This window comes from Arthrobacter sp. MDT1-49-2, from assembly GCF_059090185.1.
In genome coordinates this window covers 1-57,671 of the sequence record NZ_JBNHFK010000002.1, presented here as the reverse complement: position 1 = coordinate 57,671, position 57,671 = coordinate 1, and the positions used below count along the sequence as shown (strand labels likewise).

At 66.7% G+C, this 57,671-nt stretch carries 49 protein-coding genes and 1 pseudogene (1 of these 50 running past the window's edge); 27 read left to right on the top strand and 23 right to left on the bottom strand.

The genetic code is table 11. The features are described 5' to 3' along the window. Positions 1-785, top strand: partial view of an ABC transporter substrate-binding protein gene (locus AC5RTS_RS02735; RefSeq protein ID WP_493990544.1) — the 3' portion only. The gene continues 613 nt to the left of window position 1, outside the view; only the last 785 of its 1,398 coding nucleotides appear in the window; its start codon lies beyond the left edge, outside the window; the stop codon is at positions 783-785. 139 nt (positions 786-924) lie between these two features. Here AC5RTS_RS02735 and AC5RTS_RS02730 read toward each other — a convergent pair whose 3' ends face one another. The 4 genes from AC5RTS_RS02730 to AC5RTS_RS02715 form a co-directional block, all read right to left on the bottom strand. Continuing rightward, the gene (locus AC5RTS_RS02730; protein WP_493990543.1) at positions 925-1,671 is read right to left on the bottom strand and encodes an ABC transporter ATP-binding protein; all 747 of its coding nucleotides are present in this window, start codon (positions 1,669-1,671) and stop codon (positions 925-927) included. Then, a complete protein-coding gene (locus AC5RTS_RS02725; protein ID WP_493990957.1) occupies positions 1,668-2,615 on the bottom strand; it encodes an ABC transporter ATP-binding protein in 948 nt (315 codons plus the stop codon). The genes AC5RTS_RS02730 and AC5RTS_RS02725 overlap by 4 nt, the downstream gene beginning before the upstream one ends. Before the next feature lie 122 nt (positions 2,616-2,737). Continuing rightward, complete coding sequence (locus AC5RTS_RS02720) at positions 2,738-3,718, bottom strand: branched-chain amino acid ABC transporter permease (protein WP_493990542.1); 981 nt, start codon at positions 3,716-3,718, stop codon at positions 2,738-2,740. 13 nt (positions 3,719-3,731) lie between these two features. Further along, entirely contained in the window at positions 3,732-5,039 is a 1,308-nt protein-coding gene (locus tag AC5RTS_RS02715; protein ID WP_493990956.1) for a branched-chain amino acid ABC transporter permease, read from the bottom strand. Between the two features lie 348 nt (positions 5,040-5,387). Here AC5RTS_RS02715 and AC5RTS_RS02710 point away from each other — a divergent pair, with 348 nt between their 5' ends. From AC5RTS_RS02710 to AC5RTS_RS02685, 6 genes are all read left to right on the top strand, one after another. After that, positions 5,388-6,227, top strand: a complete 840-nt coding sequence (locus AC5RTS_RS02710; RefSeq protein WP_493990541.1) for a Bax inhibitor-1/YccA family protein — start codon at positions 5,388-5,390, stop codon at positions 6,225-6,227. A 261-nt stretch (positions 6,228-6,488) separates the two neighbouring features. Further along, the gene (locus AC5RTS_RS02705) at positions 6,489-7,196 is read left to right on the top strand and encodes an ANTAR domain-containing protein (protein ID WP_493990540.1); all 708 of its coding nucleotides are present in this window, start codon (positions 6,489-6,491) and stop codon (positions 7,194-7,196) included. A 30-nt stretch (positions 7,197-7,226) separates the two neighbouring features. Then, positions 7,227-8,183, top strand: a complete 957-nt coding sequence (locus AC5RTS_RS02700; RefSeq protein WP_493990539.1) for an aldose 1-epimerase family protein — start codon at positions 7,227-7,229, stop codon at positions 8,181-8,183. 48 nt (positions 8,184-8,231) lie between these two features. Further along, a complete protein-coding gene (locus AC5RTS_RS02695) occupies positions 8,232-9,530 on the top strand; it encodes an AI-2E family transporter (RefSeq protein ID WP_493990538.1) in 1,299 nt (432 codons plus the stop codon). Next, the gene (ilvA, locus tag AC5RTS_RS02690; RefSeq protein WP_493990537.1) at positions 9,527-10,768 is read left to right on the top strand and encodes a threonine ammonia-lyase; all 1,242 of its coding nucleotides are present in this window, start codon (positions 9,527-9,529) and stop codon (positions 10,766-10,768) included. The genes AC5RTS_RS02695 and ilvA overlap by 4 nt, the downstream gene beginning before the upstream one ends. Next, the gene (locus AC5RTS_RS02685; RefSeq protein WP_493990536.1) at positions 10,761-11,354 is read left to right on the top strand and encodes a rhomboid family intramembrane serine protease; all 594 of its coding nucleotides are present in this window, start codon (positions 10,761-10,763) and stop codon (positions 11,352-11,354) included. Before ilvA ends, AC5RTS_RS02685 begins: the two co-directional genes overlap by 8 nt. 31 nt (positions 11,355-11,385) lie before the next feature. Here AC5RTS_RS02685 and greA read toward each other — a convergent pair whose 3' ends face one another. Both greA and AC5RTS_RS02675 read right to left on the bottom strand, forming a co-directional pair. Further along, on the bottom strand, positions 11,386-11,922 hold the full coding sequence (gene greA, locus AC5RTS_RS02680; RefSeq protein ID WP_493990535.1) for a transcription elongation factor GreA: 537 nt from the start codon (positions 11,920-11,922) through the stop codon (positions 11,386-11,388). A gap of 218 nt (positions 11,923-12,140) precedes the next feature. Continuing rightward, the gene (locus tag AC5RTS_RS02675; protein ID WP_493990534.1) at positions 12,141-12,605 is read right to left on the bottom strand and encodes a DUF4307 domain-containing protein; all 465 of its coding nucleotides are present in this window, start codon (positions 12,603-12,605) and stop codon (positions 12,141-12,143) included. Positions 12,606-12,661: 56 nt separating this feature from the next. On the opposite strand from AC5RTS_RS02675, the gene mca reads away from it, so the two are divergent. Genes mca through AC5RTS_RS02660 form a run of 3 tightly spaced genes read left to right on the top strand, consistent with a single transcriptional unit; the run spans position 12,662 to position 16,205 of the window. Further along, the gene (gene mca / locus AC5RTS_RS02670) at positions 12,662-13,573 is read left to right on the top strand and encodes a mycothiol conjugate amidase Mca (RefSeq protein WP_493990533.1); all 912 of its coding nucleotides are present in this window, start codon (positions 12,662-12,664) and stop codon (positions 13,571-13,573) included. A gap of 51 nt (positions 13,574-13,624) precedes the next feature. After that, positions 13,625-13,966 (top strand): hypothetical protein, encoded by a 342-nt coding sequence (locus AC5RTS_RS02665; RefSeq protein ID WP_493990532.1) that lies wholly within the window; start codon positions 13,625-13,627, stop codon positions 13,964-13,966. A gap of 10 nt (positions 13,967-13,976) precedes the next feature. Continuing rightward, positions 13,977-16,205: a thioredoxin domain-containing protein gene (locus tag AC5RTS_RS02660; RefSeq protein WP_493990531.1), complete on the top strand. Its 2,229-nt coding sequence runs from the start codon at positions 13,977-13,979 to the stop codon at positions 16,203-16,205. A gap of 50 nt (positions 16,206-16,255) precedes the next feature. Here AC5RTS_RS02660 and trhA read toward each other — a convergent pair whose 3' ends face one another. After that, on the bottom strand, positions 16,256-16,906 hold the full coding sequence (trhA, locus tag AC5RTS_RS02655; protein WP_493990955.1) for a PAQR family membrane homeostasis protein TrhA: 651 nt from the start codon (positions 16,904-16,906) through the stop codon (positions 16,256-16,258). Positions 16,907-17,193: 287 nt separating this feature from the next. On the opposite strand from trhA, the gene AC5RTS_RS02650 reads away from it, so the two are divergent. The 4 genes from AC5RTS_RS02650 to AC5RTS_RS02635 all read left to right on the top strand — a co-directional run bounded on the left by AC5RTS_RS02650 (position 17,194) and on the right by AC5RTS_RS02635 (position 20,590). Further along, positions 17,194-17,955 (top strand): isoprenyl transferase, encoded by a 762-nt coding sequence (locus tag AC5RTS_RS02650; RefSeq protein WP_493990530.1) that lies wholly within the window; start codon positions 17,194-17,196, stop codon positions 17,953-17,955. 240 nt (positions 17,956-18,195) lie between these two features. Further along, positions 18,196-19,506 carry an RNA 5'-3' helicase PhoH2 gene (phoH2, locus tag AC5RTS_RS02645; RefSeq protein ID WP_493990954.1) on the top strand — a complete coding sequence of 437 codons (1,311 nt, stop codon included), beginning with the start codon at positions 18,196-18,198 and terminating at the stop codon, positions 19,504-19,506. A 74-nt stretch (positions 19,507-19,580) separates the two neighbouring features. Next, positions 19,581-20,102 carry a prepilin peptidase gene (locus tag AC5RTS_RS02640; RefSeq protein ID WP_493990529.1) on the top strand — a complete coding sequence of 174 codons (522 nt, stop codon included), beginning with the start codon at positions 19,581-19,583 and terminating at the stop codon, positions 20,100-20,102. Positions 20,103-20,107: 5 nt separating this feature from the next. Continuing rightward, positions 20,108-20,590, top strand: coding sequence for an NUDIX hydrolase (locus AC5RTS_RS02635; protein WP_493990528.1), 483 nt, complete (start codon positions 20,108-20,110; stop codon positions 20,588-20,590). Between the two features lie 76 nt (positions 20,591-20,666). Here the strand turns inward: AC5RTS_RS02635 and AC5RTS_RS02630 are convergent, their stop codons facing one another. The 5 genes from AC5RTS_RS02630 to AC5RTS_RS02610 form a co-directional block, all read right to left on the bottom strand. Further along, complete coding sequence (locus AC5RTS_RS02630; RefSeq protein WP_493990527.1) at positions 20,667-22,373, bottom strand: MDR family MFS transporter; 1,707 nt, start codon at positions 22,371-22,373, stop codon at positions 20,667-20,669. Further along, positions 22,370-23,089, bottom strand: a complete 720-nt coding sequence (locus AC5RTS_RS02625; RefSeq protein ID WP_493990526.1) for a TetR/AcrR family transcriptional regulator — start codon at positions 23,087-23,089, stop codon at positions 22,370-22,372. The genes AC5RTS_RS02630 and AC5RTS_RS02625 overlap by 4 nt, the downstream gene beginning before the upstream one ends. Before the next feature lie 111 nt (positions 23,090-23,200). Continuing rightward, positions 23,201-24,622 carry a class II fumarate hydratase gene (locus AC5RTS_RS02620; protein ID WP_493990525.1) on the bottom strand — a complete coding sequence of 474 codons (1,422 nt, stop codon included), beginning with the start codon at positions 24,620-24,622 and terminating at the stop codon, positions 23,201-23,203. A 53-nt stretch (positions 24,623-24,675) separates the two neighbouring features. Then, positions 24,676-25,338: a carbonic anhydrase gene (locus AC5RTS_RS02615; RefSeq protein WP_493990524.1), complete on the bottom strand. Its 663-nt coding sequence runs from the start codon at positions 25,336-25,338 to the stop codon at positions 24,676-24,678. Positions 25,339-25,391: 53 nt separating this feature from the next. Further along, positions 25,392-26,000 (bottom strand): DUF4245 domain-containing protein, encoded by a 609-nt coding sequence (locus tag AC5RTS_RS02610; protein ID WP_493990523.1) that lies wholly within the window; start codon positions 25,998-26,000, stop codon positions 25,392-25,394. Between the two features lie 164 nt (positions 26,001-26,164). Here AC5RTS_RS02610 and glpX point away from each other — a divergent pair, with 164 nt between their 5' ends. After that, positions 26,165-27,205 carry a class II fructose-bisphosphatase gene (glpX, locus tag AC5RTS_RS02605; RefSeq protein ID WP_493990522.1) on the top strand — a complete coding sequence of 347 codons (1,041 nt, stop codon included), beginning with the start codon at positions 26,165-26,167 and terminating at the stop codon, positions 27,203-27,205. Positions 27,206-27,277: 72 nt separating this feature from the next. Here the strand turns inward: glpX and AC5RTS_RS02600 are convergent, their stop codons facing one another. Then, positions 27,278-28,114: a TspO-related membrane protein gene (locus tag AC5RTS_RS02600; RefSeq protein ID WP_493990521.1), complete on the bottom strand. Its 837-nt coding sequence runs from the start codon at positions 28,112-28,114 to the stop codon at positions 27,278-27,280. 102 nt (positions 28,115-28,216) lie between these two features. Here AC5RTS_RS02600 and AC5RTS_RS02595 point away from each other — a divergent pair, with 102 nt between their 5' ends. Continuing rightward, positions 28,217-29,245: a lipid II:glycine glycyltransferase FemX gene (locus tag AC5RTS_RS02595; protein WP_493990520.1), complete on the top strand. Its 1,029-nt coding sequence runs from the start codon at positions 28,217-28,219 to the stop codon at positions 29,243-29,245. Positions 29,246-29,268: 23 nt separating this feature from the next. Here AC5RTS_RS02595 and manA read toward each other — a convergent pair whose 3' ends face one another. Genes manA through AC5RTS_RS02575 form a run of 4 tightly spaced genes read right to left on the bottom strand, consistent with a single transcriptional unit; the run spans position 29,269 to position 33,935 of the window. Continuing rightward, positions 29,269-30,579: a mannose-6-phosphate isomerase, class I gene (manA, locus tag AC5RTS_RS02590; RefSeq protein WP_493990519.1), complete on the bottom strand. Its 1,311-nt coding sequence runs from the start codon at positions 30,577-30,579 to the stop codon at positions 29,269-29,271. A gap of 48 nt (positions 30,580-30,627) precedes the next feature. Beyond that, positions 30,628-32,274, bottom strand: coding sequence for an LCP family protein (locus AC5RTS_RS02585; RefSeq protein WP_493990518.1), 1,647 nt, complete (start codon positions 32,272-32,274; stop codon positions 30,628-30,630). Positions 32,275-32,282: 8 nt separating this feature from the next. Beyond that, the gene (purE, locus tag AC5RTS_RS02580; RefSeq protein WP_493990517.1) at positions 32,283-32,813 is read right to left on the bottom strand and encodes a 5-(carboxyamino)imidazole ribonucleotide mutase; all 531 of its coding nucleotides are present in this window, start codon (positions 32,811-32,813) and stop codon (positions 32,283-32,285) included. Between the two features lie 3 nt (positions 32,814-32,816). Next, complete coding sequence (locus AC5RTS_RS02575; protein ID WP_493990953.1) at positions 32,817-33,935, bottom strand: 5-(carboxyamino)imidazole ribonucleotide synthase; 1,119 nt, start codon at positions 33,933-33,935, stop codon at positions 32,817-32,819. 229 nt (positions 33,936-34,164) lie between these two features. Between AC5RTS_RS02575 and AC5RTS_RS02570 the strand changes: the two are divergent. Further along, a pseudogene (locus tag AC5RTS_RS02570) lies at positions 34,165-34,650 on the top strand (GtrA family protein); the annotation flags it as partial. Between the two features lie 226 nt (positions 34,651-34,876). On the opposite strand, the gene AC5RTS_RS02565 reads toward AC5RTS_RS02570, so the two are convergent. Beyond that, the gene (locus AC5RTS_RS02565; protein ID WP_493990516.1) at positions 34,877-35,599 is read right to left on the bottom strand and encodes a TIGR03089 family protein; all 723 of its coding nucleotides are present in this window, start codon (positions 35,597-35,599) and stop codon (positions 34,877-34,879) included. Between the two features lie 357 nt (positions 35,600-35,956). Here AC5RTS_RS02565 and AC5RTS_RS02560 point away from each other — a divergent pair, with 357 nt between their 5' ends. The 3 genes from AC5RTS_RS02560 to AC5RTS_RS02550 all read left to right on the top strand — a co-directional run bounded on the left by AC5RTS_RS02560 (position 35,957) and on the right by AC5RTS_RS02550 (position 42,416). Then, positions 35,957-36,499, top strand: coding sequence for a WhiB family transcriptional regulator (locus tag AC5RTS_RS02560; RefSeq protein WP_493990515.1), 543 nt, complete (start codon positions 35,957-35,959; stop codon positions 36,497-36,499). Continuing rightward, complete coding sequence (locus AC5RTS_RS02555; protein WP_493990952.1) at positions 36,499-40,140, top strand: glycosyltransferase; 3,642 nt, start codon at positions 36,499-36,501, stop codon at positions 40,138-40,140. The genes AC5RTS_RS02560 and AC5RTS_RS02555 overlap by 1 nt, the downstream gene beginning before the upstream one ends. Positions 40,141-40,931: 791 nt before the next feature. Next, positions 40,932-42,416, top strand: a complete 1,485-nt coding sequence (locus AC5RTS_RS02550; protein WP_493990514.1) for a DUF5719 family protein — start codon at positions 40,932-40,934, stop codon at positions 42,414-42,416. Positions 42,417-42,466: 50 nt separating this feature from the next. Here AC5RTS_RS02550 and AC5RTS_RS02545 read toward each other — a convergent pair whose 3' ends face one another. Further along, positions 42,467-42,979, bottom strand: a complete 513-nt coding sequence (locus AC5RTS_RS02545; RefSeq protein WP_493990513.1) for a metallopeptidase family protein — start codon at positions 42,977-42,979, stop codon at positions 42,467-42,469. 130 nt (positions 42,980-43,109) lie between these two features. Here AC5RTS_RS02545 and AC5RTS_RS02540 point away from each other — a divergent pair, with 130 nt between their 5' ends. From AC5RTS_RS02540 to ahcY, 3 genes are all read left to right on the top strand, one after another. After that, complete coding sequence (locus AC5RTS_RS02540; RefSeq protein ID WP_493990512.1) at positions 43,110-43,499, top strand: DUF3499 domain-containing protein; 390 nt, start codon at positions 43,110-43,112, stop codon at positions 43,497-43,499. Between the two features lie 104 nt (positions 43,500-43,603). After that, on the top strand, positions 43,604-43,810 hold the full coding sequence (locus AC5RTS_RS02535) for a Trm112 family protein (RefSeq protein WP_493990511.1): 207 nt from the start codon (positions 43,604-43,606) through the stop codon (positions 43,808-43,810). Positions 43,811-43,820: 10 nt separating this feature from the next. Further along, the gene (gene ahcY, locus AC5RTS_RS02530; protein ID WP_493990510.1) at positions 43,821-45,305 is read left to right on the top strand and encodes an adenosylhomocysteinase; all 1,485 of its coding nucleotides are present in this window, start codon (positions 43,821-43,823) and stop codon (positions 45,303-45,305) included. Between the two features lie 44 nt (positions 45,306-45,349). Here ahcY and AC5RTS_RS02525 read toward each other — a convergent pair whose 3' ends face one another. Continuing rightward, on the bottom strand, positions 45,350-46,150 hold the full coding sequence (locus AC5RTS_RS02525; RefSeq protein ID WP_493990509.1) for an RDD family protein: 801 nt from the start codon (positions 46,148-46,150) through the stop codon (positions 45,350-45,352). 58 nt (positions 46,151-46,208) lie between these two features. Between AC5RTS_RS02525 and AC5RTS_RS02520 the strand changes: the two genes are divergently transcribed. Both AC5RTS_RS02520 and AC5RTS_RS02515 read left to right on the top strand, forming a co-directional pair. Beyond that, entirely contained in the window at positions 46,209-47,201 is a 993-nt protein-coding gene (locus tag AC5RTS_RS02520) for a stage II sporulation protein M (RefSeq protein ID WP_493990508.1), read from the top strand. A gap of 95 nt (positions 47,202-47,296) precedes the next feature. Further along, positions 47,297-49,156: a TIGR01906 family membrane protein gene (locus tag AC5RTS_RS02515; protein ID WP_493990507.1), complete on the top strand. Its 1,860-nt coding sequence runs from the start codon at positions 47,297-47,299 to the stop codon at positions 49,154-49,156. A 78-nt stretch (positions 49,157-49,234) separates the two neighbouring features. On the opposite strand, the gene AC5RTS_RS02510 is transcribed toward AC5RTS_RS02515, so the two are convergent. Both AC5RTS_RS02510 and AC5RTS_RS02505 read right to left on the bottom strand, forming a co-directional pair. Beyond that, a complete protein-coding gene (locus AC5RTS_RS02510) occupies positions 49,235-51,043 on the bottom strand; it encodes an AMP-dependent synthetase/ligase (RefSeq protein ID WP_493990951.1) in 1,809 nt (602 codons plus the stop codon). A gap of 41 nt (positions 51,044-51,084) precedes the next feature. Beyond that, complete coding sequence (locus AC5RTS_RS02505) at positions 51,085-52,797, bottom strand: dolichyl-phosphate-mannose--protein mannosyltransferase (RefSeq protein WP_493990506.1); 1,713 nt, start codon at positions 52,795-52,797, stop codon at positions 51,085-51,087. Here AC5RTS_RS02505 and rsmI point away from each other — a divergent pair. Together rsmI and AC5RTS_RS02495 are read left to right on the top strand one after the other, a co-directional pair. Further along, positions 52,796-53,689, top strand: coding sequence for a 16S rRNA (cytidine(1402)-2'-O)-methyltransferase (gene rsmI / locus AC5RTS_RS02500; RefSeq protein ID WP_493990505.1), 894 nt, complete (start codon positions 52,796-52,798; stop codon positions 53,687-53,689). The two genes, AC5RTS_RS02505 and rsmI, sit on opposite strands and share 2 nt — an antisense overlap. Positions 53,690-53,831: 142 nt before the next feature. Beyond that, positions 53,832-55,313, top strand: a complete 1,482-nt coding sequence (locus AC5RTS_RS02495; RefSeq protein ID WP_493990504.1) for an NAD-dependent succinate-semialdehyde dehydrogenase — start codon at positions 53,832-53,834, stop codon at positions 55,311-55,313. Between the two features lie 12 nt (positions 55,314-55,325). Here AC5RTS_RS02495 and AC5RTS_RS02490 read toward each other — a convergent pair. Continuing rightward, positions 55,326-57,671: transglutaminase TgpA family protein (locus AC5RTS_RS02490; protein ID WP_493990503.1), on the bottom strand; the 2,346-nt coding region annotated here is incomplete at its 5' end.

The window sequence follows — 57,671 nt, the reverse complement described above, 5'->3', positions numbered from 1 at the left end:
ACGGTCTGTACTGGCGTACGGCTCCCTCGGATGTCCTCCAGGGGCGCATCCTGGGCAACTACATCATGTCCTGCGGCGCACAGACGGTAGGCATGATCGTGCTCAACGACGCCTACGGGACGGGCCTGCAGAGCAACGTGAAGACCTCCGTTGAAGAAGCCGGCGGCCAGGTGGTGGCCGAGGAGATGTTCAACGAGGGCGACTCCCAGTTCAGCAGCCAGGTTGACTCGGTCGTGGCCGCAAAGCCGGACGCCATTGTGGTGATCAGCTTCGACCAGGCCAAGAGCATCGTGCCGCTGCTGACCGCCAAGGGCATTGACCCCAGCCAGCTGTTCTTCGTGGACGGCAACACGTCGGACTACAGCAAGGACCTGGACGCCGGAACCCTCGAAGGGGCACAGGGAACCATTCCCGGAACCTTCGCCTCGGAGAACTTCAAGGAGTCCCTGCTGGCCGTTGATCCGGCGCTGAAGGACTGGTCCTACGCCGGTGAAAGCTATGACGCAGTCACTCTGCTGGCACTGGCAGCCGAGGCTGCCGGCAGCACCGACGGCAAGGCGATTGCCGCCGAACTGCAGGGCGTGTCAGGCGAAGGCGAGAAGTGCTACGACTTCGCCGGCTGCGTGACCATCCTGCGCGACGGCGGAGACGTTGACTACGACGGCTACTCCGGACCGATCACCTTTGACGAGAACGGCGACCCCACGGAAGCCTTCATCGGGATCTACCAGTACGACGGCGACAACGTGCCGCAGCCGAGCCGCTCCGAAGCGGGCAAGCTCTAGCTGACAACCACAAAGAAGCCCCCGCCGGATTCGGCGGGGGCTTCTTTGTGCTGCTGGCGGTACCGGGCGGGCCGGCGGGCCCCGGACTATTCGGGACGCGGCCGGGGTGTCCCGTCCGCGTCCCGGAGCGGAAATCCGGTCAGGCGGTCTCTGCCAGCGTGCCCAGATAGAGCTGGATGACCTTGGGGTCCTTCATCAGTTCCCGTCCTGTTCCCGTGTAGGCGTCCTTGCCCTGGTCCAGGACATAGGCGCGGTCACAGATCTGCAGGCAGCGGCGGGCATTCTGCTCCACCATGATCACGGACACACCGGCCCGGTTGATTTCGTGCACCCGCAGGAAAGCCTCGTCCTGCTTGACGGGGGAGAGGCCCGCGGAGGGCTCATCCAGCAGGAGCACCGCCGGATCCATCATCAGTGCGCGGCCCATGGCGACCATCTGGCGTTCGCCGCCGGAGAGGGAACCGGCCCGCTGGGCGCGGCGCTTGCGCAGTTCGGGGAAAACCTCGGAAACGAACTCGAACCGGTCCTTGTACGTCTTGGGTGCCTGGTAGACGCCCATCTGCAGGTTTTCCTCGATGGTCAGGGAAGGGAAGACATTGTTGTTCTGCGGAACGAAGCCCACGCCGCGGCTTACCAGTTTGTTGGCCTTCAGCCCGGTGAGGTCCTGGCCCCGGACCACCACGGTTCCGGAGTGCACCTTCACCAGCCCGAACATGGCTTTCAGCAGGGTGGACTTGCCGGCGCCGTTGGGCCCGATGATCCCAATCAATTCCCCGCGGCGTGCCTCGATGCTGCAGCCGTTGAGGATGTTCACCCCCGGGATGTAGCCGGCCACCAGATCGGTTACCTTGACGACGGAATCTCCGTCGAATGCCTCGCCGGTCATGCCTGTTCCTTCCGTTCGTCAATCCGCCTGCCGACCACGCCGTCAGGTTCGGTGCCCACCGAGGACTCGGCGTCGTGCTCCAGTTCCGCCTCGAGTTTCTGGAAGCCTTCGGAATCCGCCAGGTCGACGTCGTGATGCGCGCCCAGGTAGGCGTCAATGACGGCCTGGTCCTTCATCACGTCCCCGGGCGGCCCTTCGGCCACGACCTTGCCTTCGGCCATCACCACCACCCAGTCCGCAATGTGCCGGACCATGTGCATGTCGTGTTCGACGAACAGGACGGTCATGCCTTCGGCCTTGAGGTTCTTGATGTGGTCCAGCAGGGACTGGGTCAGGGCCGGATTCACGCCGGCCATCGGTTCGTCCAGCATCACGAGCTTGGGCCGGACCATCAGGGCCCGGGCCATTTCCAGCAGCTTGCGCTGCCCGCCGGACAGCGAGGCAGCGTAGTCGCTGCGCTTGGTATCCAGCTTGAACTTCGCCAGCAGGACATCCGCCTGCTCGGTGATTTCACGTTCCCGGGTGCGCCACAGCGGCGGCAGAAGCGCCCGCCAGAGGGACTCGCCCGGCTGGGACGCTGCGCCGAGCCGCATGTTCTCGATGACCGTGAGCTTGCCCATGACCTTGGTCAGCTGGAAAGTACGCACCATACCCAGCCGCGCCACTTTGTACGCGGACACCCCGGCCAGGTCCTTTCCCTCGAACTGCCACTCACCGGACTGCGGTGTATCGAAACCGGTCAGCAGGTTGAAGAGGGTGGTTTTGCCGGCCCCGTTGGGGCCGATCAGGGCCGTGATCTTGTGGCGCGGGATTTCAACGTGTTCGACGTCGACGGCGTTGATGCCGCCGTAGGTCCGGGTGACGTTCTTCGCCACCAGTATGGGATCACGCTTGCTGCAGCCGGGTCCGATGTCTCCGACGGCTATGGGGCGGGTGTCGCTCATGTATTCGTTGACGCCGCCCTCGGGCAGCACTTCGGTGTCCCTCTCCGCCGCTGCCCCTGCCGGGGACGCGGCGTGGGCGCCCCCGGTCCGGACCGGCGTCTGGGGTTCGTCTGCCTGGTGGCTCATGCGAATGCCAGCTCCTTCTTGTTTCCGAGGATGCCCTGGGGTCTGAAGATCATCAGCAGCATCAGGGCCACGCCGACCAGGATGTAGCGGATCTGTCCTGCCTGGGACGTGGTGATGAACGTGATGTACCCGGATTCAATGGCACCGTAGAGCACACCCTGGGTGATTGACAGAATGGCCCAGAAAATCATGGAGCCGATGACCGGGCCCAGCACTGTGGACATCCCGCCGAGCAGCAGCGCCGTGTACAGGTAGAAAGTGAGTTCCGTGCCGTAGTTGGCCGGCTGCACGGCGTCACGGGGGAGGGTGAAGATGATGCCGGCCAGGCTGCCGAGAAGTCCGCCGATGATCAGTGCCTGCATCTTGTAGGCGTAGACGTTCTTGCCCAGGGCCCGCACTGCGTTCTCATCCTCGCGGATTCCCTTCACCACGCGTCCCCACGGGCTGCGGATAAGCAGCCAGACGAGGGCGCAGGCCGCGATGACCAGGAACCAGGCGACGATCCGGATCCATACGTCGCGCTCGTTCATGGCGAAGGGACCCATGTTGTAGTTGCCCTGCGGTATCGGGTTAAGGGCGTAGAAACTGCCGGTGAAGGCGGCCAGCCCGTTGGCTGATCCGGTCACCGGTGTCATGGAATTGGTGGTCACGATATACCGGATGATCTCCGCCGCGGCGATGGTGACGATAGCCAGATAATCGGCCCGCAGGCGCAGTGTGGGTATGCCCAGGATGACCGCGAACACCACCGAACTCAGCAGGGCGATCAACAGGGCCAGCGGCAGCGGGGCGTTGAAGGAGAGGATGGGAATGGCGAAGCCGTAGGCCCCGATCGCCATGAAGCCGGCCTGGCCGAAGTTCAGGAGGCCGGTGTAACCGAAGTGCACGGCCAGGCCAAGAGCGGCCAGGGCGTACGCGGCCGTGGTGGGGCTGATTATCTCGTTTAGCGCGCCGAGAAGAATGTTGCTGAAATCCATCTGAACTAAGCCCCTAACCTATGCGCTCGCGGCGGCCGAGGAGTCCCTGCGGCCGGACCAGCAGGACAAGAATCATGATGACCAGGGCGCCCACGTATTTGAGGTCCGCCTCCAGCCAAAGGGTGGAGATTTCCACGAAAAGACCCACCAGGACGGACCCGATGAGGGCGCCGAACACCGTGCCGAGCCCGCCGAGCGTGACGCCGGCGAAGATCAGCAACAGGATCTGCTGGCCCATGTTGAACGAGACACCGGGGCGGTAGTACGCCCACAGGATGCCGCCCATGGCCGCCAGGGCCCCTCCGATAACCCAAACCAGCCGGATGACTGCATCCACGTCGATGCCGGATGCTGCGGCCAGGGCAGGGTTGTCGGCCACCGCGCGGGTGGCCTTGCCGATTCGTGTGCGCAGCAGCAGCAGGGCCACCACCAGGATGACGGCGAGGGAGACGATCAGGGAGACCAGGGTGTTCCGCGGAATGGAAATGGGGCCCAGCTCCAGGATGGGGCTTTGCGCGCCGGGCAGCTGCTTTGTGCCGCCGCCGAAGAAGAACAGGACGGTGTAGCGGACCGCCACCGCAAGACCGATGCTGACGATCATCATGGGGACCAGTCCGGTGCCGCGCCGCCGCAGCGGTTTCCAGATCCCGGCGTCCTGTACGTAGCCGAACGCGGCGCCGCCCGCGACGGCGAGCGGAAGAGCCACCCAGACCGGCAGCCCCAGCGCTGCGAACCCGAAGGCCAGTACGGCACCCAGGGTCACCATTTCACCGTGGGCAAAGTTGGTCAGCCCGGTGGTGCCGAAGATCAGTGAGAGGCCGACGGCGCTCAGCGCCAGCAGCAGGCCGAAGCTCAGGCCAGCCACTGCGCGTTCGGTGAGCAGCGAGATGAAGCTGTCCTCCTGCAACACGATGCCCTCGCCAAGCAGGAACAGCGTAGTGATGTTGGTCGTGCCCGCAAAGGTCACCGTGCGCGGGTTCTGCTGGCCCTCTGCCAGCTCGACGCCGTCGGGGAGGGTGGACTCGTCCAGCTCCACCTCGTACGCGCCCTGTTCCGGGACTCCGATGGACCAGGATCCGTTGGCCCCGGTGACCACTTCGCCCTCGTAGCCGTTGCCGGTGGCAGTGATCTTCACCCCTTCGATGGGTGTTCCCTGGTTCCGGACGACCCCGCTGATGCGGTCGGCAAATTCGGCGCCGTCCGTGGCGGCGGTACCGGATGCTGGGGCCGAGGCTCCGTCCGACGGCGTGGTTGTTGTTGCGGAAGCGGCAGGGGAAGCAAGCAGCAGGGCAGCGAACATCGCTACCACCGCCGCCAGCATCCCCAGATACCGGGTCAGCGCCGATGTTCTTAGCAAATTCCAAAACCTCCACGCAGGGCTGCGGCACCGTGGGTCCGGTGCTAGCAGACGGGTAGATGTGACACAGGTCACCGATTGGGGAACATGCTACCCACTGATTGTTTCCGGCAGTGACGTTTCCCTCTGCCCGAATGTCGCGATCGGGTAACGACTTTGTTGCCGGGGAGGCAAGGCTGCAGGTCCCGGTGCAGCTGTTCTGTACCAAACCGTTACCGGATCCGCTGTCTCGGCGGGAATCTGCCGCAGCATCCGTTCGTTTGCATTGGTAGGCTGGGCTGAAACAGCCCCCCAGATGGAGGACATATTTCAATGGCACTTGGCGGAAATCCGGTATTCAACGGAAAGAACTTCCGTTCGCAGACCCAGGGCGCCGCAGCCCGCGGGTCGGTGGCGACGGATAACAACTACATGACGCCCCAGCAGCTGCAGGATCTCTACTCGGCACCCTCGGCCAAGGCCTCGGATATGGGCCGGATGACGTACGACGACGTCATCATGAAGACGGTCTTCTGCCTCGCCGCCGTGCTGGTGGGCGCAGCGGTTCCCGTATTTGTACTGCCCGGCATGGCTACCGGCCTGATGATTCTGGGCGCGCTCGGCGGCTTTGTGCTGGGCCTGGTGAACTCCTTCAAGCGGGAACCGGTTCCGGGCCTGATCCTGGCCTACGCGTTCCTTGAGGGCATGTTCCTCGGCGGCCTGACCGCCGTCCTCGATGCCATGTACCCGGGAGTCGGCCTGCAGGCGGTGCTGGGCACCCTGGCCGTCTTTGCCGTAACCCTGGTGCTGTTCCGCAGCGGCAAGGTGCGGGCAACTCCCAAGGCAGTGCGTTTCTTCATGATCGCGATCATCGGCTATGCCGTCTTCTCGCTGATCAACGTGGGCCTGATGATCTTCGGCGGCGTGCAGGATCCGTGGGGTCTTCGCGGCGTGGAACTGTTCGGTATTCCGATGGGCGTCTTCATCGGCGTGCTGGCCATCGGCCTGGCAGCGTTCTCCCTGGTCATGGACTTCACCTCCATTGAGCAGGGCGTGAAGGCCGGCGCACCCGAGCGCTACTCCTGGACCGCTGCGTTCGGCCTCACCGTCACGCTGGTCTGGCTGTACGTGGAAATCATCCGCCTGCTGGCCATCCTGCGCGGCGACGACTAAACGTACGGCGCAGGCAGGCCGGAGAACCGGCTGGAGCGGAAGGACCGCAGGCACCGCGCCTGCGGTCCTTCCGCCGTCCGGGGGCACCCAGGGTTGCCAATTCGAGGCGCTGGCAGCGTCAATGAGACAGGTACTCTGGGCAGCCCCGACTTCCCGGACTTAGCATGGGCGACGCGGAGGGCAATCTCCGTATGGGGAGCAGCCGGGTGCGTGGTGTCATTTACTGCCGTGACATGCGCCGGGCTGGATAAGGAGTCTTCAGTGGCCGAATATGCCCGGCAAAGCGTCTACGAGGAACTCCTCGACGCGCTGCTCCTGGAACCCGAGGTGGAAGGTTTCCTTGCCGCCGCCGCGGAGATCTCCGCCGCACATCTCGCCCTGGCGGCACCCGGCGGCTGCTCAATCACCTTGGAACGCATCCGCAGACCCCTGCTCTGCGCACGCAGCAAAAACTTGTCCGTCCCGCCGCAGGACATCGACTACGGGGCCGGCAGTCCCGGTGCCACCGTGCTCGGCGGGGGACCCGACGTCGTGATCCGGGACCTGAGTTCCGGACAGCACTGGCCCGGCAGCGAAACGGCAGGGGTCCGGTCCGCGGCCGTGCTGGGGCTGCCGCTGCACGGCAACCGGGGAGTGCTCAGCTGCTATGCCGTTCAGCCGGGCCATTTCGGAGCGACGGAAACCGAACGTGCGCAGGGACTCGCTGCCGAATCGGGGAAAGTGCTGCGCCTCGCACTGCTGCTGGACGCACGGGCACACCGGGCCGCCAACCTGCAGGCTGCGTTGGAATCACGCACAGTGGTGGACCTGGCAGCGGGAATCATTATGGGACAGAACGGCTGCAGCCAGCAGGCTGCCATCGACATCCTGCGGAGCGTCTCCAACACGCGCAACATCAAAATCCGCAATGTTGCCGCCGGTGTTGTCGCCGCCGTGAGTGACCGCGTAACTACTCACTTCGACGAGTAATCAGCGGCCTCCGCAGGTAACCTTGAGGGCATGGATCAAACGGAACCGGTACCCGCTACCGGTGCTCAATATGAGATCAGCAGGGGCAGCGCCCGCGCCGTTATCGGCTCCCTCGGCGGGAGCCTGCGGCGGTATGCCGTGGACGGCGTCGATCTCGTCCAGACCTACCCGGACGGCAGCATTCCGCCGTCCGCCAGCGGTATCCTTCTGGCTCCCTGGCCCAACCGCGTGGCCGACGGCCGGTGGATGCTCGCCGGGAAACCCCAGCAGCTGGACATCACCGAACCGTCCCGCGGGCATGCCAGCCACGGACTGCTGCGTAACACCGGGTACACCCTCCAGGACCGGGAACCCGGCTCCGTTGTGCTGCAGGCAGAGGTTTTCCCCCAGCACGGCTATCCGTTCCACCTGCTCCACCGCGCCGGCTACAGCCTGGGGGAAGCCGGCGGACTGCGGGTACGGCAGAGCCTGACGAATGTCGGGGGAGAAGCTGCCCCGGTTGCCCTGGGCGCCCATCCGTTCCTGCGGCTGGGCGACGTGCCAACCGAAGAGCTCACCCTCACGGTGGCGGGCCGGACTGTGCTGACCGTCGATGAGCGGCTGATTCCCAACGGCCGCCAGCCGGTTTCCGGGGCCACGGACCTGCGCCACGGCGCCCGCGTGGGCGACCTGGAGCTGGACAGCGCGTACACGGATCTTGAACTGACCGACGACGGCGTCTACCGCCACACCCTGACGGCGCCGGACGGCCGGTCGGTGAGCCTGTGGTCCGGACGGGAATGCGCATACGTTCACGTATTCGTCACCGACAAATATCCCGGACAGCCCCGGGCGGTGGCGCTTGAACCGATGACGGCACCGGCCAACGCCCTGAACTCCGGAGAAGGCCTGGTGTGGCTCGAACCGGGTGACACCTTCACCGCCGAATGGGGAGTCCTTGCCGAACTCGGAACCGCCGGCCACCGGACCTGTAACAGCGGAGATTAGGTGCGTAAAGTCCGCTCCCGGCTCGCTCCCGTGTGGAAAGATGGCCCAATGAAACCCCACGCACACCGTTCCTCGGCGCCCCGTGTGCTGCAGGCGGCTGCGGCGGCCCCGGTCCGGAACGGAGATGATGTCCCGTTCGCCCTCCGCGTCTCTGCCGCATGGGCATGGCGCCTGGGTGTTGTCCTCATTGTGGGAGCCGGACTGATCTGGATTCTCAGCCACTTCTCGCTCCTCATCATCCCGCTGATGATTGCTGCCCTGCTGGCGGGCCTGCTGTCCCCGGTCTCGAACTGGCTGCGCCGCAACAGGCTTCCGGGCGGATTGTCGGTAGCCGTCACCATCGTGGCGTTCCTGGGGCTCATCACCGCAGCGCTGGCGCTGGTCGGGCGGCAGCTCGCACTGGGGTTCCGGGACTTGTGGGGGGAAACCCAGGAAGGGGTCCGTCAGGTCCAGGACTGGCTGTCCTCCGGCCCGCTGAACATCAGTGCCGGGCAGATGGACTCGCTGTTCGACGAAGCAACCACCGCCCTGCAGCAGAATTCAGCCAACATCCTCTCCGGCGCCCTGAGCGTTGGCAGCAGCGCGGGCCACTTCGCGGCCGGCATTCTGCTGACGCTGTTTGCACTGGTGTTCTTCCTTCTCGACGGACGCAGGATCTGGCGGTTCACCGCCGGCCTGCTTCCCCGGCGGGCCCGGCCCGCCGCGTACGGAGCCGGGATCCACGGCTGGGAATCCATGGTGAACTACGTCCGCGTCCAGGTGGTGGTGGCACTCATTGACGCCATCGGCATCGGCGGGGGAGCGGCCCTCATCGGAGTGCCGCTGGCGTTGCCTCTCTCGGTGCTCGTTTTCCTGGGCTCCTTCGTCCCGCTGATCGGTGCCTTCCTGACCGGTTTTGTAGCAGTCCTTCTGGCACTCGTGGCCAACGGGTGGGTCAACGCCCTGTTTATGCTGGGCATCGTCCTGGTGGTCCAGCAGCTTGAGTCCCATATCCTGCAGCCGCTCATCATGGGCCGGGCAGTGTCCCTGCATCCGCTCGCCGTGATCCTTGCCGTGACCGGCGGAACGCTGGCCGCCGGTATTCCGGGTGCGCTGTTCTCCGTGCCGCTGTTGGCGATTCTGAACACCATGGTGCGGTATATCGCCCGCCGCGGCTGGGAAACCGACCCTGGCGTCCGTGAGGACAGAGTCTTCGGGGACCGGGTGCGGGAACCCGACCCGGAGGTGGGGACGGATGATGAGCCTGAACCCCTCCGGGAAGGAAGCAGCCAGGAGGCATCCGGAGAAAACACCCCGGAAAAGAAAAACGCTGATGCGACGGACACAGAGGAAGACCCCAAACCTTGACCGACTTGCCGAACCTTCCCGTAACCCTCGACGATATCCAGGCGGCCGCGAAGCTGCTTGACGGCGTCATTGCGCACACCCCGGTGGAAATGTCCCGGGCGCTGGCGCGCGAAACCGGTTCACCGGTGTACTTCAAATGCGAAAACCTCCAGCGCGCCGGTTCCTTCAAGGTGCGGGGGGCATATGTGCGCATGGCCAAACTTTCCCCCTCCGAAAAGGCCCGGGGTGTGGTTGCGGCTTCTGCAGGCAACCACGCACAGGGTGTGGCGGTCGCGGCCGCCCGGCTGGGCATCTCCGCCCGGATCTACATGCCGGTTGGCGTAGCGCTGCCCAAGCTGGCCGCGACCCAGGGGCACGGCGCGGAGGTCATCCTGCACGGGCACACCGTGGACGAGGCCCTCGCGGAAGCCCAGCGGTACGCCGACGCAACCGGTGCCGTTTTCGTGCACCCGTTCGACAACGTGGACGTCGTGGCAGGGCAGGGGACGATCGGTCTGGAACTACTGGACCAGATCCCGGACCTGGACACGGTGCTGATGGGGGTCGGCGGCGGAGGGCTGCTGGCCGGGGTCGCTGTTGCCCTCAAGGCGCGGGCCAGAGAGTTGGGCCGGGATATCCGGATCATCGGGGTGCAGGCGGAAAACGCGGCGGCCTACCCGCCGTCCCTGGCAGCCGATGCCTTGGTGCCGCTGACCCGGGTCTCCACGATTGCCGACGGCATCGCCGTCGGACGCCCCGGCCAGCTGCCCTTCTCGATCATCCGAGAACTGGTTGACGATGTTGTGACCGTCAGCGAGGATTCCCTGGCGAGGGCACTGATTTTCCTGCTGGAGCGTGCCAAGATGGTCGTGGAACCCGCCGGCGCGGTGGGGGTGGCTGCCCTGATGGACGGGAAGATCGAGAACCCCGGCACCACGGCCGTGATCCTCTCCGGCGGCAATATCGACCCGATGCTGATGCTGAAGGTCATCCAGCGGGGCCTGGCCGCCGCCGGACGTTTCCTGGTGGTGCGCATCCTGCTGGATGACCGCCCGGGATCCCTGGCAACCATCTCGCGGATCATCGCTGAATCGGATGCGAACGTCACCGGGGTGGACCACACGAGGGTAGGAGGATCCATCAGCATGGGAGATGTGGCCATCACCATCAACATGGAAACCAAGGGCCATGAGCACTGTGAACTAGTGCTGAAGAACCTCCGGGCCGACGGCTTCCAGCCCGTTGTCATCCATGGATAAGCCGCTGCTGGCGCAGCGGGCAAAAACTGCGCTGGCCGTGTCCGTAGGGTTTGCCGGAATCCTGTGGGTGGTATACCTGCTGACGGCGGTGTTCGCCCCGGTCCTGTTTCCGCTGCTGGGCATCCTTCCGCGGCAGTTGGAAGGCATTGACGGGGTGGTTTTCGCTCCGCTGCTCCATGCCGGACTGTCCCACCTTCTGGGCAACACCGTGCCCCTGATCGTGTTCTCCTTCCTGGTCCTGCTGGAAGGAGTGCGCCGGTACGCGGCCGTACTGGCCATTTCCTGGCTTGCCTCCGGACTTGGCGTCTGGCTTTTCGGCAGCGGACTGACAGTGGGCGTTTCCGGTGTGGTGTTCGGCCTGTTTGCGTACCTGATGGTCCGCGGCTTCTACAACCGGAACATTGCGCAGATCCTGCTCAGTGCAGTGTTGTTCCTGGTCTACGGTTCGATCCTCTGGGGGCTTTTCCCCACTGCGCTGGGCGTATCCTGGCAGGCCCATCTGTTCGGGGCCGTGGGCGGCGTGATCGCCGCGCTGGTGCTGCGCGGGAGCCAGGACACGCGCACGCAAAAGCGGGCCCTCCGGTAGGAAGGCCCGCTTTTGGAAAGTGCAGCCGGGGCTAGCCGGCGTACGGCTTGGCGGAGATGATCTCCACGGAGATGCTCTTGCCGTTGGGTGCGGTGTACGTGGTGCTGTCCCCGGCCTTCAGGCCGGAAATCGATGCGCCCAAGGGAGACTTTTCGCTGTACACATCAATATTGCTGTCGCCGGCAATTTCACGGCTGCCCAGCAGGAAGGTTTCCACGTCACCGGCAACACGGGCTTCCACCAGCATGCCGGGCTCCACGACACCGTTGTCTTCGGGGGCTTCACCAACATGGGCGTTCTCCAGGAGCTGGGTGAGCTGGCGGATACGGGCCTCAGCCTTGCCCTGCTCCTCCTTGGCAGCGTGGTAGCCGCCGTTTTCCTTCAGGTCCCCCTCCGAGCGCGCCTGCTCAATGCGGGCAACAATCTCTGTCCGGCCCGGTCCGGACAGGTGCTCCAGTTCCGTCTTCAAGCGGTCGTAAGACTCCTGCGTGAGCCAGGCGACAGATGCGCTGTTGGTTGACACGGGTATCTCCTTATGTAACGTCCGGACCACCTGTTGGTCCGGCATGGCTGAACGCCCGCAGGCCGGATTGGCCTGACAAGCAAAGACCCCGCCGTGCGGGGACCGGACTGCTCTGTGAGTTCCATCTCTGAAACCCGTCAGCGACTTCCAGCGGGAAGTTCACCAGAGCATAGCCGGACACCTGGGCGGGGCATGTCGTGCTCTCCATACTAGTGGCCCGGCGGGTTTAACCCAATACGCCCGGCGATGTAGGAAAACCGGCCTCAGGCCTCATCCTCCGGGACGATCCAGCAGGTATTCACACCACCGGTAACCGCCGGGGAATCGATGCGGACGCTGACGTTCTGCGTGCTTGTTTCAGGCACCTCGGGGCCCAGGACAACGGTTTTCCAGCCCACAATGGCATAGCTTTCGTTGAGCACCTGGACGGCGCAGGCTGCGGTGCTGCCCGCGGATTTGTCCACATTAAACTCCACCGTGGCCATGCCGTCCTCCGGGAAGCTGAAGCCGACGTCCTTGAACGTTACGGTACCTGCGGAACTGGGGATGCTGTAGACCGCCGCGGCGACCACTGCAGCGCCCAGGGCAACACCGGCCCCGACCATACGCGCACGCCGCGACATGCCCCGCTTGGGGGCACCGTAGCGATTGGCTAATCTGGACTCGGACGCGGAAGCGTCCGGCTGCTGGGGTGCCGATGTCTCGGGTTGACCTTCCGAAGTGCTCACCTGCCTATTTTAGCCGCCGATTTCATAGCCCCGTTCCGCTGATCTCAGGAGTTGCCTTGTCTGCCCGCGAAAGCACCGAATCCCGGCCCGAGCTGCGCCTGCTCGCCGTGCATGCCCATCCGGACGACGAAGCCAGCAAGGGCGCCGCCATGATGGCGTCCTACGCCGCCGCCGGCGTCGACGTCATGGTGGCTACCTGCACCGGAGGCGAACAGGGCTCCATCCTGAACCCGGGCGCCGCCGACGATCCGGCCGGCAAGCGGGACCTCGCCGGACTCCGCCGGCGGGAAATGGAAGCCGCCAGGACCGCCCTGGGTATCCGGCACCGCTGGCTGGGGTTCGCGGATTCCGGCCTCCCCGAAGGCGACCCGCTGCCTGATCTGCCCTTTGGCTGCTTCGCCCTGCAGCCGCTGGAACGCGCCGCCGCACCCCTGGTGAAGCTTGTCCGGGAATTCCGCCCGCACGTCATCGTGAGCTACGACGAGAACGGCGGATATCCGCACCCGGACCACATCATGGCGCACAAGGTCGCGGTGGAAGCCTTCTCCGCGGCCGGGGACCCGAAGCGCTACCCGGGCACCGGCGAGCCCTGGGAGCCACTGAAGCTTTACTATGACCGCGCCTTCAACCCGGAGCGCTTCCGGGCCCTGCACGTTGCGCTCGAAGCCGCCGGCCTGCAGTCCCCGTATGCCGAGCGGCTCGCGGCATGGCAGGAAGCCGATACCGAGGGCCACCAGCCGCCGGCACCGCTGCACCCCACCACCACGCAGGTTGAATGCGGAGACTTCTTCGAGGCACGCGACGAGGCACTGCGCAGCCACCGGACCCAGGTGGACCCCGAAGGGTTCTTCTTTGCCGTCAGCCCGGAAATGCAGCGCAAGGTCTGGCCCTGGGAGGATTACTCCCTGGTCGAGTCCCGGGTGGAAACCGTCCTCCCCGAGACTGACCTGTTTGCTGGCATACGATAGACCTAGGGAACACTGTTTCCGCCGCCGCACTGGCTAAGAGAGAGATATACCGTGAACTTCCTGTACAGCCTGGCTCTTGCCGTCACTCCGGCTCCGGACCAGACCCTCGCCCCGGGGGTCGATGAAAAAGACGTCACCCCGGGCCTGCTGGGCTTCATCTTCACCCTGGTCCTGGCCCTCGCGATCATTTTCCTGATCCGCGACATGACCAAGCGCATCCGCCGGGTGCGTTACCGCGAGCAGGCCGCGCAGGCAATGGCCGAACGCGAAGCGGGCGCGCCGGCACCGGGCGAATCCACCGCGGGGGCAAAGACGGCGCCGGGGAGCGGTCCTTCGCCGGACGCCGCCGCTGGGGGCCGGCCCTCCGATGCCGGGAAGAACTCTCCGCGCTAGCGGATCAGCCATGGCCGAGCGACTGAGGGACCAGGCATCGGCTTATCTGCGCCAGCATGCAGACAATCCGGTGGACTGGTGGCCGTTCGGAGACGAAGCCTTTGCCGAAGCCCGGCGCCGCAGCGTGCCGGTGTTCATCTCGGTGGGCTATGCCGCCTGCCACTGGTGCCATGTAATGGCGCACGAATCCTTCGAGGACGCTGCCACCGCGCAGTACCTCAATGAGAACTTCGTCTCGGTGAAGGTGGACCGCGAGGAGCGCCCCGACGTCGACGCCGTGTACATGGCTGCCACCCAGGCGCTGACCGGACAGGGCGGATGGCCCATGAGCGTCTTCACCCTTCCGGACGGCCGTACCTTCTATGCCGGCACCTATTTCCCGCCGCAGCAGATGCAGGGGACACCGTCCTTCCGGCAGGTCCTGGAAGCGGTCTCTACCGCATGGCGGGACCGCCCGGATGAGGTGGCCGCCAGTGCCGCGCAGATCGCGGAACACCTCGCCTCGGCCCAGCACGGGAACCGGAGGCTCGTGGGGGCGCTGGACCTGTCGACGGATGGTGCCGGCGGCACCCCCGTGCTGTCCGGCGACGTACTGGAGACGGCGGTCGCGGAGATCGCCGAACAGGAGGACGTACGGTTCGGCGGACTGGGCGGCGCACCAAAATTCCCGCCGTCACCCCTGCTGAAGTTCCTGCTCAGCTACGGTTCCGGCACTGCACCGGCCGCAGGTACCGCTGCCGGCGTGGCGGACCGCACGCTGGAAACCATGGCGCGCAGCGCACTGTATGACCAGCTCGAAGGCGGCTTCGCCAGGTACACCGTGGACCGGGCCTGGGCCATCCCGCACTTCGAAAAAATGCTCTACGACAATGTGCAGCTGCTGCGCCTCTATGCGCAGTGGAGCAGAACGGCTGCCTCCGCCGAACAGCGCAGCCTGGCGCTGCGCATCTGCACCGATACCGCCCGGTGGCTGACGGAGAGCCTGCGCGTGGACGGGGGTGGATTCGCCTCGTCGCTGGACGCCGACACGCTCGTGGACGGCCGACGCCGGGAAGGGGCCACGTATGTGTGGACCCGTGAAGAACTCCGCTCGGCACTGGCTTCCGCCGCTGTGCCGGAGGCGGAAGCAGACGCTGTTCTCTCGCTTCTGGACCTGGAGACCGGAGCCATGCCCGAGGGCGGCTCAACACTGCATTTCGGGCGCCGGCTGGCACCGGAGGAGGAGGCGCTCTGGCTGCGCCTGCGCCCGGTACTGCTGGCTGCCCGGGACCTCCGGCCGCAGCCCGACCGTGATGACAAGGTGGTGGCCGGCTGGAACGGGCTCGCGGTGGCCGGCCTGGCCGATGCCGCGCTGGCCGTTGCCGATGCCGATGCCCGTGACGGTGCCGACACCCGCGACGGCGCCGAGGTCGACGGCGCCGAGGTTGACGGCGCGCCCGGCGGCCTTGACGTGGAGGACGGGCTCCGGGCAGCCGGTCCTGATTGGCTGCTTGACCGGGCCCGGGAAGCCGCCGGATATCTGTTGCGCGTCCACTACCGCGGCGGCGTGCTGCTGCGGGTATCCCATGACGGTGCCGCGGCAGGATTTGAAGGCCTGCTGGAGGATTATGCCGGGGTGGCGGAGGGGCTTTTCGCCCTTTTCGCCGCCACTGGAGAGGAACGCTGGTACCTTGCCGCAGAGGAATTGGTGCTGGCGGCGGAGCAACGGTTCATTGTTGACGGGGCGCTGCGGGATACCGCGATACCGACGGCGCAGCTCGCAGCCGCCCAGGGATCACTCTCTGCAGCCGACCCTCTGGACGGACCCACTCCCAGCGGTACGGCGTTGTTCGCCGGAGTGCTCGTGACGTATGCGGCGTATTCCGGGTCCACCCGGCACCGTGCCCTTGCCGAATCCCTGCTGGGCCATGTGCAACTGGTGGCGGCGCGTGCACCGCGTGCCGGGGGCTGGGCCATGTCGGTCCTGGTCCAGGCGCTGGAAGGGCCGCTCGAGCTGGCCGTCTGCGGAACCGACGAAGCAGCAGTTGAGCGGCTGCTGCGGGCCGGGCGTGCAGCGGGAGGCCCCGGCGTCGTTACGGCCTTCGACACGGGCACCGGAAACGAATCCCGGGTGCCGCTGCTGCGGAACCGGCAGGCCCCCGACGGTGAAGCGATGGCGTACCTGTGCCGGGGCATGGTGTGCAGCCGTCCGGTATCCGACCCGGCCCAACTCCAGGCGCAGTTCCGGGCCGTGCGCTAAGGCAGCGGGCGTGCCCGTTCGGTCGGCGCCCAGTGCCCGTCCGGTCGGCCCTAGCCGCCGACCGAGCGAACGGCCATCAGGATGGCGGCGTAATGGGCGGCGAAGCCGGCCAGCGTGAAGGCATGGAAAATCTCGTGGAAACCAAACCATTCCACTGAGGGGTTGGGCCGTTTCATGGCGTAGATGACCGCTCCGGCAATATACATGGCCCCGCCCACGCAGATCAGCACTGCAGCCGCCGGATTGACCCCGTAGAACTCCGGAATATAGAACAGGGCAGCGCAGCCCAGGGCAATGTAGACGGGGGTGTACAGCCAGCGGGGGGCGTGCAGCCACAGGAGCCGAAAGGCGACACCGAGAAGGGCGCCCGTCCAGATGATCCACAGCAGCGTCACCGCGCTGTCCCGCGGCAGCAGCGACCAGGCCAGCGGTGTGTAGGAACCGGCTATGACCAGCATGATGTTGGTGTGGTCCAGCCGTTTGAGCACCATTTTGACTTTCGGCGACCAGTTCCCGCGGTGATAGACGGCACTGGTGCCGAAGAGCAGGACACCGGTCAGGGCGTAGATTGCCGAGGCAATCCGGGTGCCGGCGGTGGGGGAGAGGACCACCAGGACGATTCCCGCTGCCAGTGCCAGGGGGGCCGCGCCGGCGTGCAGCCAGCCGCGCAGGCGGGGTTTGATTTCCAGCTCTGCGGCCACTGTTTCGACGGCGCTTTCCAGCGGGCCGGGGGCGGTCCGGGACTCCGGATCATGCTGTGCGGGAATGCCGGGAGTCCGGGCGGAGGATGGTGACGAATCCATAACGGAAATTCTAACCTACGATGCGGTAACTTACGGTTGGGTAGCTGAGCCGCACCTCCACCCGGCGCAACCAGCGGACGAGCTAGCGGTAGCCTAGGAGAAGATTTTTCCACTTCCCGGACACGACCGGCCGCTCCTGCGGCCCGTCAGGCTCGGCTCCCGACCTGAGGCAGGTGAGGCAGACTATGAGATTCCCCGGAGTCGTCTATGCCTTCTATGAACGCAAGCTCAGGCGGTCCCTGAGCAGAGACCGCATTCCCCAGCATATCGGCGTGATGGTGGATGGAAACAGGCGGTGGGCCAAGCTGGCAGGCGCACCCACCAGCGACGGACACCAGGCCGGTGCTGACAAGATCCTGGAGTTCCTGGGCTGGTGCGAGGAACTGGGTGTCCGCACGGTAACCCTGTACATGCTCTCCACGGACAACCTGAACCGGGACGCGGATGAGCTTGAACCGCTGTTGAACATCATCGGCAACACCATGGACCGGCTGGCCGAAAAGGGCGATCTGCGGGTCCAGCCCGTGGGGGCGCTGGAGATCCTGCCGCAGAACCTGGCCAAGCAGCTCACCGGTCTCGGGGAAAGCACCGCCGATGCCGAGGGACTGCACGTCAACGTGGCGATCGGCTACGGCGGGCGCCGCGAAATCGTGGACGCGGTTAAGGAACTGCTCCGCGACGCCGAAGCCCAGGGCAAGGGGATCGCGGACGTGACCGAGGAAATCTGTGATGAACGGATCTCCGAATACCTCTACACCCGCGGCCAGCCGGACCCCGAACTGGTTATCAGGACCTCCGGAGAGCAGCGCCTGTCCGGTTTCCTGATGTGGCAGAGCGCCTACAGCGAGTTTTACTTCTGTGAGGCGCTCTGGCCGGACTTTCGTCGCGTGGACTTCCTGCGCGCCCTGCGCGACTACGCGAGCCGGCAGCGGCGCTTCGGTTCCTGAGATTCGGGACCGTGTCCTGCTGCGGTGACGGCCGTTGCGGGCGTACTTTGGTGCTTATCGGCCGCGCCCGGTGCCGGCCGTTCGCAGCTGCCGGGCGAGTTGTGCGCTCCGGCAGCACTGCATCCAGCGACCGGGGCTGCCGGGGGTGGCCCCTGACGGGAGTTCCACGTGCCCCACGAGGACGCAAGAAGGCAGTCAGAAGAAATTCCCCACGGATGGGCCGCGGCATCTCCGGCTCCCATCTCCGGCACCGATACGGATCGGGCCAGCTACGTCCTGGACACTTCGGTGCTGCTTTCCGATCCCCGGGCCATCCTGAGGTTCGCCGAACACGAGGTCATTCTGCCCCTGGTGGTGGTGACCGAACTCGAAAACAAACGGCAGGACCCCGAGCTGGGGTATTTCGCACGCAACGCCCTGCGGCTGCTTGATGATCTCCGGGTGCAGCACGGCGGGCTGAGCGCACCCATTCCCCTCGGTCCAAGCGGCGGTACGCTGCGGGTGGAACTGAACCACATTTCCACCGACGTTCTCCCCGACGGGATCCGGGGCAGCGACAATGACAGCCGGATCCTGGCCGTCGCCAAAAGCATGGCCGATGAAGGCCGGAACGTCACCGTGGTGTCCAAGGACCTGCCCATGCGGCTCAAGGCCTCGGCAATGGGCCTGGCCGCGGACGAATACCGCAACGAACTGGTACGGGACAGCGGCTGGACCGGAGTGGCGGAACTGGATATCTCCGAGGCTGATATGGGGCTGCTCTATGAGCACCAGCCCGTTTTTGTCCCCGAGGCTGCCGAGTTGCCGGTAAACACCGGGGCCGTCCTGATGGCGGGACGGGGATCCGCCCTGGGCAGGGTGGGGACGGACAAGAAACTGCGGCTGGTGCGCGGTGACCGGGATGTCTTCGGTCTGCACGGCCGGTCAGCAGAACAGCGCCTGGCCATCGACCTGCTGATGGACCGCGACGTCGGCATCGTCTCGTTGGGCGGCCGGGCGGGGACGGGAAAGTCTGCCCTGGCCCTGTGCGCGGGACTGGAGGCGGTGCTGGAGCGCCGGGAACACCGCAAGGTGGTGGTCTTCCGTCCGCTGTATGCCGTGGGCGGCCAGGAGCTCGGCTACCTGCCCGGATCGGAGTCCGAGAAGATGGGCCCCTGGGGCCAGGCGGTGTTCGACACCCTCGAAGCATTGGTCTCCCCGGAGGTGGTCGAGGAAGTGCTGGACCGCGGCATGCTGGAGGTGCTGCCGCTGACGCACATCCGGGGACGTTCGCTCCATGATTCCTTCGTCATAGTGGATGAAGCACAGTCACTGGAGAAAAACGTGCTGCTGACGGTGCTCTCCCGCATCGGCCAGAACTCCAAGGTGGTCCTGACCCACGACGTGGCCCAACGCGACAACCTGCGGGTGGGGCGGCATGACGGTGTTGCGGCCGTCGTGGAAACACTCAAAGGACATCCGTTGTTCGGGCATATCACCCTCACCCGCTCCGAGCGCTCGCCGATTGCCGCCCTGGTCACCGAACTTCTCGAAGAGGGCCAGATCGGCTAGCCAGGCTGCGCCGGTTGTCCACAGCGAAAGGCCTCCCGGATCCGCGGCCTCGCGCGGTGGGCTAGGTTATGGCCATGCTGGGGGTTGTGGCGGATTACCGGTCGATGGGCGGCGGGGGCGGGGCCGCGGCGCTGCTGCTATGCCTGGCGCTGGGCTGGTTCGGTGTTCTGGCGGTCCGCCTGACGGTGGCGGACGTCCGTACCCGCAGGCTGCCGAACGCTCTGATCCTGCCGTCCTATCCGGCCGTCGGGCTGCTCCTGGGCGGGGCATCGCTGGCTGCGGGGGAGCCGGAGCGTCTGGGCGGGGCGCTGATGGGCGCCGCCGCCCTGTGGGGAGGCTTCTTCGCCCTCCGTCTGCTGAACCCCGCGGGACTCGGTTTCGGGGACGTAAAGCTGGCCGGTCTCCTGGGCCTGTATCTGGGCTTCCTCGGGGCGGGGCAGGTCCTCGCCGGCGTGGTGGCGACCTTTGTGTCCGGAGGCCTGTGGGGGCTGGGACTGATTCTCAGCCGGCGGGGAACGGGGGCGAGCGCCGTGCCGTTCGGTCCGTTCCTGCTGCTGGGCGCTGCGGTGGCCATGCTGGCCCCTGGCCTACAGTAGGACCCATGCCTACCCCTGATTTTGTTTTGTCCCTGCGGGAGCGGATCGGGCACGACCCGCTCTGGCTCCCGGGAGTCACCGCGGTGGTGTTCAACGAGGAACAACAGGTCCTGCTGGGCCGGCGTGCGGACAACGGACGATGGACCCTGATCACGGGCATGCTGGATCCCGGAGAGGAGCCCGGGCCCGGGGCACTGCGCGAGGTCGAGGAGGAAACAGGTGTCCGCGCCGAACTGGTGCACCTGATCCATGTTGGCGCCCACGGACCCGTCACCTTCCCCAACAAAGACGTCTGTTCCTTCCTGAACCTGGCCTTCAGCTGCCGCTATCTCAGCGGCACGGCGCGGGTTAACGACGACGAATCCACCGACGTGGGCTGGTACGCACTCGATGCCCTGCCGGACCTCAGTGAGCGGCACCGGATGCTGATCAGCCTGGCGCTGTCCTCCGACGGCGTGCCGGTCTTTGAGGGCCGGGCCGGGGAATAAAGGGCAAAAAGCGGCAGGGCCCGCCGCCGCACCCTGGGATGCGGCGGCGGGCCCTGCCCGTTCCGGGGACCGTCGGTCAGTGTCCGGTGCCGCGGCCCGGGTTATCCGGTGCCGCTGCGTCAGCGCCCGTTGTCTCCTCGTGCTCCCGCACGCTCTCGCCCGGTGCGGTGCCGCCCTTGAGCCCGGCCAGCCGCTCGGCTTCAAGACGGTCCGCCTCGGGTCCGCCCACGGCCTCGCCGCGGGCCACCATGCCCGCTACATCCGAGAGGGGGATCTGCTTGAGGAAGAGTGCCAGCACCAGGGCAATGACCAGGAACGGAATCAGGTACCAGAACACCGGTGCCAGCGAATCCGCATAGGCGGTGACGATGCCGTCCTGGAGCGGCTCGGGGAGGGTCTCAAGCACCGACGGTTGCAGCGTCGCCGTCGCCTCGCCTGCGGCGGCGGAATCCAGTCCCGCTCCGGCGAAGGTTTCCTTCAGGTTCTCAGCGAGCCGGGAGGTGAACATGGCGCCGAAGATGGCCACGCCCAGGGAAGCGCCGACTTCGCGGAAGTAGTTGTTGCTGGATGTCGCGGTGCCGATCTGGTCCACGGGGACCGAGTTCTGCACTACCAGCACCACTACCTGCATGATGTAGCCCAGGCCGGCGCCGAAGACGAACAGCTGGGCGCAGATGACCCAGACGGGGGTGTCCGCGGACAGCGTGGTCATCCACAGCATGGCGGCAATAACGAGCACGGCACCCATGATGGGGTACTTCTTGTACTTCCCGGTTTTGGTAATCGCCAGGCCGGAGTAAATGGAGGTACCCATCATGCCCACCATCATGGGCAGCATCAGCAGGCCGGAGACGGCGGCGGAGGTGCCCGTGGACATCTGCAGGAACGTCGGGACGAAGGCCAGCGCGGCGAACATGCCCATGCCCAGGGTGAAGCCAATGGCGGTGCTGTTCACGAAGATGGGGTTTTTGAAGAGGCCCAGCGGAATGATCGGGTCCTCCACCCGGCGTTCGATCATCACGAAGATCAGGGCGGCCAGCAGCATGCCGGCGCCGAAGGCCAGCGTGAGCGGGTCCGTCCAGCCGTGATCTGCCCGTCCGCCGAAGTCGGTGAAGAAGATCAGGCAGGTGGTGGCGAGGGACAGGAACACGACGCCGCCGATGTCGATCTTCTTCTGCGCCTTTTTGCTCGGCAGCGTCAGGGTGAAGAAGGCGATCAGGAAGGCGATGATGCCGATGGGGATGTTGATGTAGAACGCCCACTGCCACGTCATGTGGTCCACGAAGAATCCGCCCAGCAGGGGGCCGGCAACGGCGGACAGGCCGAAGATGCCGCCCAGCGGGCCGAGGTACTTGCCGCGCTGGTTGGCCGGCACGATGTCGGCAATGATCGCCTGCGAGAGGATCATCAGGCCGCCGCCGCCCAGGCCCTGGATGGCGCGGAAGATCACGAAGCCCCAGAAGTCCGTGGCAAAGGCACAGCCCACCGATGCTGCGGTGAACAGGGCGATGGCGAAGAGGAACAGATTGCGCCGGCCCAGGACATCGCCGAACTTGCCGTAGATGGGCATCACGATGGTGGTGGCCAGCAAATAGGCGGTGGTGATCCAGGTCTGGTGCTCGACGCCGCCGAGCTCGCCCACGATGGTGGGCATGGCGGTGGAGACAATCGTCTGGTCCAGACTGGACAAAAGCATGCCCGCAATGAGGGCGGAGAAGATGATCCAGATGCGTTTCTGGGTCAGCAGGAGCGGCCCGGAAGCGGGCGCTGCGGTGGTGGTCATGGATGGTCCTTGCAGGAGGGGGGAGGGGCAGTGGAGGTGGAGGGGGCAGCGGGAGGCGAATGTCCGGGCAGCGGTGCCATGCCGGCAAACAGGTCCTGCAGCGCGGCAGCCGCCTCCGCGAGGAGGGACCGGTAGGAGCGGGTATTGCCGGGCGCGAAGAATGCCGGTCCGGCCCGCTGGGTGAGGCAGCTGAACAAACCCAGCGCTGCCTGGATGCGGGGGTCCGTTGCCGGCAGCTTCTCGCGGGCGGACAGGAGGGCGGCGAAGGCGTCCTCGGCGTCCCGGGTGCCGCGCATTATTTTCTGCAGCAGGCGCGGCTCGGCCGCAACGGCATCCTGGAGTGCCGTCATTTGCGTCCGGGACATGGTCATCCGGTCCATCAGTGCTGCGGCAAAGTCCACGAAATCCGCCAGCAGCGAGCCGGAAAGCGAGCCGGTGGCGGCGCTGCCCGCAGCGGGACCGCCGGCAACGAAGGCTTCGGCCAGATCCGCCGGGATTTCATCTGCGGGCGAGCCGAGGATGGCATCCTCCTTGGCCGGAAAATAATTGAAGAAGGTGCGCCGGGAGATGCCGACGTCCGTGCACAGTTCCTCGACGGTAAAGCCGTTGACTCCGTGCGCGGCGGTCAGGAGCCGCGCGGCCTTGATGATGGCGAGTTTTGTGGCGGTGCGTTTCCGCTCCCGCAGCCCGCCGCCAGTCTCTGCACTATTCTTCACAGGGTAAAGTTTTACACTCTGCGTTTCAGAGTGCAAATACCTGCAAGGCCCGAAAAAGGCGTCCGGAAAGCAGCTCAGCGAGCCCCCTCCCGGACGCCCTCCGGGACCCGGCTAGGCCTGCGGCGGCTTGGTCATGGACAGGACATCCAGTGCCTTGTCCAGCTGCTCAACGGTCAGTTCACCGCGCTCCACGTAGCCGAGGTCCTCCACGGCCTGGCGGATGGTCTTGCCCTCCTTGACCGAGTACTTGGCAATCTTGGCCGCGTTCTCGTAGCCGATGAACTTGTTCAGCGGGGTCACGATGGAGGGGGAGGCCTCGGCAAGGTAACGGGCGCGCTCAACGTTGGCTTCGATGCCGTCGATCATCTTGTCGGCCATCACATGCGAGGAGTTGGCCAGCAGGCGGATGGACTCAAGCAGGTTCGCGGCAATGACCGGAATGCCCACGTTGAGCTCGAAGTAGCCGAAGGTGCCGGCCCAGGCCACGGCGGCGTCGTTGCCGACCACCTGTGCCGCTACCTGGAGGACAGCCTCGGAAATGACCGGATTGACCTTGCCCGGCATGATGGAGGAGCCCGGCTGCAGGTCCGGAATGGCGATTTCGCCCAGGCCCGTATTGGGACCGGACCCCATCCAGCGGAGGTCATTGGCGATCTTGGAGAAGGAAACCGCGATGGTGCGCAGCATGCCGGAGACCTCGACGAGTGCGTCCCGGTTGGCCTGTGCCTCGAAGTGGTCGCGGGCCTCGGTCAGCGGCAGGCCTGTGTCCTTGGCCAGCAGTTCAATCACGCGCTGCGGGAAGCCCGCGGGGGTGTTGATGCCGGTGCCGACGGCGGTGCCGCCCAGCGGGACTTCAGCCACGCGCGGCAGGGAGGCCTGGACGCGTTCGATGCCGTAACGGACCTGGGCCGCGTAGCCGCCGAATTCCTGCCCGAGGGTGACGGGAGTGGCGTCCATCAGGTGGGTGCGGCCGGACTTGACGACGTCCTTGAATTCCTCGGCCTTGCGCTCCAGAGAGACAGCCAGGTGCTCGAGGGCCGGAATCAGGTTGTTGATGAGGGCCGAGGTGGCAGCCACGTGCACCGAGGTCGGGAACACATCGTTGGAGGACTGCGAGGCGTTCACGTGGTCGTTCGGGTGCACGGTGGTCTCGCTGCCGGCCTCCTTGAGGGCGCGCGTGGCCAGTTCGGCCAGGACCTCGTTGGTGTTCATGTTCGAGGACGTTCCGGAACCGGTCTGGAAGATGTCGATCGGGAACTGGCCATTGTGGGTGCCGGCGGCGACGGCGTCGGCGGCTTTCTCGATGGCGCGGGCACGCTCGTCGTCGAGCACACCCAGTTCAGCGTTTGCCGTGGCAGCGGCCTTCTTGATCCGGGCCAGCGCTTCGATGTGCGAGGGTTCCAGCACGGTGCCGGAGATGGGGAAGTTCTCCACCGCGCGCTGGGTCTGGGCGCGGTAGAGGGCGGAGGCCGGGACACGGACCTCACCCATGGTGTCGTGTTCGATGCGGTAATCGGAGGTGTCAGAAGTCATGCCCCCAAGCCTAATCTGCCCGGGCGCTGCAGCTGAAACCGTGGTACCAACTGCTACTTGGGCAGCATCGAGCGCTGCACGGCGGGGTGCTCCAGGGCTCCGAAACCGGAGACCAGGTCAGCGCGTCCCTCGGCCAGCCGGTAGGACAGGCCGATGACGGCAACGCGGCCTTCATCCACCGCATCGGAAATGGTGCGCGAGCTTTCCACCAGCAGCTCGGCGGTCTGCTTGGTGTGTTCCACCACCATGTCGTTGACCTCGTGCAGGTCCTTGCGCTGGGCAGCCAGGACGGACGGGGTGATGCGTTCGACGAGGGACCGGACATAGCCGCCGGGCATTTCGCCGGTTTCCACGGTGGCCTTGGCAGCAGTGACGGCACCGCAGCTGTCGTGTCCGAGGACCACGATCAGCGGTACGCCCAGGGTTCCCACGCTGTATTCGAGGGATCCGAGAACGGCGTCATCAATGACCTGGCCCGCGGTGCGGACCACAAAGGCGTCGCCGAGCCCGAGATCGAAAATAATCTCGGCGGCAAGGCGGGAGTCGGAGCAGCCGAAGATGACCGCGAAGGGGTTTTGTTCGTTGACCAGGGAACTGCGCCGCGGGGCGTCCTGGTTCGGGTGGTTGGCGGTACCTGCGACGAAGCGTTCGTTGCCTTCACGCAGTTTCTGCCAGGCCTGTGCGGGGGTGAATGTTCTTCCGGTTGCTGATTCCACGTTTTCGAGGTTACTCCACTGAACTCCGCCGGTGGAGAAAGTGACGGCGGGGTTCAGTTGCCGCGAAGCTCCCCGACTACGTGCTCGGCGAGGACGTCGAACTCGCTCAGATCAGCGGAACCGGACAGCACAATGGTCTGTCCCTCAACCTCGGCCACCATGGCGGCTTCACCGTTCTTCGAGTCCCGCAGCTCCCACGTCACGCCCCCGGCCGGGCGTTCACCGGCCACGGTGGAGTCTCCCGTGCTCTGGTAGAGCCAGGTGGGGTTGGCGGCATCGGTCTGGACCAGTTCGATGAACTCGGTCTCAGGAGTGAGATATCCCACCTCCCAATTGGGTACGCCGTCGTTGCTGCCGGTGTTCCAGCGTGCATAGTTGGCGGTCCAGCCCTCCGGCATTTCCGGGGCCAGCGGGCTGTAGCCGGCATCACCGGCCGCCTGGTTGGCGGCAGCTGCAACATCGACGTTGCGTGCCTGCATCTTGGGGGCGGGGTTCATCAGCACCGGAACAAGGCAGAGCGCCAGGGTAAGACCCGTGGCGATCAGCATCCCCATGACCGTGGCATTGGCACGTTTGGCCTGTTTGCCGGTCAGGACCGGTGTCACTGTTTCCGGTTCGGAATGGTTGATCTGCTGCTGTGGATCCGGTTGCGTTTCACTCACCCCTCCATGATCGCCCATACGGGTAATAAGTCCTACTTTGCACCCGTTCGTGCGGCCCCGGTCCGCGCCCGGGGTGGTGGCTTTGAACACGCAGACTATGATCGGACAAAAGCCTTCTGCTCCTTAGCCGGTGTCCGCAGACGGTTTACATCGAAATTTCGAAGATGAGGTTTGACGTGTCCAAAGGTGCCCAGTACTCAACTCTTTCCCCCGCATTGGCTGTCGGGGACTCCGAGCCGGACCGGAACCTGGCCCTCGAGCTGGTTCGTGTCACCGAGGCCGCTGCCATTGCCGGCGGCCACTGGGTGGGCTTCGGCGACAAGAACGCAGCCGACGGCGCTGCCGTGGACGCCATGCGTTCCCTGATTTCCACTGTCTCCTTCAACGGTGTCGTGGTCATCGGCGAAGGCGAGAAGGACGAAGCCCCCATGCTCTACAACGGTGAGCATGTAGGCGACGGCACCGGCGCGCTGTGCGACGTCGCCGTCGACCCGATCGACGGCACCCGCCTCACGGCGCTGGGCATCAACAACGCCCTGGCCGTGCTCGCCGTCGCCGAGCGCGGCACCATGTTCGATCCGTCCGCCGTCTTCTACATGGAGAAGCTGGTGACCGGTCCCGAGGCCGCCGACATGGTGGACCTGCGCCTGCCGGTCAAGCAGAACCTGCACCTGATCGCCAAGGCCAAGGGCAAGAAGATCAACCAGCTCAACGTGATGGTGCTGGAGCGTGACCGACACAAGCCGCTGGTCCAGGAAATCCGCGACGCCGGTGCCCGCACCCGGATGCTCATGGACGGTGACGTGGCCGGCGGTATTGCGGCCGCCCGCGAGGGAACCGACGTCGACGCGCTGATGGGTATCGGCGGAACGCCGGAAGGCATCATCACCGCCTGCGCCGTCAAAACGCTCGGCGGCGTCATCCAGGGCCGGCTCTGGCCCACCTCGGACGACGAGAAGCAGAAGGCCATCGACGCCGGCCATGACCTGGACCGCGTGATGTCCACCAATGACCTGGTCTGGAGCGACAACTGCTACTTCGCCGCCACCGGCATCACCGACGGTGACCTGCTGCGTGGCGTCCGCTACAAGAAGGACCGCGTGCTGACCCAGTCCATCGTGATGCGGTCGAAGTCCGGCACCATCCGCGTGGTTGACGGCGAGCACCAGGCCCACAAATGGGAGACCTACGCCCGCGCCAACTAATCGAGCGGGCTAAACAGCAGGCGGCCGGGGAATCCCCGGCCGCCTGCTTTTTTGGATGCTGTGTGTCGGGCGTCAGGCTGCGGCCTCCCGGACGGGCCGCCGGACCCGCAGGAGTACCGTCGCCAGCACCACCACCGCGGCGGCAGCTGCGGCAGCCACCGCCGTCGACGTCGATTCGAGTCCGCCGTTGAGCCGGGAGACGGCAATCCACGCCAAACCCCAGCCGAGGGAGGCCGCCGGAGCAAGGCGGCCATGGCCGGCGGCGGCAAGAGCCACTCCCACGCCGGCCGCTACGGCCAGTACACCCCAGGCCCAGATCTCCGGCGCTATCCCGAACCCCCGGAATCCTTCAGAGGTAAGGGCTGAGGCGGTATTGGCTGCCGTGGCCACGCACACCCAGCCGAGGTAGAGGCCCAGTGTGCCGTCAACGGCAATCCACTCAGGCCAGCTGCGGCCGGCGCGCGTGGTGACGTACCGCCGGAAGCAGAGCGCCAGAACAATCAGCAGCAGAACGATGACCACCACGCTGAGGATGACGGCACCGGCCTGGACCGTGAGGATCCACGCGGCATTAAGCAGCAGGGAGGCAGCAACCAGCCAGCCGAGGGAACGCTGGCGGTCCGAGCTGCGCTGGGAGGGAAACCACTGGTAGAGCGTGTAAACGCCCAGGCCCGTATAAATGACGGACCAGATGGAGAAGGCGGGGCTGGCCGGAGCCAGATAGGTGGCATCGGCGCTGAGGGCACCGCCGGCTGCCTCGGCGATGGGCGTGCCGCCGAACACTCCCACCCCGATCATGGAACCCACGATGCACACCAGGAAACAGACCGTCACCGTGATTTGGCGGGCGAGGTCCGATCCACGGTAACCGGTTCGCGCTGTACGGGAGCTGGAAGCTTGAGTACTCATAGTCGACCGTAACAAAGCGTCCGGGCAGAAGGCAGTCCCCGGCAGCGGCGGCAGCCTGTGCCGTTTCGGAACCGTGCGGCGAGGCGAAGTAGGCTGGAAGGCATGACACTGCGCGTTACTCCCTGCTCCGATGCCGCTTCCTGGAATGAAAACGTCAACCGCTTCGGCGGACACCCCCAGCAGTTGTGGGGCTGGGGACAAACCAAAGCGCAGCACGGCTGGAGCGTTGACCGGGTCCTCGTCACTGACGAAGCGGGCGCCCTGGTGGGAAACGCCCAGGTGCTGCTCCGCGCCCTGCCGTTCCCCTTCCGTGCCCTGGCATACATCCCGCGCGGCCCGCAGGGACTGCCGGGACGCGAACTGGAGGTCCTGGACGCGGTAGGCGGGTATGTGAAGAACACCCATCACGCCGTCGCGCTGTCCATTGAACCCGACTGGGATGCCGAAGGACCGCTGGCTGCCGGGCTGCCGGGCCTGGGCTACCGCAGCAGCGGGAACACCATCCTCATCGGGCGGACCCTGATTCTGGACCTTCGGCGGAGCCTGGAAGAGCTGTCCGGGGACATGAGCAAAAAGCACCGGCAGTACATCCGCAAGTCAGGACGTGAAGACCTGACCTACCGCCGGGTCAGCCGCGACGAGATTGCCAAATGCCTCGACGTTTACAAACTCACGGCCCAGCGGGCGAACTTCGGGATCCACGAAGACTCCTACTACCTGGATATCTTCGACAATTTGGGTGAGGATTCCCCGGTCTACGCGGCGTTCAAGGGCGAGGACGTCGTAGCCTTCCTCTGGCTGTCCACCAGCGACTACACGTCTTTCGAGCTCTACGGCGGCATGACGGAGGAAGGGGAGCGGCTTCGGGCAAACTACGCCCTGAAGTGGCATGCCATTTCCGATATGAAGGAACGCGGCATCACCCGGTATGACTTCAACGGCCTGCTCAATGACGGTGTCTCGAAGTTCAAGATGGGGTGGGCCAAGCACGAGGACCAGCTGGCGGGAACCTGGGACAAGCCGCTGTCACCGCTGTATCCCGTCTTTGCCTCGGCGCTACCGCTGGCCAAGTCCGGGATGCGCAAGGCACGTACACTCCTGGCCGGACTGAAGGGCCGCCTCGGGCGTTAGCCTTCCGCTGCCCGGCAGTTCCCCTAGACCGACACGTCCAGGGTCGGCTCGCCGCTGTCCTGCCGGGCGGCTGAGCCGACCGTGACGGCGAACGCCAGCGCGCCGTCGTCGTGCTGGACGGAGTCCGTCGCGAGAGCGGCGGTTACGGGAGCATCCCCGGCCGGCAGGAACGCGCTCTGCCCCGCCTCCAGGACCAGGCTTCCGGCGGGGGAGGAGAGCAGCATGCTGCCGCGCACCACAATGAGGACCGCCGGTCCGTTCTGCGCCACCGGCACCGGCGCCGGTGCCGTGCCCGGATCGGAGGCCAGCTCCAGGCGCTGCAGCTGGAACTCCTCAAACGGCGGGCGGAAGAGTTCCTGGCCGGACGCGGTGTGCTCCGCAGCTACGGAGGGGATGCCGACGGGGCGGAAATCCACGGTCCGCAGCAGTTCGGGGACGTCTATGTGCTTGGCGGTCAGCCCGCCGCGCAGCACGTTGTCCGAGGATGCCATGACCTCCACGCCCAGCCCGTTCAGGTAGGCGTGGACATTTCCGGCCGGCAGATAAACGGCCTCGCCGGGTTGCAGCGATGCGCGGTTGAGCAGGAGCGAGATCAGGACGCCGGGGTCGCCGGGATGGAAGCCGTGCAGCTGGGCCACGGTGGCCAGCTCGCGGGCATGGACGCCGTCGTCGGCGGTATCCGCTGCCGCCGCTGCGATCTCCACGGCCGCACGGACATCCTCGCCGTCGGCAATCAGCGCGCTGAATACCGAGCGCAGCCGCTCCGTGGCGGGATGGCCGGAGGACAACTCCGCAACGATCCATTCCAGCAGTTCCGGAACCCGGCGCCCGGTATCCTCGATGGCCCGGTTGACGGTGCGGAAAAGTTCCGCGGCCTCGTCGGGCTCCCGGAAGCCGCAGAGGGCCTCAAAGGGCGTAAGCGCGAAAATCATCTCGGGTTTGTGGTTGCGGTCCTTGTAGTTGCGTTCCCGGGCGCCCCGGTCCACACCGGCGGCTTCCTCGGCCGCATACCCGGCGTCGGCCTGGTCCGGGGTGGGGTGGACCTGGAGCGACAGCGGAGAGCCGGCAGCCAGGATTTTGGCCAGGAACGGCAGTTCGCTGCCGAAACGTGCGGCGATGTCCGGACCCAGGGCGAGTTCGGGATCCGCGGCGATGAGCTCATCAAGGGTCTGCGCCCCCTCTGCCTCGGACACCAGGACGGACGGCGCCCCGGGGTGCGCACCGATCCACATCTCTGCCTCGGGCTCACCGGAGGGTTCCCGGCCGAAAAGCCCGGCCATCGCAGTGGTGGATCCCCACGCATAGGGTCGAACGGTATTCCGGAGCAGGTACATGGGTCTCTTTCGGCTGCTGGATGGAATCGGAGGCTGGCGGTGTGCCGGTTATCCCGGGCTGCACTCACCGTTGTTGTTCAGGAGCGTACCCAGCGTCGCATCGTCCTGGATCTCGGCCAGGTACTGGAGGTACTCCACCGTGATTTCCGGGGTTTCGGCCTGCGGTGCCTCGACAATGGCTGTCCCGTCCGCGGCTTCGCCGTCGGTACCGCCGGTATCCGTGCCGGAATCAACTCCTGCATCGGCGCCGTCCTGCGGTGCGGCATCCTGCGGTGCGGCTTCCTGGGCAGGAGCCGGCTCCTGTGCGGGGGCGGGCGGCTCATTGGAGGCCGCCAGCTTCTCCTGCACCCGAGCGTGGATCAGGTTGAAGTCCGGGTACGTGACGAAATTGTCCGCTGCGGTGCCGAAGTCCGGCGGACCAATGGTCATCCGCCCCATCGTCCGGTCCTTGGCCTTGAGCGCCAGGTCAACAAAGCTGCCGAGCTGATCCTGCGGCAGGTCCGTCTTGACGATCTGCTCGCCCGCTGAGGCAATGGCCTGGAACCGGGTCAACAGGGTGGCGGGGTCCATCTGCGCCACCATGGCCTGCTGGACGCACTGCTGGCGCGAGATCCGGTGATAGTCGGTGACGAATTCGCGTGAGCGGGCGTACCAGAGGGCGTGGTAGCCGTCCAAGGTCTGCGTGCCCGGCGGGATCCATCCGTCAGGCGGATAGTGCCGGTTGGTGCCGGGAATTTCCCCGGCCGTAATGGGAACCCAGCCACCGGCATTGATGGTGATGCCGCCCATGGCGTCGATGAGGGTGGAGAAACCATCCATGTCCACAATGACATAACCCTGGACATCAAGTCCCAGGATGCCGCTGACCGCATCCATCATGGCCTCCGCGCCCGGGTCTGCCGCGCCCGGGTAGAGGTCCGCGTAGTTCTCGGTCACAGTCTGGTAGAGGCTGTTGATGATGCACTCATCGCCGCAGTTGTACCCGTCCGGATAGATTCCGTAAAGCGGAGAATCCGTGGGGAACGGGGCGTTCTGGAAGTTGCGGGGAATGCTGAAGGTGACCGGCTGGCCCGTCTTGGCGTCCACGCTGATCATGGAGATGCTGTCGGGCCGCAGGCCCGTGCGGTCCTCGCCGGCGTCGCCGCCCATCAGCAGGAAGTTGTAGCGGCCGTCAACGGGATCAAGGGACGGGCCGGACGCGAAGATGGAGCCGAACGTCTGCCGGCTGACATTGAGCAGGTACGCGCCGTAGGCCAGGCTGCCGCTGGTCAGGACCATGAGGGCAACGAGGGCTGTGGCCACCAGGGGACGCGCGCCCCGTTGCAGCAGCGGGGGCCGGATGATGCGCAGCGTATTGAGGAACAGCAGTGCCCAACCCACCGCCAGGAGGGCCAGGACGATCATCAGCAGGAAGGACGCCCAGCCGTGGGTAAGCACGTCGATGAGCAGCGCCCGGTTGGTCAGGGCCACCAGGATGGCCGCAATGGCCAGGGCCCAGACGGTGAAGGTCACCCGCAGTGCGCGCCGGCCAAGCCGCCGGTCACCGGCGACCACCTGCGCGGCGCCGGGGAGCAGCAGCGTCAGCAGCAGGAGAACGAAGGCGCGCTTGGTACGCACCGCGGGGGCTGCTGACTGGGGGTAGCGGACAGGATCCGTGTAGGTGCCCGCGCCGGCGGCGGGAGGGTGCTCGTTCACTGCCGCGCCTAGTCCGTGCCGGTCAGTGACGTTCGCAACGCGGCACCTTTGGCCATGGCGGTCTGACGCAGGGCGCCGGCAAAGTCGATGAGTTGTTCCTGCAGCCGCGCGGCCAGCGGATCGGTCCCCGCGGCCAGCATCCGGACCGCCAGCAGACCGGCATTGCGTGCTCCGCCGATCGAGACCGTGGCCACGGGCACCCCGGCCGGCATCTGGACGATCGAGAGCAGCGAATCCATCCCGTCCAGGTACTTCAGCGGCACGGGTACGCCGATCACCGGGAGGGGAGTCACCGAGGCCAGCATGCCCGGCAGATGTGCGGCACCGCCGGCACCTGCGATAAGGACGCGCAGGCCGCGCCGGTGCGCATTGCGTCCGTAATCAAGCATGTCCTCGGGCATACGGTGCGCTGACACCACATCCGCTTCATAGGGAATGTCGAATTCAGCCAGTGCCGCCGCCGCTGCGTCCATAACGGGCCAGTCTGAATCGGACCCCATCACGAGGCCGACCAGCGGCGTGGTTGCAGGATGGGGCATGCTTCAGTTCTCCTTCATGGGGTCGCGGCCGTCACGGATGATGGCCGCCGCCCGGCCGGCACTGCGGCGAAGAGCCGGAAGCTCCTCGGCGGTGCCGATGACATTAACGTGGCCGATCTTACGTCCCGGACGCACTGATTTGCCGTAAGTGTGCACCTTGGCGGCGGGTTCCGCGGCGAGAGCCAGGGGGTAAGCGGAGAACAGGTCCCTGTTCTCCCCGCCGAGGAAGTTCTTCATCACGGCTGCTCCGCTGGTCAGCGCGGTCCCGCCCAAAGGCAGGTCCAGGACCGCCCTCAGGTGCTGCTCAAACTGGCCGGTCACCGACCCGTCCATGGTCCAGTGGCCGGAGTTGTGCGGGCGCATGGCCAATTCATTGATCAGGAATCCACGGCCTCGCCCGGGTGTTTCGAAGAGCTCCACAGCCATGACTCCGGTGACGTTGAGCTCTTCGGCAAGGCGAAGGGCCGCGGCGGCCGCAGCGGCCGCGACCTCCGGGTCCAGCTCCTGGGCGGGGGCGATCACCTCGTCGCAGACACCGTCCACCTGGATCGAGTGCACAACCGGCCAGGCGCTGCTGCTGCCGCCGGGGGTGCGGGCAACCAACGCGGACAGCTCCCGGCTGAACGGGACCTTTTCTTCAACCAGCAGCGGTCCGTTGCCGAACCAGTCGGCGCAGTCCGCAGCGGCGGCGGCGTCGTCGACAATCCGGACGCCCTTGCCGTCATAACCGCCGCGGGGAGTCTTCAGAACCACAGGCCAGCCGGCCGTGTCGCCGAACGCTGTCAGGGCCGGGACATCGGACACCTCAGCCCAGCGGGGATTGGGCAGGCCGAGGCGGTCGACGGCGGCACGCATCACGAGTTTGTCCTGGGCGTGGAGCAGGGCGTCCGGGCCGGGCTGTACATTGATGCCCTTCTCCACGAGGGTGTGCAGGTGCTCACCGGGCACGTGCTCATGGTCGAAAGTGAGCACGTCCACGCCTGCGGCGAAGTCGGCCAGCACCGACAAATCGCGGTAGTCGCCCACTGTGGCATTCGCCACTGCGGCAACGGCCGATACGTCGGGGGCCTCGGCGAGCACGCGCAGCTCAAATCCGAGTTCGGTGGCCGCCGGGGCCATCATCCGGGCGAGCTGGCCGCCGCCTATCACGCCGATAATTGGAAAATCCACGCCTTAAGGGTACCGAAAAGGCCTGCAAATCCCGCTCTGCTACGCCGCAGTCCTCGGTGTTCCCAAGCAAACACCCATAAAGGAGCGGTAAGATCGCCTCTTGACCGCCGTGCGCCCGCGCGACGGCTATCGGCAGTCGCAGTCTCTACCGGCGGCTGTCACTGATCGGCCTCGGAGGGTCATGTTTACATCGCTGCAATCCCGTCTTCGGGGCCTGGTTTCCCTGTTTTGGCGGGAAGTTGCCAAGTTTGGAACCGTAGGTGCGATGGCCTTCGTCATCGATAACGGCCTGACCCTTTTCCTCATGCACGGGCCTATGTCCGGCAGTGAGGTCAAGGCCCGGTTTGTCGGTGCGGTGACCGCCACCCTCTTCTCCTGGGTTGCCAACCGCTACTGGACCTTCCGGCGCCGCCGGAACCAGAACAAAGTTGCCCGTGAGTTGGGGCTCTTTATCCTCATTAACGGTGTGGGCATCCTGATTTCCACCGGCTTTACCTGGGTGGCCCGGTACCCGATGGGTATCCAGGACAAGAACCTGCTGTTCCTGGCCGGTGTGCTGGGCATTTGCGTGGCCACCGTCCTGCGTTTCTTCGCCTACCGGTTCTGGGTCTTCAACGCCGAACTGGACCAGGAACCCGGATTCGAGCAGGACTACGAGCTGCTGGAGGAACCGGCAGCGCTCCGCCCGGCACGCGGCTCCCGCGCCGTCGGAGTTCCCCGGGCAGAAACTCCGGTACCGGATTCCGGAGCGGACACCGGAAACTTCACCGTCAATACCGGCAGCATCACCAGGGACACCGTCAATACGGGTGCACTGAACACCGGTGCGCTGAATCGTGCTGCTGCGGACGCCCCCGCCCCGGAAAACACCAGGACGGGGAACCTGGGGACCGTCAGGCCGCCAAACGCCTAGTCACCCGCTCCGAGGCGATCAGCCGTTCACTCGGTTCCGTGCCGGCGGGCGTAAGTACCACGGAACCGCCCGCGGCCCACGTCCGCAGCGCTTCCGCCAGAACCAGGGGGAAGTCAGCCGAGGCAGCCAGCAGGACTTCAGCGGTTTCCCCCGCCGCCTCCGCCGGCAGAGCGCCATAGGTCACGGTTCCGCTGAGTTCCGTGGACGCGGTTGCCCCGTGTACCTCCAGGGCTACCCCGGTGCGGTCCGGTACGCCGTCTGACACATAGGTGTCAGCGTAGGAACGGATCTCCGCGGCATAATCCACGACGCCGGCGGGCAGGTCCGCAGGGAACGAAAGGTCCAGCGCGCCCGGCGCCACCGCGACCACCGTGCCCTGCGCGGCACTGTCGGGCGAATCGGTTACCGTCACCGCGGCCGCCGCGCCGCCCTCACCCAGGACCGCCGTGCCGCCGGTCTGCCAGATTGCCAGCGCCCACACCAGGCTCTTCCAATGCACGGGCAGATCCAGCCGGACGCGCATGCCCGGCTCGGCGTCCAGTTCATCCATCACGAAGTTCGAGGTTTTGGCCACCCAGTTGTCCAGGACCTTCCCTGACAGCTCGATCCGCTCTCCGGCGTCGCCGTACCAGATCAAGGCAGGGGAGGTGGCCTGCCGGGTGCGCAGGTTGGACAGAAGGGTGCTTACTGCTGCCGTAGCCATTCTTGTGATGCCTCTTTCTCTCAGGTACTGCCGAACCAGGGGCTGCCGAACTGCCGGCTGCCGGGACGCTTCGCGTGACGGCCCGGGAAACCGCCTGCGGGACGGCCGAAAAAGTTCCGGCTGCCCGTATGCCGGGTGTAAAGCCCGACGCGCCGGGAAAAGGAAGAAAATCCCGGGCGTGGCGTTCCCCGCATCTGCCGATTGAACTCTATAGGATGCCTGAACAGCTTGACGGAGCCGTATTACACACGTGTAATTAGGTATCGGATTTGCTCCAGCCATAAGGGAGGACCCGCAGGTCATACCTGTGGTCCCGCCACACAGCCGCTGCTGGGGCAATAACACCGGGAGGACTCCATGGGGCAAGCAGAACACAACCGGGACAGCAGCGTCATAGCCGAACAAGCTTCGGCGAGCTACGGTTCCAGAGGCGTACCCGTTGACTGGTACGTGGACCCTGCGGACCCCGGTGCCGCAGAGCGCTACCGCCGAGAGGCAGCGGGCACCCTGGAAGACCAGGCCACTGCCTTCCTCGCGGCGCATGAGGCGCTGGCGGATGTTCCCGAAGAAACCGAACCGGTGCTGGATCCGCCGGTCTCCCTCTTTTCCGGCCCCGCCACGGAAGACCGCCCGGTATGGATCGGGCTGCCCGGCCTCGGCCAGGACTATGCCGATGAAGGCGAACTCGGGTGGCAGGCCGATGCACTGTGTGCCCAGACGGACCCGGAAGCCTTCTTCCCCGAAAAGGGCGGTTCCACCCGTGACGCCAAGAAGGTCTGCGCAGCCTGCAATGTCCGCTCGCAGTGCCTGGAATACGCACTCGCCAACGATGAGCGGTTCGGTATCTGGGGCGGACTGTCCGAGCGCGAACGCCGCCGGCTTCGGAAGCAGGCAGTCTAATTCTTTCGCACGTCCATGTCTGCGCCATTGTCGTAGCCCACAATGGTGCCCAATATCTTCCTGAAACACTGTCCGCCCTCACCGCACAGACGCGGCAGCCGGACTTCTATATCGGCGTCGACGCCGGATCAACCGACGCCAGCGCCTCCCTGCTCCAGCTCGGCCTGCCGGTAGGAAGCCCGGTCATCGCGGCGCCTGCCCGCAGCGGCTTCGGTGCGGCAGTGAAGGCCGGTTTGGCGGAGCTGCCGGCGCACCGCCGTGCGGCGGGGTCCGCGGCAGGCACGGGGACCGGCTCGCCGGATCCCGATCCGGCACATGAGTGGATCTGGCTGCTGCACGACGATTCCGCCCCGGATCCCGGAGCCCTCGACGAGCTGCTGCTCGCGGTGGAGCGGGCTCCGTCCGTAACGATTGCCGGCACCAAGCAGGTGGAGTGGGACAACGAGCGCAGGCTCGTGGATGTGGGCATCACCGTCAACCGGTGGGCCGAGCGGCTGACCATGGTTGACGCGGATGAGCTGGACCAGGGCCAGTATGACTTCCGCAGTGACACCTTTGCCGTGAATTCAGCCGGGATGCTGATCCGCCGGGACGTTTGGGACCAGCTTGGCGGATTCGACCCCGCCCTGCCCGGCAGCGGCGACGACATTGACCTGTGCTGGCGCAACCGGCTGGCCGGGAACCGGGTAGTGGTGGTTCCCGCCGCCCGGGTCCGCCACGCCGGCAACCGTCCCAACCCCGCCGGTACTGCCTCGACGGCCCGCCGCGCCGAAATCTTCCTGCGGCTCAAGCACGCTCCGCTCTGGCAGGCGCCCTTCCTAATGATTGGCGCAGTCCTGGGCGGGATTGGACGGTTCTTCCTCGGTATGCTGGCCAAGGACCCCGGTTACGCGGCGGCGGCTCTGCTGACCAGCACCGCGGCCGTCTTCCGGCCCGTGGATCTGTACCGTTCCCGCAAGCGTGCCGCAGCGACCCGGCGCCGTCCGCGCAACGCCGTCAACGCCCTGCGGAGCGGAAGCCGTGAAGTCCGTGAACACCGGCGGTCACTGACCGAGGCCCACGCCGCGGCGCTGGCCCCGGCAGCCGCGGCCACCGGCGGCCAGGAATACGTTCCCAGCGGCGACGCGAACGATGATTTTGCCGCTCTGGAAGGGCCCGGCCGCAGCTGGGTCGGCATCGGCGCCCTGACGGCTGCCCTGCTGCTTACCGGGGCCTCGCTGGCAGCCCTGCACCGTTTCCTGGGCGCCTCAGCCCTCGCCGGCGGCGCCCTCGCGCCCGTAGGTGAGGGCGTGGGTGCGCTCTGGACCGCGGCCACCGGCTGGTGGGCGCAGATCGGATCCGGATATTCCGCCCACGCCGATCCGTTTACCTACGTGCTGGCATTGCTGGCCGTGGCCGGCTTCGGCAACGGGAACGCCGCCGTGCTTGTCCTGATGATGCTTGCGCTGCCGCTGGCAGGGCTGAGTGCCTGGTTTGCCGCCGGTGCCTTTACCGCGCACCGTGGCCTCCGTTTTTGGGCGGCCATGTTCTGGGCTGCCGTCCCCGCCTTCCAGATCGCCCTGGGCAGCGGCCGGTTGGGCGCCATCATGGTGCATATCCTGCTGCCCCTTACGGTGCTGGCGGTGGCCCGGGCCGTGGGTGCCGGCAACGCTGCCCGGGGAGCCAGGAACGCGGAGACTTCCGCCGGGAGGGCAGCTACCGTGTCGCGTGGACGGGCAGGCGGCACCTCCCGCCTGGCCGGCGCTCCCTCCTGGACAGCCGCGGCCGTAGCCGGCCTTCTCCTGGCCGTCCTCACGGCTGCCGCACCTTTGACGTTCGCCCTCGCGGTGCCGGCGGTGTTCGTGCTGACACTCGCCCTGCGGGGCAGGGCGCGGACGCTCTGGTGGGCAATGCTCCCGCCCGCTGCCATGCTCCTGCCCCAGGTCCTTTCGGCGGCCCCCAACTACCGCAGCCTCCTCGCCGATCCGGGTCTCCCGCTCGCGTTTGAACGTGCCGAACCGTGGCAGCAGCTTCTCGGCTACCCGGTGGCCTTCGACGCCGAGGGAACGCTCGGTGGACTGCTGCCGGAGGGTCCTTGGCACCTGCTGCTGGCCCTGGTTATCGGAGCTCCGGTGGTGTTGCTGGCAGTTGCCTCCCTGTTCCGGTCAGCCACGGCACCGCTGGGGCGGCTGATCTGGCTGCTGGTTCTCCTGGCCCTCGCCCTGAACCTGGGGGCTTCATATGTGGGCACCGCAGCTGCTCCCGATGCCGTAGTCACGCCCTTCACGGGGCCGCTGGTCTCCGCAGCAGTGCTGCTGTTGCTCTGTGCGGCATTGGCTGCCGCCGGGGACCTGCTGGCCGGCCCGGCACGGTCCGCCTCCCGGGCAGGCGCGGCGGAGGGTACCTCGGCCCGGGCTGCCCGCCGGCCCCGCCGGACAGTGGCGCTGGTGCTGGGCGCGGTCCTGGCTGCCGGACCCGCCGCCAGCCTGGCCCTGTGGGCTGTTCCGCAGTTCACGGGCAGCGGGTTCGCCGGGCTCACCGGGAATGCCGCCGATGCCGGCGACGCCGGCATCCTTCCCGGACTCATCGCCGACGTCCAGGGTGCACCGGCCCGCAGCCTGCCGGCCACGGCTGCCGACGCGGGCAACGGTGAAGCGCAGTCCCGCAGCCTGGTCCTGCGGGCGGATGAACAGGGTAATGTCACCGCTGCCCTGATGCGCGGCGGCGGCACAACCCTGGAACAGCTGTCCACCATTTATGCTGCCCGTACCCTGGAGGGCATGCCCGGCATTCCTGCCGAAGATGACCCCGCCACGGCGGACCTGCGCCGGGCTGTTGCTGTGATTACCGCCGGCACCGGCGTGGACCCGCGCCCGGACCTGGCCCGTCTCGGTGTTGCCTTTGTGGTGTTGCAGGAATCGGACACCGCGGCGGAGCTGCTGGCCGGCCGCATGGATTCCGTGCCCGGACTGGCGGCCGTTGGACAGACCGACTCCGGCTGGCTCTGGCGGATTACCGAACCGTTGAATGACGCCGGTACCGAAACCCAGTCCGGGGTAGGCGCACGGGTACGCATCCTCGATGCCGACGGCAGCACGGCTGCCGCCGTCCCCTCCGGTCCCGAGGCCGTCCGTGCGTCCATTCCTTCCGGCGGGGAGGGTCGGCAGCTGGTACTGGCCGAACGTGCCGACGCCGGTTGGCAGGCACGGCTTGACGGCAAGCCCTTGACGGCAGTGGACCGGGAATGGACCCAGGCCTTCGAACTTCCGGCTGACGGCGGTCAGCTGGAGGTCGTGTACTCCAGCCCGTGGGAACCCTGGGTCGAAGCAGTGCAGCTGCTGGTGATTGGGCTGACCGTGCTGCTGGCTCTGCCTACCCCGGGAGCCGGCCGCACCGTCCGGCTGCCCGGCAGGCGCGACGCCCCGCAGCGCCGGGAAGGACGGGCCGAAAACGACGGCGGGCATCCGACCGGCACCCTGCCTCAGGCACCCGGCAGCACCATGGCTGCGGTGTCCGCCGGCAGCCCGACGCCGGCTCCGTCCGGTCAGTCTGCTTCACCCGCCCGCGTGGCGTCCAGCCAGGTCTCCTCTACCCAGGCGCCGGTCCACTCCGGGGCCGCCGTGCACCCGGAACAGCGTGCCTCGGAAGGAAGCAAGCCATGAGTACCGAGAGTTTCGGAGGCGGCCGGCGGGCGGCCCGGCAGCGGGCGAAAGACGCCGCCGACCGCGCCGCTCAAGACACTGCCTCGGCCGAAGGACCCGCTTCTCCTGAGGCTCCCGCACCGGCCGGCAACCCCACGTCGCCGGCGGGTGGCGTTCCGGCCGGTCAGGAGGGGCCGGCCGGTGACACCGCGCAGTTCGCTGAGCCGGCACAGACTGCCGAGCCTGCTTCGGCCGGTGACCCCGCACCTACGGGAGCGCCTGTACTGTCCGGTGAGAAAGCACTGTCCGGTGAGCGGGAACAGGCCGCAGAGCCGGCACCGTCCGGTGAGCGGGGACAGGCCGCCGATCCGGCACAGACTGCCGAGCCTGCTTCGGCCGGTGACCCCGCACGCGCGGGAGGGCCTGCACTATCCGGTGAGTCGGCACAGACCGGCGACACCGCTCCGACCGATGAGCCGGCCTCTGGCGTGGAGCCCGAACCGGCTGAAGGGCCTAAGAAGGCGCAAGAGCAGCCCCAGGAGGAGACGCAGGACCGGCCGTCGGGCCAGACCGCAGCAGCCGCCGGCCCGGCGGACCGCGCTGAAGGGCCGCAACCCGCCAGCGGGACTGCCCCGGCTCCCGCAACTGCCCCGGCTCCCGCAACTGCCTCGGCCCCCGCGACTGCCCCGGCTCCCGCAACTGCCCCTGCTCCGGGGACCGCACGGTCCCGTGACCGGAAACGCGGCTCCGCAGGGCGCGGCACCGGCCGTTGGGCTGCCGGGATCCTCCTGCTTGCCTGCACAGGTGCAGTGGTGGCAGGCACCGGAATTGCCGGGCTCGGCGGGTCAGCTCAAAGCGTGGACGTGCCGTTCGCTGAGGTTCCCGCCGGACCGCTGACCGGCGTCTGCCCGGAACCGCTGCGCCTGCTTTCGGGCAATGTGGCGGGTACCGATGCTGAATTCAGTGCCGAGTCCACCTCTGCCCGCAGCGTGGTTAATGCGGCGGTGCTGGCAGCTGCCGGGACGCAGCTGCCTGCTGCCGGTCTGGCCAAGGTCGCTGATGGTGCGTCGTTGGCCGAACTCTCCGACGGGACGGCGGATACGCCGCCGCTGGCCGGTACCCGGCCCGGCGCCGTCGTCCGTGACCGGGCGGTTTCCGCTGCGACCCTGCTCAGCGCCGAACCGTCGGGAGCCCTGCAGGCGACCGCCGGTGCGGGCATGACCTATACCGCCGCAGACGGCGACCTCGCCGGGCTTGCCGCAGCCAACTGCCAGGCACCGGCGAATGACCTGTGGCTGGTAGGCGCGCGGACAACGGTCGGTGCCACGGCCGTGCTGCAGCTGACCAACCCCTCCCAGACCGCTGCCGATGTTGATCTCGAGCTTTACGGTGCTGCCGGTCCCGTGGACGGCCCCGGAACCGGGGGCATATCAGTGGGGCCCGGACAGACACGGAATGTGGTGCTGGCGGGGCTTGCAGCCAACCAGGAGTCACTGGCCGTGCGGGTGCGCAGCTCCGGCGGGCCGGTGGCAGCGGTGATTTCACAGAATATCCTGCGGGGCCTGACCCCGGGGGGTGTGGAACTTATCCAGCCGACCACTGCGCCGCAGCCGGCACAGGTGATCAGCGGGGTCCGGATCCAGAACCCCGACACCACCCGCAAACTCGCCAAGGAGGACGGGTACGCATCAGTGGTGCCGTCCCTGCAGGTGGCCGCCCCCGGCGCGAGCGACGCCGTCGTGAATCTGCGCGTGTTCGGCCCGGCCGGGGAAGTGCAGCTCGAGGGCGGCGGAAGCTATAACGTGGCGGCCGGAACCGTGAGCCGGTTGCCGCTGGATTCGCTGCCGGAAGGGACGTACACGCTGGATATTTCCGCTGACGCCGGTGTGGCCGCCGCGGCCGTCTTCAGCCGCGGTTCCGACCCGGAAAAGGGTACCGACGTAGGAGTTGCCGCGGCCGGTGAACGGCTTGGCAGCGAGCACCTGGCAGTGCTGCCTTCAGCGGATTCGGTACTGACCTTCACAGCACCGGACGGGGCAGCAGAGGTCCAGCTGACCGGGATCACGGCCGGCGGGGACCAGCTCGCCGAAAAAACCGTGAAACTCGGTGCCGGTTCCGTCACGCAGGTCCGGCCCGGAGATCTGGGCGGCTCCGTTGCGGCAGTCCTTATCCATGCCACGGGTGCGCCGGTCTACGGCGCGCAAAGCGTGACTGCCGGCGAGACCGGGATAAGCACGCTCACGCTCCCGCGGGGCAACGTGGGCGGAACCCGTGTCCAAGTGGGCGTGGGGTACTAATCCAAGTGGGTGTGGGGTACTAGGGGTGCCGGTTTCCTTCGGGCGCGCCGCTAGAGCGGGCGGTACCTGCCGTACGCAGGATCGATGGTTTCCGGGTCCAGGCCCATCAGGCCTGCCAGCTGCTCCACGATGACGTCGTGGAGCAGTTCGCTGACCGGCACCAGGCCATGCGCGGCGGTTTCCACGGCGTGCCGGTAGATGGTGATGACCGGGGGGCGGTTCGGGCCGGCTGGTGTTCCCGCGCCGAGGGGGATGGGTCCGCCCGAGCGTGCCAGTTCCTCCAGATTGGGGGGAATCTCCTCCACCAGGAACTGGTAGCTCTGAATCTGTTCGCCCCACAGCCGTTCAAGACGCTGCGCTGACTCGAGCACCCATTCGTCAAAGCGTTCGGCGCGTGTGCGGGCGCCGGCCAGATGCGGGGGGATCAGGTCTCCGCGCAGGCCCCGGCCGTGGCGGTTGCGGCGCCGGTCCCGGAAAGACCGGGCGCCAGCTGCGGCGGAGGCGGGCACGGGGGAGTCCGGCCCGTCTTCCAGGCGCACCCGGAACGAAGATCCCATGGACATGTAAGAACTCTAACCGCTGGCTGCCGGTGCGGGGACCCGTTTCCTTCAGGGATGGGCAGGCTTTTTCCCGTGGCCGCGGACCGGCGCGCCTGCACGGGCAGTCGAGGCCGAGCGGGTAGAGTGGTCCTCCGTGGAATCCTTACGTCAGTGCTCGCGTTCAGCCTGCCGCCAGCCGGCAGTAGCTACCTTGACGTACGTTTACGCCGACTCCACTGCCGTTCTCGGCCCCCTTGCCACCTATGCGGAACCGCATTGTTACGATTTGTGCGCCGGGCATTCCGGGCGGCTTACTGCTCCGCTGGGATGGGAACTTGTCCGGCTGAACCTGGACGGCCAGCCCCGGCTCCCCAGCCGCGATGAACTCTCCGCGCTGGTGGACGCGGTGCGGGAACGCGCCGCGGAAACGCCTTCGGAGGACGACGACGAGCCCCGGCGCGGCGGCAAGCATGCGTTGGAGCCGCCCGCAGAAACTCCGGGAACCCGCCGGGCGCATCTGCGTGTCCTGCGCGAACAGCTCTAGGCCTTAGATTCATTCTTCCTCCGGCACGCCCGCAGCAAAGGGTTAGGCTTGGCAGTGACGAGCCGCCCGCGCGGCACCTGATCTCTCAAGGAAGTGCTGTATTCATGGCCACTATGCCAGCCGGACTCCTCGAAGTCCTGCGTTGCCCCGTCACCGGATCCTCCCTCACCCAGGATGGTGATGAACTGGTATCCACCGCTTCGGACGCGTCCGGGAAACCGGTCCGATACCGGCTGGAAGAAGGCATCCCGGTACTGCTGAAGGCCGATTTCGACGGAGCGGAGGCCTCCGGGCCGGCCGCGGATCTCTGAGGATGTGCGCATGAGTATCGATTTCAAAGTAGCCGACCTGTCCCTCGCGGAAGCCGGCCGGCACCAGATCCGGCTGGCGGAGCACGAAATGCCGGGCCTGATGGCGCTGCGGCGCGAATACGGCCCCTCCCAGCCGCTTGCGGGAGCCAGGATCGCCGGATCCCTGCACATGACGGTGCAGACAGCCGTCCTGATTGAAACCCTCACCGCACTGGGGGCCGAGGTCCGCTGGGCCTCCTGCAACATCTTCTCCACCCAGGATGAAGCCGCAGCAGCCGTGGTGGTGGGCAACGGCACCCCCGAGGCTCCGGCAGGTGTTCCCGTCTTCGCGTGGAAGAACGAATCGCTGGAGGACTACTGGTGGACTGCCGAGCAGATCCTCACCTGGCCGGAAGGCTCCGGCGGCCCGAACATGATTCTCGACGACGGCGGCGATGCCACCCTGCTGCTGCACAAGGGCGTGGAATTCGAAGCCGCGGGTTTCGTCCCGGAAAACCCCAAGGAGGGCGATGAGGACTACTCCTATGAGTTCACCGTCATCCTGGACCGCCTGCGGCACAGCCTCGCCGAGCACCCCGGCAAATGGACCGAAATCGCCCAGGGCATCCGAGGCGTGACGGAGGAAACCACCACCGGTGTCCTGCGCCTGTACCAGCTGGCCGCCGAGGGCAAACTGCTGTTCCCAGCCATCAACGTCAACGACTCGGTCACCAAATCCAAGTTCGATAACAAGTACGGGATCCGCCATTCCCTCCCGGACGGCCTGAACCGTGCCACGGACACCCTGATCGGCGGCAAAGTGGCGGTGGTCTGCGGATACGGCGACGTCGGCAAGGGTGCCGCCGAAGCACTGCGCGGGCAGGGTGCACGGGTGATCGTCACCGAGATCGATCCGATCTGTGCACTGCAGGCCGCGATGGACGGATACCAGGTGGCACGGCTGGAATCGGTCCTCGGACAGGGCGACATCTTCATCACGACCACCGGCAACAAGGACATCATCATGGCCGAGCACATGGCTGCCATGAAGCACCAGGCCATTGTGGGCAATGTGGGCCACTTCGACAACGAAATCGACATGGCCGGCCTGGCGCGGGTGCCCGGCGTTCGCAAGGTGGAGATCAAGCCGCAGGTCCACGAATGGGTCTTCGACGAGGGCACCGATCAGCAGCGCAGCATCATAGTGCTCTCCGAGGGCCGCCTCCTGAACCTGGGCAATGCCACCGGCCACCCCTCGTTCGTTATGAGCAACTCCTTTGCCAATCAGACCATCGCCCAGATAGAGCTGTTCACCAAGCACGGGACCAGCCGGCCGGACGGCACCCCGGAGTATGCGAACCAGGTGTATGTCCTGCCCAAGGTGCTGGACGAAAAGGTGGCGCGCCTGCACCTGGGTGCGCTCGGCGTCGAGCTGACCGAGCTGACCAAAAGCCAGGCGGATTACCTGGGCGTGGATGTGGCCGGCCCGTTCAAGCCGGAGCACTACCGGTACTAGGGCCGGACGACACGAGGCCGGCCGCGGCCGGATTCCGGCCGCGGCTAGTCGCTGAACGGCATGCGGTGCAGCCGTGCCGCCAGTGCCTCGGTCTGATCGCGCTGGCGGTCCAGCCGGACATAGTCCCTGTCCCGCCGCTCGGCCATGACGGCCCGGAGGTAGGCCTCGGGGTGAGTGCCCGGCGGCGGCTGCGGAGAGACGAAACCGCTGGTTTCGGCGGCAAGTTCGGCTGCCAGCGCGGTCCGTGCCGGTGCTGCCATCCGGCCGCTCTGGGCCAGGAAACGCGAGATCCGGCGCGACAGGCCGTCCGGCAGCCGGCCCATATCCGCAAGGTCCGCCCACGGCTCAAGCTCCGGGGGCGTGTGGACCAGCGGCGGCAGGGGAGCCACCACGCGGTCCCGCAGTGCGTAGGTCCCGGCGAGGATGTCCCCGAGCCGCTTGGACTTGGAATTAAAGAGAGCCACGGTGAAGGCCAGGGAACCGGCCAGCAGATAGATTTCCAGCACCGCGGTGATTGCGCGGATAAAGGCATGCCGGAACCGTACTGAGCCGCCGTCGTCGCGCACAATCCGCAGGCCCATGACCAGCCTGCCCAGGGACTTGCCCCGGGTCAGGGTTTCCACACCGGCCGGTACCGCTACGAACATCAGTACCACCAGCACCAGTGAGAGTGTCTGGGCGAGGGCGGGATCCGACTCGGCCACCGCGTTTCCGACCAGCAGCATCAGTCCGATGAACACCGTCACCTGCGCCACGACGTCGATAATGGCGCTGAGCATGCGGGCAGCGAAACCCGCCGGACGCAGTTCAAGGACCACCGCCTCGCCGGTAACAATGGTGCTCATACACGTCCTCCTCGAACCATGGGTCAGGACCACTGTACCGACCGGTTAGGGTGTAACCGTGGACCTCGATGCCTTTGCTGCCGTGCACGGCCCGGATTGGAAGCGGCTTGATGACCTCGTTGCCCGGCGCCGCCTCAGCGGCCCCGAGGCCGACGAGCTGCTGCGCCTTTATCAGCGTGCCTCCACGCACCTTTCGATCGTGCGGTCTGTGTCACCGGAAGGCACCCTGTCCGCTGCTCTGTCCATGCGGCTTTCCCGGGCCCGCACCCGGTTGACGGGCAGCCGGTCCAATTTCCTCGAGGACCTGGCTTTTTTCTTTGTGTTCTCCCTGCCGGCTGCGTTCTACCGGATCCGCTGGCTTACCGTCGCCATCGGGGCGGCGTTTATTGCCGTGGCCTGGCTGGCCGGTCTCTGGGCGGTGAATACGCCCGGCGTGCTGGCCGCCGTGGGGTCCGACGCCGAGATGCGCCAGTACGTGGAAGAGGACTTCGTCAACTACTACTCCGAGAACCCGGCGGCGTCCTTCGCCGGGATGGTGTGGACCAACAATGCCTGGATTGCCGTGCAGGCGGTGGCCTTCGGCATCACCGGGGTCTGGGTTCCGTGGATCCTGTACCAGAACGCCGTCAACGTGGGACTCAGCGGCGGCATGATGGCTGCCCATGAGAAACTCGACGTTTTCTTTACCTACATCCTTCCGCACGGCTTTATGGAGCTGACCGCCATTTTCATAGCCTCCGCGGCAGGGATTCAGATTTTCTGGACGCTGGTGGCCCCCGGCCGCCGTTCGAGGATGAACGCCTTGGCCCAGGAAGGCCGCTCCCTGATGACGGTTGCCCTGGGGCTGATTGTGGTCCTGTTCATTTCCGGTCTGGTGGAAGGCTTCATCACCCCCAGCCCCCTCCCTGCGTGGCTGCGGCTGACGATCGGGTTCCTCGTGTTCGCGGCGTACTGGGTGTACACCCTGGTCCTTGGCGGCCGTGCCTACCGCGCCGGCTACCGCGGCGACCTTTCGGCACGCGACGCCGGCGCCTCCGTCCTGACCGCCTAGCCTGCGGGCGGGGTGGCGTGCGCGCCGACACGCACCGGCCCGGTAGGGTCGAGGTAGACCAGCGTCGACCGCGAACGTCGAATAGTTTCAGGGAAGTGAAAGAGGAAGCAGTGGCCAGCCAGGACGAAACCCCCACGCATCGACCGACGGCGGGAGGCGAGCCGTCGAAGGATGCCCCGGAGATGCCCGAAACGGAGACAGGCACGGTTTCCGCGAACGGAACCACTCTGCATGGCACCAGCGAGCACGACGCCTGGGACGCCGAATTCAGCGGCCTTGCTTCCGGCACCGCAGCGGGCGCAGGGAACGCTACTGCCGCAAGTGAGAGCGATACCGCAGACGAGCCGGCTCCGGGAGGCGAGCGGGCGGCAGCCGACGACGGCACCGGCCATGGCGTTGATGCCGGCGCGAACCGGGAGGACACCTCTGCTGATGCCGGCGGGTCCGCCGGGAATGCGTCCGAGACCGTGGCGTCCGAGACCGCTGCGCCCGAGACTGCTGCGTCTGTGACCGCGCCGTCCGAAACCGGGCCTGCCGAAGTGCCGGAAGGAAGTACGTCGGCTGGTGCCGCGCCCGTCGAGTCGGCTGGCGCGGGGGAGGCCGATGACAGTGCGCGGGCGACCGCTACGTCTGACTCCGAAGCCACCGCGGCGGATATGACTGTTCCGGGCGGGCATCCCGGCGTTGCCCAACGCAGCCACCTGCCGATGCGGCGGGCAAGCACACTGCCGGATCTGAGCCGTTACGCCTCCGGGCCGGAAGACTCCCTGCAGGATACGGACGAACCGAACGCCGGGACGGCAACGGCCGGCGCCGTGTCCGCGGACCGAAGCCCGCGGACAACGGGGGAGAAGGCCGGCAGCCGCGGTGCCGCCGCAGGCACGGCAGCGGGTGCCACCGCTGTGCCGGGGACCTCGGGAACCGCAGCCTCCGCGCCGTCCGTCTCGGCGGACTCATCCGTGGATGATCCCGCCGCCGATGCCAGGGCCTCCGATGCCCCTGCCACGAAGGCTTCCGCGTCCGGCACGGATACCCGTACTGCCGCTTCCAGCACCGCTGACGTCAGCGCCGCCGGCGCACACGCTGCGGACAAAGACACAGCAGAAAAAGACACGCCAGAAAAAGACACGGAGTCACCGGCCCCCGCGGATTCCCGTGCCGATGAGGACTCCCTGTCTCCGGCGGAAGCCGAACGGCGGGCCAGGGAACGGGAAAAGGCCGCCGCCGGGAAGCCGGTGCTGGCACGGGTGCTGCAGGTGATGATTGCCGTGTTCTTCCCCGTGATGCTGCTGGCAGCAGCCATCCGCGCCGTGGCAACACCGCTGTTCCTCTGGGTGGAATACCACCGGCCGGGGTTCCCGGCCGACAGTTACGGCTTCACCACCGATGACCGGATGACCTACGGATCCTATGCCGTGGACTATCTCCTGAACTGGAGCGGGCCCCGGTATTTGGGGGACCTGGTGGGTGACGGCGGTGAACCGCTGTACCTCGAGAGCGAGGTCAGCCACATGGCTGACGTCAAGACCGTTCTCACGGCAGCCTTTGTGGCGGCCCTTGTAATGGCCGTACTGAGCATCTGTGCAGCCTTCTACCTCGCACGGCGCAGCCCCGGCGGCATCCGCAGGGCACTCTTCGCCGGTGCCGCCCTCACCCTGGTGCTGGTCCTCGTCCTCCTGACCCTTGCCATCCTGGGCTGGGAACAGTTCTTCACCCAGCTGCACACAGTGTTCTTCGCCAACGGAAACTGGACCTTCCGGCTGGACGACACGCTGATCCGGCTCTTCCCCGCACAGTTCTGGATGGACGCCGGAATCGTGATCGCTGCCCTGGTGCTTATCACCTGCGCCGTCGTCCTGGCGTGCTGCTGGCCGACCAAGGCACGCCGCAACCGGGCACGGGCGGCACGCGAAGCAGCCCGCCGCCGGTACACCGAGTCGCTGGACGCCCTCTAAGTCCCGGCTCCCACACACAGAAAACCCCCGTACCGCTTGGCGGTACGGGGGTTTTCGTTGGTTCGGGCCGTGGCCGTGCTACTTGGCGTAGAGCTTTTCAACTTCTTCGGAGTAATCGGCAATCACGGCGTTCCGGCGCAGTTTGAGGGTTGCGGTGAGGTGGCCGGATTCCAGGGTGAAGTCCTTCGGCAGGACAGTGAACTTCCGAATCTGCTCGGCCCGGGACACGGTCGCATTGGCGGCGTCCACCGCCTCCTGCAGGATCTGCCGGATCCGCGGATCATCCCCGGCAACGCCGGTGGGGGCGCCGTTTTCGCGGCCCCAGGCTTCCAGGGCGTCGTCGTCCAGGGTAATCAGTGCCGAGACGAACGGCCGGCCTTCACCGACGACGATGGCCTGTGAGACCAGTCGGTTCTCGCGGATCTTTTCCTCGAGCGGGCCTGGCGCCACGTTCTTGCCGCCGGCGGTGACCAGCAGGTCCTTCTTCCGCCCGGTGATGCGAAGGAATCCGGCGTCGTCGAGCTCACCGACGTCGCCGGTCCGGAACCACTCACCGTCGAAGGCCTCGGCTGTTGCTTCGGGGTTGCGGTGGTAGCCCTTGAAGACCACCGCGCCGCGGACCAGGACCTCGCCGTCGTCGGCAATCCGGATGGTGGTGCCCGGCATGGGCAGGCCCACCGTGCCCACCCGGGTGCGCGTAGCCTGGTTAACGCTTGCCGGCGCGGTGGTCTCGGTGAGGCCGTAACCTTCCAGGACGGTCACGCCGCAGCCGCGGAAGAAGTGGGCCAGCATCGGGCTCAGCGCACTGGCACCGGAGATGGCGAATTCCGCGTTGCCGCCCAGGACTGCCCGGACCTTGGGGTAGAAAAGCCGCTCAAACAGCTTGTGCTTCAGGGACAGTGCCACGGACGGACCGCGGCCGCCGCGGGCGGCGGAGTCCTTTGCTTCGGAGTAGGCAATGGCGGTAGCGGAGGCGGCGGCGAAGGCCTTGCCCTTGCCGGCGGCTTCCGCGGAGGCCTGGGCTCCCGTGTAGATCTTTTCGAAAATCCGCGGCACCGCCAGCAGGAAGGTCGGCGAGAAGGACTTGAGGTCACTCATCAGGTCCGACGCGCTGCGGGAGTGGCCCACCTTCACACCGGCGTGCAGGCAGCCGACCTGCACTGCGCGGGCCAGCACATGGGCCAGCGGCAGGAACATCAGGGTGGTGGGATTCGGGACCTTCAGCATCTCGGGCAGGACTTCGATGATGTTCACGCCGAACAGCGCAAAGTTGCCGTGCGTGATTTCGCAGCCCTTGGGGCGTCCGGTGGTGCCGGAGGTGTAGACCATGGAGGCGGTGTCTTCGAGGTTTGCGGTGCTGCGCGCAGCCTCCAGCGCGTCGTCGCTGACGCCGGCGCCGGCCGCCGTGAGGCCGGTGAACGAGTCGGCGGCGCCGCCGTCGTTCATCAGCCAGATGGAGAACTCCCCGTCAAGGGCGGCAACGGCGCTCTGCACCACGGCTGCCTTGCGCTCATCCTCAACAAACACGTGCCGGGCACCGGAATCCGAAAGGATCCATTCAACCTGGGACGGGGAGGAGGTTTCGTAGATGGGAATGGTGACGGCGCCGGCGAACCAGTTCGCCATGTCCGCCACGGTCCATTCATAGGAGGTGCGGGACATCACGGCAACGCTGTCGCCGGGGCGGATCCCCGAGCCGATCAGGCCCTTGGCCAGCCGGGAAACTTCGGTAAGGAAGCGGTCGGCGGTGACGTCCTCCCAATCGGTTCCGTTTTTCACTGCATACAGGACCCGGGAAGGATCCTTTTGGTGCATTTGGAGCAGCAGGTCCGTAACGTTCGAATCTGCGGGAAGTTGGACCAGGAGGTCAGTGGCGGACTCGCGCACCAGGCCCTCTCTTTCTGTGCCTGAGCACATGGGTAACGAGACTAAATCCAGCTGGGCATCCACATACGCAGCCGCCAGTCAGAATACGGGATGGTTTCCGCCGTCCAGACCGGCATGAAGTATGCCGCCAGCAGGACGGCTCCTCCCACGAAGCAACCGACCGCCAGCAGGCCAACCCGTCGCCGTTGAGGGCTGTCGGTGCGCCGGCCCAGAACCAGCCCCAGGACATACACCAGGGCAAGGATCAGGAAGGGTTCAAAGGAGACCGCGTAGAAGAAGAATGTGGTCCGTTCAGGATAGGCGAACCAGGGCAGGTATCCAGCAGCCACTCCGGACAATGCAGCACCCGCGCGCCAGTCCCGGCGTCCGATCCAGTAGAAAAGCACCACGAGCAGTGCCAGGGCGGCGCCCCACCAGATCAGCGGATTGCCCACGGAGGTGACGGCGGTGGAGCAACTGTCGGCGAGGCAGCTGCCTTCGCCGGCGGAGGACCCCTCGTAGAAGAATGACGTGGGCCGGCCCATGAACAACCACGTCCACGCATTCGAGGAGTAGCTGTGCTCGGAGTTCAGGCCGTTGTGGAAGGCGTAGGCGCTGCGGTGGTATTCGGCGAGGGACCGCAGGGATGCGGGCAGCCAGCTCCAGCCTTCTTCCGGGTTCTGCGCAGCCCATTGCCTGCCATAGGCGCTCTCGGAGCGCAGCCAACCGGTCCAGCTGGCCAGGTACGTCAGGGCTGCGGCGGGAATGACGGTCAGGAACGCCGGGATCCCGTCGCGGAGCAGCGCAGCTTCCCATCCGATAATGCCGGCCACCCGCCGGGCGCTGACGTCCCACAGCACTGTCATCAGCCCGAAAACGGCGACAAAGGCCAGCGCGGACCATTTGGTACCGACGGCCAGGCCCAGGCAGATGCCGGCCACCAAGCGCCAGGGACGCCACAGGAGCCAGGGCCCGTACAGCAAGGTCCCGTTTCGTTGAACCGCCTGGCCAGGAGACCCTGCGGCCGTGCCCGGACCGGCTTCCCCGGACAAGCGTGCCAGGCTGCGGGCGAGCCGTAAGCGCCCGTCCCTGCGGTCCAGCAACAGCGCCCCAAAGGCGGCCACCACCCAGAACGTCAGGAAGACGTCCAGCAACGATGTACGCGAATGGACCAGATGATGCCCGTCAACGGCCAGCAGCAGGCCTGCCACGGCGCCGAGGGCGGGCGACGAGAACAGCCGCGCGGCAATCAGGCCCACCAGCAGGACCGTGAGGGTTCCCGCCAGCGCGGCGCTGAAACGCCAGCCAAAGGCGTTGTCGGCACCGAAAAGAGCCATGCCGAACGCGATCATCCATTTACCCACGGGTGGATGCACCACGTATTCGGGACTGTCCAGGAGGATGCCGGGCCGGCCGGAGTTGAAGGAATCGTTGGCGTTCTCGGGCCACTCCCTTTCATACCCGGACTGCAGCAGTGAATAGGCATCTTTGACGTAGTAGGTCTCATCAAAGACCAGCGAGCCCGGTTCGCCTAGGCGCACAAAGCGCAGCACGCCGCCCAGCACGGCCATTATCAAAGGCAGCAGCCATCCGGCGGTTCCCAGCGGCACCAGGGTGCTGCCCAGCAGACGGCTGCGCAGGGATTCAAAGCTGAACGCCGAGTGGAATGATTCCAGGAGCGGCGCGGCCTCACGGCGGGCTTTGACGGTTCCGGTGAGACTCACGCGCACCACTCTATAGCCTGTCGCGTAGGGTTGAAGGGTGGACTCCAGCATGAAAACAGGCAACCCGACCGGTACTACCGCAGGCAGCGCAGCCTCTGACGGCGCACGCTCCGGGCAGATTGTCCTGGCCGCGACGCCGATCGGAAATATGGGCGATGCCACTAACCGGCTGATCGGACTGCTTGAAAGCGCCGACATCATTGCCGCTGAGGACACCCGGCGGCTGCACCGGCTGGTGAGCGCCCTGGGCATCACCACCCGCGGCCGGATCATCAGCTACCACGAGCACAACGAGGCCTCCCGCACGGCTGACCTGTTGGAGATGGTGCGCGGCGGCAGCACACTGCTGATGGTCACGGACGCCGGCATGCCGGCCGTGTCTGATCCGGGGTTTCGGCTGGTCGAGGCCGCAGCAGCTGAAGGGCTGACAGTGACCGCAGCACCCGGCCCCTCGGCGGTGCTCACCGCTCTGGCCCTGTCCGGACTGCCCACTGACCGGTTCTGCTTTGAGGGGTTCCTGCCCAGGAAGCCGGGGGAGCGCAGCACCCGGCTGGCACAACTGGCCGGTGAACAGCGCACCATGGTGTTCTTCGAGGCTCCGCACCGGCTGGAACCGATGCTTCGGGCGCTGGACACCGCGTTTGGCAGCGACCGCCGGGCGGCGATTGCCCGGGAACTGACCAAACTGCACGAACAGGTACTGCGCGGCCCCCTTCGCGAGCTGCTGGAATGGGCCGAAGCCGGTGACGTCCGCGGAGAAATTGCCGTGGTGGTGGAAGGAGCCCCGGACGCTGCCCCCGAGCAGGCGGCCGACCATGTGGGCGCCGTCAACGACCTCATCGGGCAGGGCCTCCGGCTGAAGGAAGCCGTGGCAGCCGTGGCCGAAGAGGCCCGGATCAGCAAGCGCGAGCTGTATTCCGCGGTGCTTGAGGCGCGGAGCTGACCCCGGCCGCTGGGCACCTGCACAGAGCAGCTGCGTCAATGCAGTGCACCCTCGCATTTACAGGGTGAGTGCCGAAAGCCTACGGTGAAGGAACGCGCGGGCACCGCCCGTGCCGCACCCTACGAACTCCTGGAGGCGCCCCATGGGTATTCCCGCACACCGTGAAGCCGAACTGCTGGCCCAGATCCCCACCGGTCTGCTGATCGACGGCGAGTGGCGGGAAGCGGCCGGCGCCCGCACCTTCGACGTCGAAGATCCATCCACCGGCAAGGTGCTGCTCAGCATTGCCGACGCTTCTGCCGAAGACGGAGCGCTGGCCATGGACGCGGCAGCCGCAGCACAGGAATCCTGGGCACGTACCGCCCCGCGCGAGCGCGGGGAGATTCTGCGGCGTGCCTTCGAACTCGTGACCGAGCGCGCCGAGGACTTCGCCCTGCTGATGACCCTCGAAATGGGCAAGCCCCTGGCCGAGTCCCGCGGCGAAGTGACGTACGGGGCGGAGTTCCTCCGCTGGTTCTCCGAGGAAGCGGTCCGGGTCTCCGGCAGGTACAGCACCTCACCGGACGGTAAATCCCGGCTGCTGGTGACCAAAAAACCGGTAGGTCCCTGCCTGCTGATTACCCCCTGGAACTTCCCGTTGGCGATGGCGACCCGCAAGATCGCTCCGGCCGTGGCCGCCGGCTGCACCATGGTGCTCAAGCCGGCAAAACTGACGCCGCTGACCTCCCAGTTGTTTGCAGCTGTGATGATGGAGGCCGGGCTGCCGGCGGGCGTGTTGAACGTGGTGTCCACAACGTCGGCAGGCGACGTGACCGGCCCGATCCTCAAGGACTCCCGGCTGCGCAAGGTGTCCTTCACCGGGTCCACCGCCGTGGGACAGGGCCTGATCCGGGACGCCGCGCACAACGTGCTGCGCACCTCCATGGAACTGGGCGGCAACGCGCCCTTCCTTGTGTTCGAGGATGCGGACCTGGACAAGGCCGTGGACAGCGCAATGGCCGCGAAACTGCGGAACATGGGTGAAGCCTGCACTGCCGCAAACCGGTTCATTGTGCAGGACACCGTGGCGGACGAGTTCGCGGACCGGTTCGCCGCCCGGGTGGGAGCCATGACCACCGGACGCGGCACCGAGGAGGACACCAAGGTGGGGCCGCTGATCGACGCAAAATCGCGGGACAAGGTTCACTCCCTGGTGACGGACGCGCTCGACGGCGGTGCCCGGGCCCTGGTGGGCGGTGCCCCTGAAGACGGCCCGGGCTATTTCTACCGGCCGACCGTCCTGAAGGACGTGGCACCCGACGCCCGGATCCTCAAGGAGGAAATCTTCGGGCCCGTGGCGCCCATCGTGACGTTCTCAACGGAGGACGAGGCCGTGGCCCTGGCCAACAACACGGAGTTCGGGCTGGTGTCCTATGTCTTTACCAGCGACCTGAACCGCGGGCTCCGTATCGGCGAGAAACTCGAATCCGGGATGCTCGGGCTCAATGCCGGCGTGGTGTCGAATGCCGCCGCTCCGTTCGGCGGTGTCAAGCAGTCCGGGCTGGGCCGTGAGGGCGGGGCCGAAGGGATTGAGGAGTACCTGTACACGCAGTACATCGGTATTGCCGATCCGTACGCCGGGTAGCCGGGCGCTTCGTCACTCATGGCGGAAGCGCACGGACAGCGAGGGCGGCAGGAACCTGGCCCGCAGCCGGTCCGGCAGCCCGGCGGTCCGGCGCAGCGCCGATTCCACGGTCCTGACGTCGGACCAGTCCGCGGCAGGTGACCGCACTAGGGTGCCGCGCGGCTGGGCCCGGCGCCGTTCCTGCTGTGACCACTGTTCCTGCCGGCCGGCTCCGGAATAGAGTTCCTCCTCATAGGCCCGGCGGATCCGGTCCAGCGCGTGCTGTGCTTCGACGCCGATTTCCGCCTGCCGGGCCAGCCTGTCGGCGTAGGAGCGGGGCGTGTCGGAGACCTGGCCGGGGTAGCCGTAGTCCAGCCCGAGATCGGCTACCTCGTCCCAGACCGGGCCCGAGCGGACCGTGCCGCTCCCGGCAGCCCTCCGGCGGCGGATCGTCCGGCTGCGCCGCAGGCTCCATGGCGTGCAGGCCGCGGCGGCAGCTGCCAGCACTCCCGCGGTGATCCACAGCCAGCCCGTGCTGCGGGTCTCTGCGGGTTCCAGCACGGCTTCAGGTGCGGGAGGTGTTTCCCTCGGCGTTGTCTGCGGTGCGGGCAGTGCCGAGGGGAGCCGCGGGTCCTCATCATCGCGCGGGGTGGCAGTTGGCGGGGTCCGCTGCTGCTGCGCATAGTCGGGCACTGACCCGCGCGAGGGAGTGGGTTCGAACCGCACCCAGCCGGCGTCTTCGAAGTACAGTTCGGGCCAGGCATGGGCGTCGGTGGAATCCACTTCGAAGACACGCAGGGATTCTCCGCCGGGACCCGGGACCTCGGAGTCTTCACCGGTGGAACGCCCCGGCGCGTAGCCCAGCGCCATGCGGCTGGGTATCCCCTCGTGCCGTGCCATCACCGCCATGGCAGCGGCGAAGTGCACACAATAGCCGGCCTTGCGGTCAAGGAATTTTGACAGGACATCCAGCCCGTTTCCGTCGTAACCGCCGTCAACCGGTGCATCAAGGGAATAGGAGAACTCGGTGCTGCGAAGGTAGTTCTGGATTGCCATGGCTTTGGCGTAGGGAGTGCCTGCGTTCCCGACTGCCTCTGCGGTGGCTTCGACAATGCTGCCGGGCAGGCTGTCAGGCAAGTCGGTGAAGACCGGATCCACGGTGCCCTCCGGCACGGGAGGGGTGAGGGCAAGCTGCTGCTGGGTGGGGGCGGATGAAACGCTCACCACCTGGTATGCCTGCGGGGCGGCCCCGTCGTCGTCGTTGTTCAGTACGGTCATCGTTTTTGGATCCCAGGACCAGGACCCGTCCGCGCCGGTGATGCCCACGGGATAGTACGGTGCCAGCAGCCACGGACTGGAATACGTGTCCGAGCTGATCCGGGTTACCACCCGTTGGTCGGAGAGGTTGGAATCGCCGGAGGCGGAGCCCATCCCCGAGACACCGTTACGGCGGTCCTCGGTGCGCAAATCCGGTGCCCAGCGGCTCCCGGAAAAATCCTCCAGCGTCGTGGAGCGAAGGTAGACAGGTTCATCTGAAGACGTGGCATAGGTTATCTGCCCGCCGGACTTCGGCTGGCGCAGGTCGTTGCCCAGGGTGACCACCGGGTTCAGGCCCGTAGTCCCTGACCAGAAATTGAAGCGGCTGCCCTGCGGGAAGGCGCCGGCGGTGAACCCCGGCAGTATCAGCGGCAGCGTCAGGGCCAGGATCAGGGCGGCTCCCGAAACGGCAGCACACCTGCCCAGCCAGCCCCGGGGAGTCCCGGATCCCCGAAGCGGCTGCTGTAGTTCCCGGCGGGCTCCGGCACCCAGCACCAGCAGGTAACCGACTGCAGCGAGGATGAAGTACCCCGCCCCAAGGCTCTCCGGCAGCAGTACGGCCGGGATCATGACCACGGCAATCAGGCCCAGTCCGGCGGTCGCGGGCATGCCGAGGGTCGCCGCCAGTGTGTCCGAAAGGACTGCCACGAGTCCTATCCCCGCACAGCAAAGAAACACGATGCCGGGCAGCGCCTGGACCGGGGTGACCTCGGTAATGATGATGGTCCGCGCCTCGAGCAGCAGGGCATCGGCGCGCGCCAGGGTTCCGGGGCCGGGGATGAAGCCGAGCAGCGATACGGATGAGGCAAACAGTCCGGTCAGCGTCAGGATGAGGACTGCGACGCCGGCAACCGGAATGAGCGGGAGCGGGAGCCCCAGCCGCCGTGCTCCAGCCGTGGCCCCGAGGGGAAGCAGCACCGCGAGCATCAGCGGCGCCAGCCAGGACCACCCGTCAATGACCCCGTGCAGGCTTAGGGAACACATCAGCACGGCGGCGGCCGTTGCCGCTCCCACGCCCAGATTCGGGGAACCGGTTGCGCGCCGCCCGGGAGCAGCCGGGCG

Coding starts and splice junctions, on each gene's coding strand:
- AC5RTS_RS02730 (WP_493990543.1), bottom strand. CDS start 1,671: ATGACCGGCGAGGCATTCGACGGAGATTCCGTCGTCAAGGTAACCGAT.
- AC5RTS_RS02725 (WP_493990957.1), bottom strand. CDS start 2,615: ATGAGCGACACCCGCCCCATAGCCGTCGGAGACATCGGACCCGGCTGC.
- AC5RTS_RS02720 (WP_493990542.1), bottom strand. CDS start 3,718: ATGGATTTCAGCAACATTCTTCTCGGCGCGCTAAACGAGATAATCAGC.
- AC5RTS_RS02715 (WP_493990956.1), bottom strand. CDS start 5,039: ATGCTGGCGGCGGTGGTAGCGATGTTCGCTGCCCTGCTGCTTGCTTCC.
- AC5RTS_RS02710 (WP_493990541.1), top strand. CDS start 5,388: ATGGCACTTGGCGGAAATCCGGTATTCAACGGAAAGAACTTCCGTTCG.
- AC5RTS_RS02700 (WP_493990539.1), top strand. CDS start 7,227: ATGGATCAAACGGAACCGGTACCCGCTACCGGTGCTCAATATGAGATC.
- AC5RTS_RS02695 (WP_493990538.1), top strand. CDS start 8,232: ATGAAACCCCACGCACACCGTTCCTCGGCGCCCCGTGTGCTGCAGGCG.
- AC5RTS_RS02685 (WP_493990536.1), top strand. CDS start 10,761: ATGGATAAGCCGCTGCTGGCGCAGCGGGCAAAAACTGCGCTGGCCGTG.
- greA (WP_493990535.1), bottom strand. CDS start 11,922: ATGCCGGACCAACAGGTGGTCCGGACGTTACATAAGGAGATACCCGTG.
- AC5RTS_RS02660 (WP_493990531.1), top strand. CDS start 13,977: ATGGCCGAGCGACTGAGGGACCAGGCATCGGCTTATCTGCGCCAGCAT.
- AC5RTS_RS02650 (WP_493990530.1), top strand. CDS start 17,194: ATGAGATTCCCCGGAGTCGTCTATGCCTTCTATGAACGCAAGCTCAGG.
- AC5RTS_RS02640 (WP_493990529.1), top strand. CDS start 19,581: ATGCTGGGGGTTGTGGCGGATTACCGGTCGATGGGCGGCGGGGGCGGG.
- AC5RTS_RS02635 (WP_493990528.1), top strand. CDS start 20,108: ATGCCTACCCCTGATTTTGTTTTGTCCCTGCGGGAGCGGATCGGGCAC.
- AC5RTS_RS02630 (WP_493990527.1), bottom strand. CDS start 22,373: ATGACCACCACCGCAGCGCCCGCTTCCGGGCCGCTCCTGCTGACCCAG.
- AC5RTS_RS02620 (WP_493990525.1), bottom strand. CDS start 24,622: ATGACTTCTGACACCTCCGATTACCGCATCGAACACGACACCATGGGT.
- glpX (WP_493990522.1), top strand. CDS start 26,165: ATGAGGTTTGACGTGTCCAAAGGTGCCCAGTACTCAACTCTTTCCCCC.
- AC5RTS_RS02600 (WP_493990521.1), bottom strand. CDS start 28,114: ATGAGTACTCAAGCTTCCAGCTCCCGTACAGCGCGAACCGGTTACCGT.
- AC5RTS_RS02595 (WP_493990520.1), top strand. CDS start 28,217: ATGACACTGCGCGTTACTCCCTGCTCCGATGCCGCTTCCTGGAATGAA.
- manA (WP_493990519.1), bottom strand. CDS start 30,579: ATGTACCTGCTCCGGAATACCGTTCGACCCTATGCGTGGGGATCCACC.
- purE (WP_493990517.1), bottom strand. CDS start 32,813: ATGCCCCATCCTGCAACCACGCCGCTGGTCGGCCTCGTGATGGGGTCC.
- AC5RTS_RS02575 (WP_493990953.1), bottom strand. CDS start 33,935: ATGATGGCCCCGGCGGCCACCGAACTCGGATTTGAGCTGCGCGTGCTC.
- AC5RTS_RS02565 (WP_493990516.1), bottom strand. CDS start 35,599: ATGGCTACGGCAGCAGTAAGCACCCTTCTGTCCAACCTGCGCACCCGG.
- AC5RTS_RS02560 (WP_493990515.1), top strand. CDS start 35,957: ATGGGGCAAGCAGAACACAACCGGGACAGCAGCGTCATAGCCGAACAA.
- AC5RTS_RS02545 (WP_493990513.1), bottom strand. CDS start 42,979: ATGTCCATGGGATCTTCGTTCCGGGTGCGCCTGGAAGACGGGCCGGAC.
- AC5RTS_RS02535 (WP_493990511.1), top strand. CDS start 43,604: ATGGCCACTATGCCAGCCGGACTCCTCGAAGTCCTGCGTTGCCCCGTC.
- ahcY (WP_493990510.1), top strand. CDS start 43,821: ATGAGTATCGATTTCAAAGTAGCCGACCTGTCCCTCGCGGAAGCCGGC.
- AC5RTS_RS02525 (WP_493990509.1), bottom strand. CDS start 46,150: ATGAGCACCATTGTTACCGGCGAGGCGGTGGTCCTTGAACTGCGTCCG.
- rsmI (WP_493990505.1), top strand. CDS start 52,796: ATGAAAACAGGCAACCCGACCGGTACTACCGCAGGCAGCGCAGCCTCT.
- AC5RTS_RS02505 (WP_493990506.1), bottom strand. CDS start 52,797: ATGCTGGAGTCCACCCTTCAACCCTACGCGACAGGCTATAGAGTGGTG.
- AC5RTS_RS02495 (WP_493990504.1), top strand. CDS start 53,832: ATGGGTATTCCCGCACACCGTGAAGCCGAACTGCTGGCCCAGATCCCC.